46 protein-coding genes (1 of these 46 running past the window's edge) are annotated in these 57,671 nt (G+C 41.8%); 28 read left to right on the top strand and 18 right to left on the bottom strand.

Going from position 1 to position 57,671, the window contains the following annotated elements:
- Together B2727_RS05150 and B2727_RS05145 are read left to right on the top strand one after the other, a co-directional pair.
- On the top strand, positions 1 to 910 hold the 3' portion of the coding sequence (locus tag B2727_RS05150; RefSeq protein WP_241345364.1) for a tandem-95 repeat protein. It extends 37,238 nt beyond the left edge of the window; 910 of the gene's 38,148 nt are visible here — the last part of the coding sequence; its start codon lies beyond the left edge, outside the window; it ends in the stop codon at positions 908 to 910.
- 80 nt (positions 911 to 990) lie between these two features.
- Positions 991 to 2,247, top strand: a complete 1,257-nt coding sequence (locus B2727_RS05145) for a hypothetical protein (RefSeq protein WP_033133532.1) — start codon at positions 991 to 993, stop codon at positions 2,245 to 2,247.
- 40 nt (positions 2,248 to 2,287) lie between these two features.
- Here the strand turns inward: B2727_RS05145 and B2727_RS05140 are convergent, their stop codons facing one another.
- From B2727_RS05140 to B2727_RS05105, 8 genes are all read right to left on the bottom strand, one after another.
- Positions 2,288 to 3,094 carry an efflux RND transporter periplasmic adaptor subunit gene (locus B2727_RS05140; RefSeq protein ID WP_033133533.1) on the bottom strand — a complete coding sequence of 269 codons (807 nt, stop codon included), beginning with the start codon at positions 3,092 to 3,094 and terminating at the stop codon, positions 2,288 to 2,290.
- Positions 3,095 to 5,095: a DEAD/DEAH box helicase gene (locus B2727_RS05135; RefSeq protein ID WP_050511459.1), complete on the bottom strand. Its 2,001-nt coding sequence runs from the start codon at positions 5,093 to 5,095 to the stop codon at positions 3,095 to 3,097.
- Entirely contained in the window at positions 5,088 to 7,256 is a 2,169-nt protein-coding gene (locus B2727_RS05130; protein ID WP_157671719.1) for a site-2 protease family protein, read from the bottom strand. The genes B2727_RS05135 and B2727_RS05130 overlap by 8 nt, the downstream gene beginning before the upstream one ends.
- A 4-nt stretch (positions 7,257 to 7,260) precedes the next feature.
- Entirely contained in the window at positions 7,261 to 8,955 is a 1,695-nt protein-coding gene (locus B2727_RS05125; RefSeq protein ID WP_033133535.1) for an efflux RND transporter periplasmic adaptor subunit, read from the bottom strand.
- 9 nt (positions 8,956 to 8,964) lie between these two features.
- Entirely contained in the window at positions 8,965 to 10,254 is a 1,290-nt protein-coding gene (locus tag B2727_RS05120) for a TolC family protein (RefSeq protein WP_162180583.1), read from the bottom strand.
- Positions 10,255 to 11,126: 872 nt separating this feature from the next.
- Positions 11,127 to 11,456 carry a hypothetical protein gene (locus tag B2727_RS05115; protein WP_033133537.1) on the bottom strand — a complete coding sequence of 110 codons (330 nt, stop codon included), beginning with the start codon at positions 11,454 to 11,456 and terminating at the stop codon, positions 11,127 to 11,129.
- Positions 11,457 to 11,464: 8 nt separating this feature from the next.
- A complete protein-coding gene (locus tag B2727_RS05110) occupies positions 11,465 to 11,878 on the bottom strand; it encodes a hypothetical protein (RefSeq protein ID WP_033133538.1) in 414 nt (137 codons plus the stop codon).
- A gap of 244 nt (positions 11,879 to 12,122) precedes the next feature.
- A complete protein-coding gene (locus tag B2727_RS05105) occupies positions 12,123 to 12,578 on the bottom strand; it encodes a winged helix-turn-helix transcriptional regulator (RefSeq protein WP_033133539.1) in 456 nt (151 codons plus the stop codon).
- Between the two features lie 163 nt (positions 12,579 to 12,741).
- Between B2727_RS05105 and B2727_RS05100 the strand changes: the two genes are divergently transcribed.
- The 4 genes from B2727_RS05100 (at position 12,742) to B2727_RS05085 (ending at position 15,873) form a co-directional block, all read left to right on the top strand.
- Complete coding sequence (locus tag B2727_RS05100) at positions 12,742 to 13,608, top strand: metal-dependent hydrolase (RefSeq protein WP_033133540.1); 867 nt, start codon at positions 12,742 to 12,744, stop codon at positions 13,606 to 13,608.
- A 129-nt stretch (positions 13,609 to 13,737) separates the two neighbouring features.
- Positions 13,738 to 14,418 carry a glutathione S-transferase family protein gene (locus B2727_RS05095; RefSeq protein WP_033133541.1) on the top strand — a complete coding sequence of 227 codons (681 nt, stop codon included), beginning with the start codon at positions 13,738 to 13,740 and terminating at the stop codon, positions 14,416 to 14,418.
- Positions 14,415 to 15,182, top strand: a complete 768-nt coding sequence (locus B2727_RS05090) for an SDR family NAD(P)-dependent oxidoreductase (protein ID WP_033133542.1) — start codon at positions 14,415 to 14,417, stop codon at positions 15,180 to 15,182. The genes B2727_RS05095 and B2727_RS05090 overlap by 4 nt, the downstream gene beginning before the upstream one ends.
- A 1-nt stretch (position 15,183) precedes the next feature.
- On the top strand, positions 15,184 to 15,873 hold the full coding sequence (locus B2727_RS05085; protein WP_033133543.1) for an SDR family NAD(P)-dependent oxidoreductase: 690 nt from the start codon (positions 15,184 to 15,186) through the stop codon (positions 15,871 to 15,873).
- Positions 15,874 to 15,885: 12 nt separating this feature from the next.
- On the opposite strand, the gene B2727_RS05080 is transcribed toward B2727_RS05085, so the two are convergent.
- Complete coding sequence (locus tag B2727_RS05080) at positions 15,886 to 17,391, bottom strand: PLP-dependent aminotransferase family protein (protein ID WP_033133544.1); 1,506 nt, start codon at positions 17,389 to 17,391, stop codon at positions 15,886 to 15,888.
- Between the two features lie 38 nt (positions 17,392 to 17,429).
- On the opposite strand from B2727_RS05080, the gene B2727_RS05075 reads away from it, so the two are divergent.
- Both B2727_RS05075 and B2727_RS05070 read left to right on the top strand, forming a co-directional pair.
- On the top strand, positions 17,430 to 18,209 hold the full coding sequence (locus B2727_RS05075; protein WP_033133545.1) for an aldolase: 780 nt from the start codon (positions 17,430 to 17,432) through the stop codon (positions 18,207 to 18,209).
- Positions 18,210 to 18,214: 5 nt separating this feature from the next.
- Positions 18,215 to 19,096, top strand: coding sequence for a dihydrodipicolinate synthase family protein (locus tag B2727_RS05070; protein WP_033133546.1), 882 nt, complete (start codon positions 18,215 to 18,217; stop codon positions 19,094 to 19,096).
- A gap of 55 nt (positions 19,097 to 19,151) precedes the next feature.
- On the opposite strand, the gene B2727_RS05065 is transcribed toward B2727_RS05070, so the two are convergent.
- Positions 19,152 to 20,201 carry a helix-turn-helix transcriptional regulator gene (locus tag B2727_RS05065; protein ID WP_033133564.1) on the bottom strand — a complete coding sequence of 350 codons (1,050 nt, stop codon included), beginning with the start codon at positions 20,199 to 20,201 and terminating at the stop codon, positions 19,152 to 19,154.
- A gap of 109 nt (positions 20,202 to 20,310) precedes the next feature.
- Here B2727_RS05065 and B2727_RS05060 point away from each other — a divergent pair, with 109 nt between their 5' ends.
- The 4 genes from B2727_RS05060 (at position 20,311) to B2727_RS05045 (ending at position 24,116) form a co-directional block, all read left to right on the top strand.
- Positions 20,311 to 21,114, top strand: coding sequence for an SDR family NAD(P)-dependent oxidoreductase (locus B2727_RS05060; RefSeq protein WP_033133547.1), 804 nt, complete (start codon positions 20,311 to 20,313; stop codon positions 21,112 to 21,114).
- Positions 21,111 to 21,857 carry an acetoacetate decarboxylase family protein gene (locus B2727_RS05055; RefSeq protein ID WP_033133548.1) on the top strand — a complete coding sequence of 249 codons (747 nt, stop codon included), beginning with the start codon at positions 21,111 to 21,113 and terminating at the stop codon, positions 21,855 to 21,857. The genes B2727_RS05060 and B2727_RS05055 overlap by 4 nt, the downstream gene beginning before the upstream one ends.
- A gap of 95 nt (positions 21,858 to 21,952) precedes the next feature.
- Complete coding sequence (locus tag B2727_RS05050) at positions 21,953 to 23,182, top strand: NADH:flavin oxidoreductase/NADH oxidase family protein (RefSeq protein ID WP_033133549.1); 1,230 nt, start codon at positions 21,953 to 21,955, stop codon at positions 23,180 to 23,182.
- A gap of 34 nt (positions 23,183 to 23,216) precedes the next feature.
- On the top strand, positions 23,217 to 24,116 hold the full coding sequence (locus B2727_RS05045) for a metal-dependent hydrolase (protein WP_033133550.1): 900 nt from the start codon (positions 23,217 to 23,219) through the stop codon (positions 24,114 to 24,116).
- On the opposite strand, the gene B2727_RS05040 is transcribed toward B2727_RS05045, so the two are convergent.
- On the bottom strand, positions 24,113 to 24,739 hold the full coding sequence (locus B2727_RS05040) for a TetR/AcrR family transcriptional regulator (protein ID WP_004805327.1): 627 nt from the start codon (positions 24,737 to 24,739) through the stop codon (positions 24,113 to 24,115). The genes B2727_RS05045 and B2727_RS05040 overlap by 4 nt on opposite strands.
- Positions 24,740 to 24,866: 127 nt before the next feature.
- Between B2727_RS05040 and B2727_RS05035 the strand changes: the two genes are divergently transcribed.
- From B2727_RS05035 to B2727_RS05025, 3 genes are read left to right on the top strand one after another with little or no spacing between them, the layout of a single operon-like run.
- Complete coding sequence (locus B2727_RS05035) at positions 24,867 to 25,706, top strand: SDR family oxidoreductase (protein ID WP_033133551.1); 840 nt, start codon at positions 24,867 to 24,869, stop codon at positions 25,704 to 25,706.
- Positions 25,707 to 25,718: 12 nt separating this feature from the next.
- Positions 25,719 to 27,206, top strand: a complete 1,488-nt coding sequence (locus B2727_RS05030) for a flavin-containing monooxygenase (RefSeq protein ID WP_033133552.1) — start codon at positions 25,719 to 25,721, stop codon at positions 27,204 to 27,206.
- Positions 27,207 to 27,242: 36 nt separating this feature from the next.
- Complete coding sequence (locus tag B2727_RS05025) at positions 27,243 to 28,166, top strand: alpha/beta hydrolase (protein ID WP_033133553.1); 924 nt, start codon at positions 27,243 to 27,245, stop codon at positions 28,164 to 28,166.
- Between the two features lie 228 nt (positions 28,167 to 28,394).
- Here the strand turns inward: B2727_RS05025 and adeC are convergent, their stop codons facing one another.
- From adeC to B2727_RS05005, 4 genes are read right to left on the bottom strand one after another with little or no spacing between them, the layout of a single operon-like run.
- A complete protein-coding gene (adeC, locus tag B2727_RS05020; protein WP_096089475.1) occupies positions 28,395 to 29,828 on the bottom strand; it encodes an AdeC/AdeK/OprM family multidrug efflux complex outer membrane factor in 1,434 nt (477 codons plus the stop codon).
- Complete coding sequence (locus B2727_RS05015) at positions 29,825 to 32,908, bottom strand: MexW/MexI family multidrug efflux RND transporter permease subunit (protein WP_033133554.1); 3,084 nt, start codon at positions 32,906 to 32,908, stop codon at positions 29,825 to 29,827. Before B2727_RS05015 ends, adeC begins: the two co-directional genes overlap by 4 nt.
- A gap of 12 nt (positions 32,909 to 32,920) precedes the next feature.
- Positions 32,921 to 34,024: an efflux RND transporter periplasmic adaptor subunit gene (locus B2727_RS05010; protein WP_033133555.1), complete on the bottom strand. Its 1,104-nt coding sequence runs from the start codon at positions 34,022 to 34,024 to the stop codon at positions 32,921 to 32,923.
- A complete protein-coding gene (locus tag B2727_RS05005; protein WP_033133556.1) occupies positions 34,021 to 34,449 on the bottom strand; it encodes a DoxX family protein in 429 nt (142 codons plus the stop codon). Before B2727_RS05005 ends, B2727_RS05010 begins: the two co-directional genes overlap by 4 nt.
- 319 nt (positions 34,450 to 34,768) lie before the next feature.
- Between B2727_RS05005 and soxR the strand changes: the two genes are divergently transcribed.
- From soxR to B2727_RS04945, 12 genes are all read left to right on the top strand, one after another.
- Positions 34,769 to 35,251 (top strand): redox-sensitive transcriptional activator SoxR, encoded by a 483-nt coding sequence (gene soxR, locus B2727_RS05000; RefSeq protein WP_033133557.1) that lies wholly within the window; start codon positions 34,769 to 34,771, stop codon positions 35,249 to 35,251.
- Between the two features lie 280 nt (positions 35,252 to 35,531).
- Positions 35,532 to 37,772 (top strand): TonB-dependent siderophore receptor, encoded by a 2,241-nt coding sequence (locus B2727_RS04995; RefSeq protein ID WP_033133558.1) that lies wholly within the window; start codon positions 35,532 to 35,534, stop codon positions 37,770 to 37,772.
- A gap of 311 nt (positions 37,773 to 38,083) precedes the next feature.
- Complete coding sequence (locus tag B2727_RS04990; protein WP_241345363.1) at positions 38,084 to 41,284, top strand: type VI secretion system Vgr family protein; 3,201 nt, start codon at positions 38,084 to 38,086, stop codon at positions 41,282 to 41,284.
- Positions 41,285 to 41,303: 19 nt separating this feature from the next.
- Positions 41,304 to 46,175 carry an RHS repeat-associated core domain-containing protein gene (locus tag B2727_RS04985; protein WP_033133560.1) on the top strand — a complete coding sequence of 1,624 codons (4,872 nt, stop codon included), beginning with the start codon at positions 41,304 to 41,306 and terminating at the stop codon, positions 46,173 to 46,175.
- Positions 46,175 to 46,777 (top strand): hypothetical protein, encoded by a 603-nt coding sequence (locus tag B2727_RS04980; protein WP_033133561.1) that lies wholly within the window; start codon positions 46,175 to 46,177, stop codon positions 46,775 to 46,777. Before B2727_RS04985 ends, B2727_RS04980 begins: the two co-directional genes overlap by 1 nt.
- Positions 46,778 to 46,858: 81 nt before the next feature.
- Positions 46,859 to 47,122 carry a hypothetical protein gene (locus B2727_RS04975; protein WP_241304162.1) on the top strand — a complete coding sequence of 88 codons (264 nt, stop codon included), beginning with the start codon at positions 46,859 to 46,861 and terminating at the stop codon, positions 47,120 to 47,122.
- Positions 47,123 to 47,316: 194 nt separating this feature from the next.
- On the top strand, positions 47,317 to 47,517 hold the full coding sequence (locus B2727_RS04970; RefSeq protein ID WP_227505304.1) for a hypothetical protein: 201 nt from the start codon (positions 47,317 to 47,319) through the stop codon (positions 47,515 to 47,517).
- Between the two features lie 12 nt (positions 47,518 to 47,529).
- Positions 47,530 to 47,859, top strand: coding sequence for a hypothetical protein (locus B2727_RS04965; protein WP_162180606.1), 330 nt, complete (start codon positions 47,530 to 47,532; stop codon positions 47,857 to 47,859).
- A gap of 95 nt (positions 47,860 to 47,954) precedes the next feature.
- Positions 47,955 to 48,392 (top strand): hypothetical protein, encoded by a 438-nt coding sequence (locus B2727_RS04960; protein ID WP_201772403.1) that lies wholly within the window; start codon positions 47,955 to 47,957, stop codon positions 48,390 to 48,392.
- 10 nt (positions 48,393 to 48,402) lie between these two features.
- Positions 48,403 to 49,071 carry a hypothetical protein gene (locus tag B2727_RS04955; RefSeq protein WP_033134769.1) on the top strand — a complete coding sequence of 223 codons (669 nt, stop codon included), beginning with the start codon at positions 48,403 to 48,405 and terminating at the stop codon, positions 49,069 to 49,071.
- A gap of 49 nt (positions 49,072 to 49,120) precedes the next feature.
- Entirely contained in the window at positions 49,121 to 49,651 is a 531-nt protein-coding gene (locus B2727_RS04950) for a hypothetical protein (protein WP_227505303.1), read from the top strand.
- A gap of 167 nt (positions 49,652 to 49,818) precedes the next feature.
- A complete protein-coding gene (locus B2727_RS04945; RefSeq protein WP_033134768.1) occupies positions 49,819 to 50,094 on the top strand; it encodes a hypothetical protein in 276 nt (91 codons plus the stop codon).
- Positions 50,095 to 50,298: 204 nt separating this feature from the next.
- Here B2727_RS04945 and B2727_RS04940 read toward each other — a convergent pair whose 3' ends face one another.
- The 3 genes from B2727_RS04940 to B2727_RS04930 are packed head-to-tail and all read right to left on the bottom strand — an operon-like array spanning position 50,299 to position 56,190.
- On the bottom strand, positions 50,299 to 51,771 hold the full coding sequence (locus B2727_RS04940; RefSeq protein WP_241345362.1) for an efflux transporter outer membrane subunit: 1,473 nt from the start codon (positions 51,769 to 51,771) through the stop codon (positions 50,299 to 50,301).
- 10 nt (positions 51,772 to 51,781) lie between these two features.
- On the bottom strand, positions 51,782 to 54,961 hold the full coding sequence (gene adeG, locus B2727_RS04935) for a multidrug efflux RND transporter permease subunit AdeG (protein WP_005205233.1): 3,180 nt from the start codon (positions 54,959 to 54,961) through the stop codon (positions 51,782 to 51,784).
- 5 nt (positions 54,962 to 54,966) lie between these two features.
- Positions 54,967 to 56,190, bottom strand: a complete 1,224-nt coding sequence (locus tag B2727_RS04930) for an efflux RND transporter periplasmic adaptor subunit (RefSeq protein WP_033134766.1) — start codon at positions 56,188 to 56,190, stop codon at positions 54,967 to 54,969.
- 196 nt (positions 56,191 to 56,386) lie between these two features.
- Here B2727_RS04930 and B2727_RS04925 point away from each other — a divergent pair, with 196 nt between their 5' ends.
- Positions 56,387 to 57,418: a LysR family transcriptional regulator gene (locus B2727_RS04925; protein ID WP_004654891.1), complete on the top strand. Its 1,032-nt coding sequence runs from the start codon at positions 56,387 to 56,389 to the stop codon at positions 57,416 to 57,418.
- The last annotated feature ends 253 nt before the right edge of the window (positions 57,419 to 57,671 follow it).

The following is a 57,671-nucleotide window of genomic DNA, read 5'->3' as shown; positions in this document are numbered from 1 at the left end:
TGATGGTAAGGATGCACTGTATCAGCAAACTGCGATTGAACGTCAGGTAAATACGGTCAACGGGACGACTTATACCTTAAGCTTTGATATGGCAGGCTTGTTAAGCCAAACTGCAAATATGGGGCGTGTCGGGGTATATGTCGACGGACAACAGATCGCTGTGTTTGACGCAGCGAGTGGACAAACCGCATTGAACTGGCAGGAGTATCAAATTAGCTTTGCGGGTAATGGGTGTGACCGAACTATCCGTTTGCAGCTTGAAGGAAATCTGAGTGGTCGTAGTGCCTTTATCAACGATATTCGTTTAGTTGAAACCTATACTTCAACTGCAAACCAAGTCTATGCTGTTGTCGGCCAGACTACGTATTTACCAATTATTGCGGCACGTAGTAATGATCTCGATGGTTCTGAGCGAATGAAATTAGAACTGACAGGTTTTAGTCAAGGTACGGTCGTGACGGATGGAACAAACTACATCACGATTAACTCAACTCAGCAGTGGATTGATATTAGTACATGGGATTGGACGCAGTTACGCTTTGCAAGTAGCCGTAATCAAGATATGGCGATTCAAGTAAAAGCGACGGCAATCGAGCAGAGCAACCAGCATAGTGCGAGTAGTCTCAAGACGATTGCAGTGAAAATGTTGGATGGACAAGCGTGTATCAACCCTTGGCGATTGGTCAACGGTTTTGTATCGACATGGGTCAACCATATCGCATCGATTCCTTTGACGGTGAAAGCACAGTGGGCTTGTTCAATTCCATTGCTTTCAACTCAGTTAGAGTTGAGCATCTTACCAAAAGACGAAGATGAGGATCTGATTCTACTCCGTCAAGAAGAACAGTCAGATGCATGGTTGAAATCTTTGGAACAAACTGCACAACAGAACTGGAAACAATTGTTTTAATTGAAAAGATTGGCCTCATGCTTTTAAAAGTATGAGGTCTTAATTAAATTAATAAGATTATTTAATTTAAGGACAAAGAAATGTCATTAGGTGCAATTTATTTATGGGAACCTGAGATTTTTACAGCTCAGATTCCTTCGCTGAATGAATCTGAGCGCGTAGCTTATGAGTTATACCAACAGCATCGAGATACGCCTGCAGCGGGTAAAAAGCTGCAAGATTGGGCGGAATATATGGTTCAAAAAGTCACCAATTCTGACTACAGCGAATATTTTTCAAAGGAAGTTCAGCAGTGGTGCATTAATTTACAGCATGGTCTCACCGCTGAGCCATGTGCGATATTAGAATTAGAACATTTTGATATAGTTGCACAGGGCGATGCTTTGTACAGGGTATTTTATGAGGCTGTCCAGAATTCAGGGGTTGGTTTTTATGAACCACGCTTTTCAGTGTGGGGAATCGGTCTTGTACAAGTTCCTGATCATGCAGTCACAGCTGTTTTAACGTCTTTTCTGAAACCTCTGAGTGCTGAGCAGCAGTCTTTTGAGCTAGACAAAATTGAAGCACCTCGCAATATAAAGAAAGCAGAAGAATTGTTTAAGTTATGGTGTTTACATCATCCTATTTTAAAAAATCTGGAGTTACATCGGTTTTATCGAAACTATGATTTTATTGAGCCTCAATGGAATCGCCCTGATGCTGAAAATAATATTAATAGTGGAATGAGACATTTCATATTTATTAGTGATAAAAACAGTATTTTTTATCAACTTAAAGTTATATTGTGGAGTTTAACTCAATCTCCAGACATTGATCTGACTTTGGATATTACAAATCATTTCTTAACAGAGGAAATGAAACATAAATTTGCGAAGAAACTTAAAATTAGAATAGATATCCCGGATATTAGAAATACTATGCAAAGACTATCAGGTGCTGAACAATTTTATGCATTAAATTTTAACTTGAATTCTAGATGGGAAAGCAGTTATGGGCTTAAAATATTTTTTCAGGAGTTTGATCGATTTATAAACTTTTTGCATCAGCATTTCGCAAACGGCAATTTAAGAAGTCTACAAACCTGGGCATATGGAGATGTTATTGATCATATTCTCGTGCAAATGCATTGGTCACAGGAACTCATGATTATTGCACTTGGGTTAGATAAGGATTATCTCGAAAAACGTTATCAATATCATTGTGAAATTCTTCGTAATGAAAAAAAAGACTCTGAGCTTGATTATTTAAACAATAGTTATGCAGAATATAAAGTATTAATGACTCTTGTTGAAGAGGCGGGTACTGCATTACCTCCATATCAGAAAATAGTTGGTTAAAGTTTTTAGAAAAATAATCATTCTTGGGTAAGATGTATTTTTATAAATACATCTTACAACGAATCCCACTCGGGAATTTAACACTGTTACTTTTGATGGTTGCACCCGCACTAAATGTACCAGAGCTTGCATCAATGACCTGATCGACATGGTCAAGCTGAATGATTGCTGCATATTTTTCAAATGGAGCTTCGGGAATCAATTTTAGCTTTTGTCCCTTTCTAACTGTATTAAAATACTTTAATGGAATAATTGCATTAATTTTAAATTGGTCTGTTTGTGCAATTTTTAAAATTGGATTTTTTCCTTCGGTTGGATTTACCAGACTTCCAGCATAAATATATTGTTGTATCACGACGCCGTTAAAAGGACTATAAATGGTTCTGCGATTTAAATCGGCCTGACTTTGTTTGTATTCATATTCAGCCTGTTTAATATTTTCCTGTGCAGTCTGCAATTCTGAACGGGCTTGCTGTAGCTCACTATATGCATCGTCATAGGCTTGTTTTGAGACAAAATTTTCCGCCAGTAGTTGTTTCATACGATTTACTTTGCTTTCGGCATGTTCGATTTTAGAACGTGCCGTATTGGCTGAACCGCGTAATTGCGTTCGAAAATATGCAGTTTGCGTAGCGGATTTTTCTACACTTGATTCGATTTGTGCCAGAACTTGTCCTTTTTTAATTGGCATACCGGATTTAACTGGAATATTTTGCAAAATACCTGTAATCGGGCTGCGAATTTCAACAATTTGTGCAGGCTGTACCATACATGCAAAATTTAATGAATCTGCAAGCACTGAGGTAGAACAGCTGAGAGTGGCGAAGAAAACAAGTGCGTATTTCATTTAATAAATTTTTCCAGCAAAGCCAATTTGAGAGTTTAATTTTTTATCTTGTTTAAACATTGAGATACGATTGCGATAAGCTCGTTTCTGACATTTCTTCTGCATATGTTTGACTGCAAGACTTAAAAAATAGTGTCTAAGTACATAGATAGGGATGAGATTGAGTAGATAGATTAACCCTTGGATATTTTGTTGCATGAGTTGATCTTCACCTGAAACATAGGCAACGCATGAGCCTTGATCTCCCTGACGTCCAGCTCGACCATAGAGTTGACGGTCAATACGAGCGGATTCATGAAATTCAGTTAAAATGACATGTAGACCACCGGCTTGTTTAGTTTCTGGGCGCAGTTTAATATCGGTACCACGCCCAGCCATGTTGGTCGCTACCGTAATTTTTCCGCTGTGACCCGCTTCAGCAATGATGGCGGCTTCCTGTGCATCTTGGCGCGCATTTAATACAATATGCTCAATGTTGAGTTGTGTCAGGGCCTCGGAAATAGCTTCTGAGGCTTCGATACTACGCGTACCCACCAAAACAGAACGATTTGCATCTGCCATTGTTTTTGCATGCTGGGCAATCGCGATATATTTCTGTTGATTATTTTTAAAATAATGATGTTTAAATTGCTTACGCTTAGATGGAATATTCGGCGGGATTTGGCAAACTTTTAAGCGATAAATCATCCAGAGTTCTTTTGAAACTTCTAAACCGGTTCCTGTGAGCCCAGATAACAGTAAATATCGTCTAAAAAAACGCTGAAAGGTCATGCGCGCTAACGTATCTCGACCTTTAGTCAGTTCTACCTTTTCTTTTGCTTCAATCAGTTGGTGTAGACCTTGCTCCCAAGAACGATCAGCCATGATTCGTCCTGTGGATTCGTCTACAATCTGAATTTTATTGTCTTGAATAATGTAATGTTGGTCTTTATGGTAGAGGTGTAATGCCGTCAAAGCTTGTTTAATCAGCAGCATTTTCCAAGCATGGTTATACCATATTGGGCGTACATTCTGAGGAAGTGGAATTTCTTTATTGACAGGGATTTTTTCAATATCAACATGATGCTCAGCTTCGAGTATTGAAAAATCAACGTCTGCAACAAGCTGCTGTGCTTGTTCAATTGCCCAGTGAATTATGGCTGCTTCAATAAGCCCTTCAGCTTCTTGAGAGATAACCATAGGGGTTTGAGCTTCATCAATAAATACGCTATCCGCTTCATCCACGATACAGAAGTGCAGTGCAGAAACAATCATCCCGTCATCAGAAGTTTGTCCCGTTGCCAATGCACGTAAGTTTTCAATTTGGCGTGGTTGAGTACCTTTGCCTGAAATATGGTCTTTTAGATAATCAAAAACAATTTCATTGGCACTCACATAGCAAATTTGCTTGTGATAATTTTCCTTTCTTTCTGGAATTTCCATTTCACCATAAATGGCAGCGCTACTCAGTTGAAAAAACTGAAATAAAGAACGTAATTCCTCTTCGTCACGTTGTGCTAAATATGCATTGGTCGTGAGAACATGAACAAAATTTCCTGTTGCCGCCATAATAGTTGCTGCCATACCAGCAACCAGCGTTTTACCTTCTCCAGTGGGCATTTCAGCAAGGCGGCCCGTTAGTAGAATATAGGCACCCATAAATTGAACAGGATGTGGGTAAATATTGAAGACACGGGAGATGCCTTCTCCTACGCAAGCAAAAATTACAGCGATTGCGGTATCATGTGAGGGCTGTGTTGATAAATCGTGAATGGCTTGTTGAAATTTTTGTATGAGCTGTTCTTGATCAAGCTGTTTTAATGCGTCTCGGAGCGGTGAAATTGCTTGAGCAAACTTTTGAATATGTGTTCTGGAAATTTTTTTTGCGGGAATCCAGCCTAAAAGGTTGGCAAAGAAAATTTCTAATTTATGCAATTCCTGATCTTTTTGTTCTACACGCGCAACGTTAGATAGATGAAAAGGGCGCAAGGATAAGCTCTGAACCACCCGTAAATTAGACATAGAACTGCTCCAAAAATAATTGATGCAATTTTCTGATCCACTGCCATGCCAGTGGCGAATAACCTAAATCATAACGAACGTATGCGACATCACCAAATACGGAAGAGTCCAACGGTTGTGATAATTGAATATCGAGATCGAAATAGTTTTGTAAAGCTGTTGTACCTTCCTGATCATTGGGGTCAACGGTGATGTTTCCTCCCGCCTGACTACCTAATGCTGAAGTGAGAAGTTTCTTTTGTGTTTGTGGTGTACTTCGAATAATTTTGCCTGTATAAACCACATCAAAATGGTTTTTAAATCGGATTTCGATTCCTTTTAACCTTGTTTGAATCAAATCATAATCTTGTTGTAAAACGGCACCACGAACAATCTGAGCGGGTTGATTGATGACGTAACCAATGATATCCCCACGCTTGTAAAATCTTTGATTGAGTTCAATGCTATCTTTAGCAAACCAGTGACCAGCAAGTGGGCTATAGACTTGAAGTTGTTCAAATTTGGTCTGATATTGTTGAAGTTGCTGCACAGCACCTTGTTTTTGATACTCTAATTTACGTTGTTGCGATATATCATCAAGTGAAGCTTGTCTGAGTTTATAATCTAATTCTTCAACCTGTAGTTTTTGTAGTTCATATTTTTCGGTGAGTTCAGCATTAGACAGTTGAAAAAGCATTTGGTTTTGCTGAATTTGATTGTTTTTCAAATTGATTGTTGCAATATGACCTGATTCATTGGCTCGAATGATTGACTCTTCAGGCATCCATACGATGGCCTGCTGAGTACTAAAATAAGGAAAGGGGAGAATAAAAAAAATCACGATAAGCGTGGCAAGAATTCCCCAGAAACGTCGGACTGCCTGATCACGATATTTTGACAATGTCGCTCCTTGATAGATATGTTTAATGCCTTTATAGAGAGGTAAAACAATGGTCATAAATCCAGAAATAAAGGCCAGAATGACACCAAAGAAAAAATATTTCTGAGCCACAAACCAAATTAAGCTCACCATGATGGTGATGCGGTAGATTGGAGAGATAAAACCATAACTAATTAGCCAAAATTTTTCATTTTCAGCAGCATAGGGAGGTTGAGCTGTTTTAGCGCCCAAAAGATAACGGTCAGATAAATAAACCCAATATTTTGTTGCTCGACCTGCTAAATTTGGAATTTCAAGTAAATCAGACAAAATATAGTAACCGTCATAACGCATCAATGGATTACCATTGACCAACACGGTGGAAACAGTTGCGATAAAGATGACGTTATAAGCAAAAGCATGAATGAGTCCAGATTCGGTGGAGACCCATAGGTAAATGGCAATTGCACCCAATAATAATTCTGTCAATATGCCTGCAATAGATACAGCAATCCTTTGCCACTTGGAAATAAAGTGATAGGACGAGGTGGCATCAACATACGGGATGGGAATAAATAGAATGAACATCAAGCCCATTTCTCGAACATTACCATTCCATGCTTTTATGGCTAAGCCATGAGCGAATTCATGAATTAATTTAACAATTGGATAGGTAAACCAAAGAATTAACAGGTTACTTGTAGACAATACCCGATCTGACAAATTATTGGTTAGGCTTTGCCAATGTTCGGCAAGCAATAATAAGGCCGGGCATACGATCATCAACCAAATGAGTAGACCCCAGATGCTAAAAACTGATTGAGCGACTTTTTGTAATTGATTAAAAAACCGATCTGGATAAACCAATGGTATTTTGAGACTCATCGGATTTAAGAACGATTGCTTTAATTTATTGAATTTATGCTTCTTAAACCGTTTAAACATTTCCTCTGCATCAAAAGATACTTCAGTTTGTAGCAGGTCGTTGTTATAGAGCTGAGTCAGAAGCTGGACTAATTCATTTTGGCTAATTGCTCGATATTGTTTATTTAAATGAATATTTTGTTGTTCGATATATTCTGCTGCTTTATCCCAAATTTGTTCTACATTGGATTGGCCGTCTAATAAGGTAATGACATACCATGTTTCAGGGTTAACTCGCACAAACCGCTGCGACATGGGTTCAAACAACAGAAACCACGCACGACCTCTTAGCGTGCGTGGTAGAACCTCAATATTCTGGCGTAATTGGGGTCTAAGATGCCGCACCAGATGCCAATGTTCAGAGAATAAGCTTTGCATCGCTTTACCAGTTCGCCCAGATTTTTAATTTCATCCAGTTGATGAAATCTCGTGACCAGCGAAGCAGTAGGTTGGTTTTACCAACCGTAATTTTTCCAACACCTTGCATACCTGGGGTCAGGGCAGGGGGAGAATCTAACCAAGCAGCCTCAACTTTAAAGCCATTCACATTACTTTGAACAGAAGCGACTGGTGTAATACGGGTAATACGAATAGGGAAAGTTTGATCTGGCAAACCTGTCAGTTTTAAATTTCCCTTTTGATCTTTTTCAATCAAGTGAATGTCTTTATCTGCCACATGTAAGATCACTTTATAGGCATCTTGTGATGCAATCTGGAAGAGTTCCTTACCATCTTCAATAGGGGTTCCAATTTGTTGAATCCAGTCTCCATCAATAACTGTTCCTGTTATTGGGGCGGATACTCGGGTTTGATTGATCTTTCTTTGTAGTGTTTGGATTTTGGTTTCTTGCTGTTTAATTTGATTTGCGGCTAAACCACTATCTGTTAAATTTTGATCTGCCATTGCGATGCGAAATTGATGCTGTGCTTGATCCAATAGGCTTTGTTGTTCAGCCAGTTGAATTTTTAAATCGGTATTATCGAGTTGAATTAAGGCTTGGTCTTTTTGGACTTTATCTCCAGGACGAACAAATACCTTTTCTATAAAACCTTGCGTTGGTGCAGGAATAATCCAGCGAGTTTTACCTTCAACATTTAGGTTGGCAGTGACGAGTTTGTCGACAGGAATTAAGGTGATACAGAGTAAAAATAAGATGATAAGACTGGTGAGAATTTTCCAAGTATAGTGGCCATCTGAACTGTATTTTTTGAATAAATTACGACTAGATTGAAGGCTATGGCCAATTAAACTCTGTTCTGATTGATACCAATGTTGAAGTAGTGGCTGAATTAAATCACTGTTACTTTTTAAATAGATACTTAACTCTGCTTGAGTATTTTGGTGTTCAAACGCGCGGTCATTTGCCACAAGTATTGCTTGGATCTTTCCTTGGTTAAAAATAGGGTAACCAAACCAACTATGCTCATGTAATTCATGTTGTAAAAATAAGGTTTGCAACGCAATTTCATTTAATTTTTGCATATCGGCAGCGCCTTTTTCTGTCCAAGACAGCTCAGACGAGACGATCCATTTGACTTTATGTGGGCCTTCGACCATTAAATAATTTAGTTGAATGTTCGTATGCTGGGGAAACCGATGCCGAATATAACTTGTTGTTTGATTAATCCATTCTTGTGCGGCAACCCTAAATTGGTCTTGATTCACGACGTGAGCAAAAATCTCAAGTAACTGTTCTGCTTGAAAAGCGTGCTGTAGTTTTTGGCTTTGCTGTTCGTAGAATAACCAGCCCATACTGGTACGTATTAGTTCCAGAGTGACTTCATTAATAGGAGGAGCTATTGATAGGCCAATAATAGATGATGTATTGGAATATGTTAATAAATAGCCAATGATGTAAGTCGACTCATTTTTTTGAATAACAACTGGCTGTTCTGCTGTTAATTGAAGTTTGAGTGATGCCCATAACTCCTGTAGCTTCTGATCCTGAAAAGCATGCGTACCTAGATCGATTAAATTTTCAAAGCATATATCTAATACATTGACGTTTAAACGCTTTAAGTTAAGTATCCAAATCTGAATAGAATTAGGTAAGTCATTCATTTTATTATTGAGCATGGTTGTAACTTAATTCTGTAGAGTAAGGGAGGGATGGAAAATTTGATCAAGATCAAAAATTTCTTGTTCTATCAATGTGCCTGTCGTTATTTTTAACTTGAGATAGTTTTGCCATGCTTCATACCATGCAGATACGCGTTCTTGTCTTGCTTCAAAATATTTGGCTTGTGCTTCTAAAACCTCAGCATTAACACGCATGCCAACCTCATATGCCCGTTTGTTGGCTATCCATGCTTTTTGAGATGAAGATTCAGCATCTTGCATGCCTTTGGTTTTTGATATAGCAGCTAGCGAGCTGTAAAAGTTATCCAGCATTTGGGCTTTCTGCTTTTGAGTCGTTAACAATAACTCATTTTTATTTTTTTCTAATGACGCTTTTTGCTCTTTAATTTTGAAGTAGTTTTCGGAATTATACATCGGAATGTTTAATTCAAGACCATATAAATAATCTAAGCCATTCTGTTTATTGGTAAATGCGGAATCTTGAGAGTCAAAATTTCGACTCATTTTCGCGGAAAAATTAAGTACAGGATATTTTTCAGCTTTGGATTGTTTTATTTCATTTTGAGATACTTTTAAGTTTAGCTCAGAGATTCGAATTTGATGATTATTTGTCAGCAAAAATTGGTTATATAAGGATTGATCCCCATAGGATAACGGTGGCAGTGTTTCAACGGGAATCTTATTTTTAGTAAACGCAACGTCATCTGTACCTATAAATTCAGCCAGAATACTTAATTCTTTATAGATCTCGAAATTGGTACTTTGCTCTTGACTTTGTAAGGTTGAAAACTTGGCTTCTGCTTCCTTTAGATCGGTAATGGACACCATACCTTGATTAAAGTTTGCAATTGCCATTTGCTTTTGTTCTAGAACCAAAACTTTTTGTTGCTGTATCAGTTCAAGTTTGGACTTTAGGCTGAGTATTTTAAAATACTGGTCTACAATATTCTGCAATAATTCGTTATAGCTCACTTGGAATTGTTCTAAAGAAATTTCTTCCCCAATTTTGGCTGTTGAAATCGTTTCATCTTGTATTTTATTGTAAACAGGTATTGAAAACTGTATTGCATAATTACGTACACGGTAATCTATTTCACTTTGCCCTGGGCGTTTATTTTGGCCCATTTTTTCTTGAGCACTGAAATTAATCTTAGCCTCTTTACTTGCTCGCGCCTGATTTAATTTTTGCTTGGCTATTTCCTTTTGTGCTTCAGCGAGAGGTAAATGAGGAGAATAGAGTTTTGCTTTCTGGAAGAGTGTAAATAAATTATCTGCACAGGCTTGCTGTGTAAACAAGATTGTTGCCATTGCACAGAGGAGACTTTGTGTAAAAAAATGTCGGTTTTTATTCATGATGTAATGAATTGTATGTTTTTGTAATTTTTGCATAAAAATTAAGAATTGAATAGAGGGCTTTATAAAAGATTTACTGAAGCTATGATCGTAGATAAATTTTATGAGAATTCTTCACCATTAAATTAATTTGATACTTTGATTGTTTATTATTTTTAATAAAATATTTAATTTTTGATTGTTTTAAAGACTAAAGTGTTGTAATTGGAGGGGGATATTAAATTTTTTATTTAGTGGCAAACTCCATATTTTTATTTTATCAATTTGGATTCTATTAGTGGGTGTTTTTCAACATCAAATTTCTGTAAGGGTTTATTCATCTGTATAATCTTTAGATAAGTAAACCAGCATCTAAAACTTATGAGTGCAACTAATTACCTTCCTTTAACAATTTGGTTGAATCTTGGTTAGGTATGGTATTGTGAATTAAGCTAAGGCCTATACTAAAAGTCTTTAACTTTGTGGGTCAAAGAGGGGTAATTTTGAATTCTGATACAAATAAAATCTGATGTTATTGCTATAGTTTAACTAAGGCCATCTCTAGAAAATATCTAAATTTATATACCGGTATACAGACTTAACTAGTAATAGGCTGGGATTTTTATACCTATTGCATAACTTTATATGCCAACTTATAGCGTTATTTTCTGTATATCGCTTCCTGAGTGGATTGCACTCTCTAAAATTTAGATGGTAATACTATTCTGTGAAACAGTATTACCATCTAAAGACAAAAAATCTGGCTTTGTATAGAGCTTAAGTCAGAATTACGGAATTGATGTTATTAAACAATTTTCTTTGTTTACCTATCCAATCTAAGAGTTAATGGTCATACAAATATCATAATGTTTTTTCATAAATTTTTTAATAAGCTCTTTCTTTTCGGCTTTGCTTTTACCCATTTTCTCCTGGTAAGCCATTGTTAACAATGAGTTATAATAGCGGTAATTTTGTGTAGAAAGTCTCCCCATTCCATATACAATGTCTAGATTTTCCCTACTTTCCTTCAATGTTTTACCTGTAGTCCGCCATCCCATAACTTCTCCAGCCACGTTTGCATGTTCTAAACATGCTTGATTAGCTGCCTGAACCGTTGTCACTGTAAAGTAAAACAAGACAGATAATAAAATTTTAATTAAATTCATAGGTTGTTCTATTTTCTAGCCGCTTCGCACATCATTAAGTTCAATTGACCAAATGCTTTGGCACGTTCTTCCTTAATCTTTTCCGTTTCACCTACTGAACTTTCCCAAGCGAACTCCAGCATCTGATTAACATATTCATGTTCAAGTTGGCTTAGTTTACCATTAGCATATCCTTGATCATTAGCCGTTTTATATGCTGCCTTAGAATTCTTGTTATCCTGGCGTAACTGCATTATTGCTTTAGCTAAACTTGCCACTTCATTACAATCTTCTGCAAGTTTATCAGCCCCTTCAATTGGGAATGGCGTTGGGTTTTCTGTTGGCATCTGTACTTCTGCATCAGCCGTAGTTTTTCCTGGTGGAAGTGTTTTGCTACAACCAGCCAAAGCAAGCATTAATCCAATTATTAATAATTTTTTCATGTTTTACCCATTTTCTAATGTTTAAAACCCCATACCTTAGTCGGGATGTTTAAATTTGTCACGAAATTTTAATTAAATAGAAAACATTGTTTTTTATTAAAAATAATATGTTTTTGCATGTAAACTTAACCACTTGATAAAATAAATAGATCGAGAATATTTAAGCTAAGAGTTTTTTTGTAGATGGTTACAACAGGTTCAGTAACGATTTGGGTAAGTGCTGTTCACTTGTCATGCCTTACTCTCATTCCTCATCCGCCACATAAACAGGCGACATCTGCCTGGCATCAAGAGGCTGCTTGCAACAATCACAAGTTAGGCTTGGGCTGGTCACATGCCCACAGCTTTTGTGCAGATAACGCAGCTCAGGAAATTGCTTATTTTCATTCTGCCAAATATTGCCCCATGTACTCATGGTGACAATAATCGGATATAGCGCTAAACCCTTTTCAGTCAGCTTATACTCATAACGCTTCGGTGCTTCGTGATACAGCACTTTCTCAAAAATCTTGTGCTCCACCAAGCGGTTAATACGTTCGGTCAGCAAATGACGGGTGATGCCCAACTGCTTTTGAAAATCATCAAAACGACGGGTTTTCATAAAAGCATTACGAATAATCAGCAGGGTCCAACGGTCGCCAAAAATTGACAAAGTCCGTGCAATTGGACAATTCATTTCACCGAGTTCATGCCATTTCATCGCAATACCATCTATATGTCTTTACAGGAAGCAGGCTGTCATTTTAGGACAACTTGAACGATTAAGATATCCGCTTTATTGACAACTTATCATAGCAGCTATATTTTTCAATTAAGTTCTTTTTTGGAACTTAATATTTTGAGATCTATTCTTGAGGTGAGTTATGTCTGCGTCAGCGTTAAAAGAAAAATCAAAGCAAAAGATACCTGCATCATTTCCAGTCCGCCGTATGGATTATGAATTTCAGGATATGCCTAAATATTGGTGTAATGATGAGCCAACCTTTACTCATTATTTCACGGGACTTTCCACTCTATTTCCTGAAGGAGAGTCTTACTTTGTCCGTTCAGTCAGGGCTTTGCGTGACCAAGTCAAAAGTAACCCACAACTGGATCGTGATATTGGTGCATTCATTGGTCAGGAAGCCATGCATTCCAAAGAACACCATGCCTTTCATGTTAGTGCACAACAATATGGGCTAGATCCTGAATCATTGGAAAAAGCGACAGGCATCATCCTCAAAGCGATTGAACGAACTTTCCCGAAAAAGTGGAATCTCTTGGTGACGGTTGGGCTGGAACATTACACCGCAGTACTGGTGGTGGAGATGATGAAAAACGTCAATGAATTAATGACCGATACTACCATTCGAAATCTCTGGCTGTGGCACAGTGTGGAAGAAACCGAACACAAAGCGGTTGCCTATGATATGTATGAATATCTCTATGGCAAAGGGCTTGATGCCTATATCCCACGGGTTGCGATTTTTAGCCTGAGCTTGGTTCTTATCACAACCTTCTCGAATGTCTACCAAGTGGTATTGATGTCCAGAGATAAGCAATTACTCAATCTAAAATCGTGGGCTAAATTTGCAGGCTTTACTGTGCAGGCCTATCGAAAATTGGTGCCACAATTTTTTTCTTATTATCGTCGTGACTTCCATCCCAACGATACCGATGAGTCTGACATCGTGGCAAAAACCAAAATCAAAATTGGCCTGTCTCCTGAGCAGTCGACTTTCGTGCATTAATAAATTGTAGAGAAAATCATCTACATGAATGCATCGCCAAAGGGACAAATATCTGTAAGATAAGTGCAGTGAGCGCCAAGCTGCTCACTTATCACCGAGATGAATTCAATAAAAAATGGATAGATAACAATGAGTACAGTGGTCTTACATCAATGGGAAATTTCACCGTTCTGCAAAAAAGTCGCACGCATGTTAGCGTTTAAAGGCATTCCATTTGAAACTGTAAATTATAACGGTGTATTGGGGGCCAAAGTCCCAATGTTGAGTAAAGTCGGTAAAGTCCCTGTGCTGGACATTAACGGACAACGCATTCAGGACAGTACCCGCATTGCGCGTTATTTGGATGAAGCTTATCCAGATTTGCCACTTTTATATCCTGTAGATCCACTACAAAAAGCCTATGTCGAATTGTGGGAAGACTGGTCCGATGAGTTGTTATATTTCTATGAAGTGTATTTTCGGGTCAGTGATGCTGATGCCTTGAATCAAGCGGTGGCCATCAGTGCAGAGGGTCGTCCCAAGCATGAGGTTGTACTGATGAAACCTTTGCTCAAGGCTGCTTTGAATATGCAAGTGAAGATGCAAGGTACGGGGCGAATGGCAAAGGCTGATATCGAAGCAGAATTTACACGGCACTTAGAACGCATTGAATTGGTATTAGGTCAAACGGGTTGGCTGGTTGGCGAAGTCAAAACCATTGCCGATATTGCAGTCGGTTCTCAACTGTTAGAAGTGATACGCACCAGTAAAATCTGGGGGCCAAAAATTAACAGCTATCCGCATATTCAGCATTGGATACAACAATTATGAATCAGGTCGATCAAGCTCCAACTCAGCCAACAGGGATTGTCGTCGTGATTGGCGTTGGAGCAGAACAAGGCATTGGTGCAGCGGTGTGTTGCCGTTTTGCCCATGAGCAATTCAAAGTTTATGTGGTGGGGCGAACGCTCAATAAAGTTGAAAAAGTGGCTGCGACAATTAATGGTCAAGGTGGGCAAGCAGTGGCTTATGCACTGGATGCTGAAAATCAGCAACAGGTCCAGACCTTGTTTGAGCATTTAAGCGATCAGCCAGAAGCATTGGCAGCAGTGATCCATAATGTGGGGGGGAATATTCCTTCGATCTTTTTACAGAGCAGTTTAAAGTTTTTTAGCCAAATGTGGCGTTCGACCTTTTTATCTGCGGTATTGGTGGCGCAGCGTAGTTTGCCCATTTTTCAAAAACAACAGCAGGGCAGCTTGATTTTTACTGGTGCCAGTGCCTCATTGCGCGGGAAACCTTTTTTTGCTGCATTTACCATGGGTAAGTCTGCGCTGAGAAGCTATGCCTTAAATTTGGCAGCGCTATATCGTTCTCAAAATATCCATGTGGCGCATGTGGTGGTAGATGGCATGGTCGATGGTGATCGTGTCAATAAAGCCTTATGGGGCTTGGGGCGGCTGGCGCGGTTAACTCGTGGCACAGGTGGTTTAAATATTGAGGCAATTGCCGAAAATTACTGGATGCTCTATCAGCAAAATGCTGACTTATGGACGCATGAATTGGATCTACGTCCTTATCAGGAGAAATTCTAAGATGAGTAAGTTGTTACCACAATGGTTTAAATCCAAACGAAAAACCAAGGGCTGTATTGTGATTGTGGGCAATGATGTCCAGCAACTCAGCCAACTTTTTGCTGAGCAAGTTCAGTGCGATGCTCTGCCTGTTTATCAACTGCAGCATGATGCGATACAAACACAGCCAAAAATTGAAGTTCAAGCGGAGGGGCTGATCGCTGTTCGACTCAATCTACTTGATGCTGCTTCGCTAAAAAGTGTTATGCAGCAGATTCAGAAAGCAGGGCATTTTGTCGATTTATGCATTTTTCAGCCTGACTTTGTGCTACCTGAAAATAGTCATGCATTGTCCGCTGAACAGCTTGAGAACTATTGGCAAAACACAGGTTTAACGGCGGTGAGTATTGCCCAAGCTGTAATTCGGCAGATGCTGCCGAAACAGCAAGGCACCTTGATCTTTTTAGGGACTCAGCAGCCCGTCGAATCGGAGCAGGATTTATTTAGTCAAAGCATGTCTGCCAGTATTCGCGCTTTAGCACAGTCCTTAGCCAGAGAGTTCCACCCCAAGGGCATTCATGTGGTCTATTGTGTGGTGCCACATTTGCAAAATGAAAACAATGAATTAATGCAATCATTGCAACAGACCTGTTGGCATTTGTACCAACAACCTAGGTCGACATGGAGTCAGGAACTGCGCTTAGGATTATAAAATCATGCGCATTCAATCGTCGGGCTGAAATGTGCCATAGAGCAAACGGATGATGTTTGAAATTTCCGTTTCATTAATGGCAGCATAACCAAAGCGGATATGAAAATGCTCATTAGATTGCTGACCTTGCTCCGAAAAATGCGCTTCGGCATCAATATGCAATTGATTCAGTAGCTCGGCATATTCAGCACGATAGGGAAATTTAAATTTGACCCATAAGGCCATACCCCCCAATGGTGAGTTGATTTCGACCTGATCTTTAAATACCGCTTGCAAGCGACCCAGCGCAAAGTCGCGCCGTTGTTGATAAACCTTGCGCATCTTGCGGATATGCCGTTTGATTTCCCCCTGTTGCATCAGTTCCGCCATCGCCAGTTCAGTGATGATATTGCCTTGTTTATCGATCAATAAAATATCCTGATTCATGGCGTGGATGATGTCTCGATTGGCGACCACATAACCAATTCTTAGGCTTGGGGCAAAGACCTTGGACAGTGAACCAATATGAATCACCTTTTCTGCATGCGGTAAGCTGATCAGCGGTGGAATTGGGCGGCTGTCATAATGAAACTCATGGTCATAGTCATCTTCAATAATATAAAAATCAAAAGCCTTCGACAGTTCCAATAGTTTCAGGCGTCGATCCATGGCCATGGTTACGGTGCTGGGATATTGATGATGTGGGGTGGTATAGATTGCAGCCAGAGCATACTTTTCTAATATTTCTTCCAGATGTTCAATATCAAGACCGTGTTGATCTAGTCGAACCCGAACGATGTGATAATGATGCGATAAAAAGGTTTCGACAGCAGGTGGATAAGACCATTGTTCCACCACAATCACTTTGCGTGATGAGCTTTGTTTAGCCAGCACACGAGCCGCTAAAAAAATCCCCATTTGGCTACCACGAACCACACAGATATTGTCAACGCTGGTTTTAATAAAACGTTCCATCGACAGCATTTGCAGCAATGCCTGACGTAATTCAATACTGCCTTGAGGATCGCCATAGCCCATGATCTGAGAACGGGTCACTTGAATCAGGGCATGTCGATAAGCACGGGAAAATAATTCATAAGGGATGAGGCGCGTATCTGGAATGCCATCATTCTTAATTGCTACTAGACTGATTGTATTGGATGAAGGATTAGGTTCTGCTGCTGCATTGATCTTTTTATGTTTTAACTCAGGCAAATTCTCCGCCACAAAAGTGCCTTGGCGTGGCTTAGAGATCAACCAACCTTGTGCCTCTAAATCCTCATAAACCGACTGTACGGTTTTACGATTAATTCTTAATTCATCGGCAAGCGAGCGCGAGCCAGACAGACGTGAACCTGAGCTGAGCCGTCCAGACAGAATCTCTTCAATAATCTGATTGGCCAATTTGAGAAAGATGGTTTTTTCTTCTCGGTCTTCAAGATGAAGACGAATCTTCCATGGCTGCTGCATGCTGATCTGGACCATATAAGTTTTAAAAACTGGATATTTTAACTCATCCACTGACTTCGTATTCTGCATCTGTCCCATCCACAAATCAACCGTAGCGAGGTGGTCTCATGCAAACCGCATTACTCAGCAAACAGCAATTGATGCAAACTGCGCAGCAGAATATGAATTTGATCCAAGAGGTCAATTACACGGATCGACAGAAGCTAGCTTTGACCTGTCGTATTTTATTTGATCATGGTCATGATGCAGGCTTGGCAGGACAAATTACCTGTCGTGCCGAACAAGAAAATAGCTTTATTACGCAACGTTTTGGTTTGGGTTTTGACGAAATTACCGCAGCCAATTTATTGGTCGTGGATCAGGACCTTAAACCTTTAGATCAGCAAGGCATGGCCAATCCAGCCAACCGTTTTCATACCTGGATTTATCAGCAACATCCTGAAGTGAATTGCATTATCCATACTCATCCCACTCATATTGCAGCCTTGTCGATGCTACGTGTGCCACTTGCCATCTCGCAAATGGATACCTGTGCCTTGTATGAGGATTGTTCTTTTGTCGATGAATGGCCGGGAGTACCAGTCGGTAATGAAGAAGGCATTTTTATTTCTGAAGCTTTGGGAAAAAATCGGGCGGTGTTGCTGTCTCATCATGGTCAATTGGTGGCAGGAAAGAGCATTGAAGAAGCCTGTAATTTAGCGCTGTTGATTGAACGTGCCGCACGTTTGCAACTGTTAGCCATGTCTGCAGGACAAATCCAACCGATTCCGCATGAACTGGCAAAAGAAGCGCATGACTGGCTGTCTACCGATAAGCGTAACAAAGTCAATTTTGCCTATTACGCACGTAAGGCGTTGAAAAACCATCAAGATTGTATCGAGGAGTAAATCTCATGAAAATTGAAGGCATTATTGCTTATCCCGTCACGCCATTTAAAGCAGACGGCCAACAGCTTGACCTTGAGGCCTTGAGCATCAGTCTAAATGCATTGCTTGAATCACAATGTGATGCGATTGCACCTTTAGGCAGTGCAGGGGAAAGTGCCTATTTAACTTGGCAAGAATGGCAACAGGTGGCGCAAACCACAATTGAAGTGGTGAATCAGCGTGTTCCGGTGATTGTTGGGATTTCTGAACTGACCACTGCAATGGCGATTCAAAAAGCCAAAAAAGCAGAAGAATTGGGTGCAGATGTGATTATGGTGATTCCTGTCTCTTACTGGAAACTCACCAATCAAGAAATTTATGATTATTATCAGCAGATTGCCGCATCGGTAAAATTGCCGATTATGGTCTATAACAATCCTGCCACCAGCGGGATTGATATGTCACCTGAATTGATCGTGAAAATGTTTAATGAGATCGACAATGTTTGTATGGTCAAAGACAGCACTGGTGATATTCAGCGCATGCATAAGTTTCATGCATTGAGCCGCGGAAAATTGCCTTTTTATAACGGTTCTAATCCATTGGCGCTAGAAGCCTTCTGTGCTGGAGCAGCTGGTTGGTGTACTGTTGCGCCGAATTTGTTGGGTGACCTGCCAAAGCAATTGTATCAAGCGATTCAACAAGGTGATCTGCCAAAAGCGCAGGCGATATTTTATCAGCAATTACCTGTGCTGAGCTTTATTGTCAAAGGTGGCTTACCGAAAACAGTGAAATCAGGGCTTAACTTACTGGGCTTTTCGGTTGGTATGCCAAGATCGCCTTTGCAAGGTGCGACAGGAGCTGAAATTGAGCAGTTAAAAGGCTTGATACAAGCGGCTGTAAAATAAATAAGTTAAGTCAGGTCGACATCGAGCGACCTGACTTAAATATATTCTGAGCAGCTTAAGTTTGAGTTTGACGAAATTGACTGGGTGTAAGCCCACTCCATTTCTTAAAGGCACGGGCAAAGTTGGCAGGTTGTAGATAGCCTAAGTACAGTGCGATATCCTGTACTTCCATGTGTGGATTGAGTAACAGCTGTTTTGCCTCTTGATATCTGACCTCATCTAATAAACCCAGATAGGAATAACCTGCTTCATCTAACTTTCGTCTTAAGGTTCTGCTGGATGTATGCAAGCGCTCAGCAACGCTATCTAAACTCGGGTAGCCTTTTTGTGGCGTGAGCTGCAACTCGGTTTTGACCCTGAGTCCAATATCTTGAATGGTTTCGGAAAAACGGATTTGTTCAGCTTCACATTGGGCTAAAGCCTGCTGGAAAGCCATTGGATCTGCCATTTTGGTGGCATGATTGAGCACTAAGCTTGGATAGCGCACTTGATTTTGCGCCTGATTAAAGTGGATCAGAGGAAGTTGTGCTTGAAATCTGGCGTGATAGGGTGGTTCAGGCCAATCTACCCACAGTTCAACATCGGCAAAACGGTGATCGATTAAGCTTCGGCCTGTTTGGATAATACCAATCATCAAACATTCATAAAAAAAACGTCTTAGGATGTCTGCCTGTTCAGGGTGCTGGCTGACCACAGGATGGGTCTGCTGAATTTCAATAATCGACTGCTGGGCTTGTTCATAACAATCAATACGATAATCTTTGAGCCGCATATTAAAAAACTGACTGGCCAAGGCAATAGCATGTTTGAGCGAGGGGCTACTCATTAGTGCAAAGCCCATGGCACCATGCGCGGTTAAACGAAGTTTGAGTCCATATTCATATCCCAGACCACAGTCTTGCGCTAAGCCTAAACTGACCCATGCCAATTTTGACCATTGGATTGGAGTAATACGGGCATCGACTTGATGCAGAAGTGCTGACGGTATTTTGCTTTGGTATAGAATTTCGGAAGCAGAAAAGCCTTTTTCAACCATGATTTCTAATAATAAATGTGCATATGAAATCGGGATAGTCGCTTTGGACAAGCCATAGGGATCTTTCATTTTTAGTTTTAATTGGCCGAAAATGATTAGCAGTATGGCTGAATTACCGCTCACGCTCAAGTTTTAGCTCTTTGATACTAGGGTTATTCTGTTGATCTGAGTATTGGTAATGAGTTTACCTCTTCCTATTAAAGATTCCCCCGTTGTGATTACTGGCGCATCGTCTGGTATTGGCGAAGAACTCGCAAAACAATTCGCTGCACGTGGCTATTCGCTTGTTCTGGTGGCACGACGAGTTGATAAACTTGAGGCTTTAGCGCTTCATTTAGGTCAAAAATATCAAGTTGACGTGATGTTACGTCCCTGTGATCTCGCGGATCGCGAGGCAAGAACTCAATTCCGTCAAGAACTCGAGCAGCTGGATGTCGCGATTTTATGTAATAACGCAGGCTTTGCCACTTTTGGCCGATTGCAGGACTTAGATGCAGATCGTGAACGTGAACAGACCGAGCTAAATGTAGTGGCTGTACAGGATCTGACATTGGCAGTATTGCCCAATATGATTCAGAAACGACGGGGTGCCATTCTTATTGTTGGATCTACCTCAGGTCATCAACCCACACCAGCCAATGCCACTTATGCGGCAAGCAAAGCCTTTGCTAACTCTTTTGCCGAGTCGCTGTATAGCGAGCTGAGCGGTACTGGGGTGAGCTGCACCTTATTGGCACCTGGTCCCACTATCACCGGTTTTAATGCAGTGGCAGGGATCAGCAAGATTAATGGAATTGGTGGCAGTCTGGTTTGGGTAACTGCAGAACGGGTTGCTAAAGAGGCCATTCAAGGCATGGCTTGCAATCGCCGTATTGTGATTCCCGGCTTAATTGCACAGGCACAGACTCTAGGGGGACGTTATACCCCGCGCATTATTTTATTACCGATATTAAAGCACGTCTTTTCGAGATTAAAAGCATGAGACAGTTGATTCAAGATTTACGCACACCCATAGGTCTCGCCAATTTGGGCAATAAGCTCTATCACAATGCCCAATATTTAACTGCGGTGGTCGAAGTCGATGAGAAGCGAATGGCACGTTGGCTGCCTGCTGGAATGAAGCTGGCGAAACCAGCCAGAGCGGATTTGTTTTGTGCTTATTTCCCTGAAAATGTGTATACCGGCGCTTATCACGAAGCGGGACTATTTGTGCATATTCAGGTCGGCAATAAAACCGGCATCTTTTGCCCGTGGATGATACTGGATGATGATCGCGCCATGATTATTGGGCGTGAGTTGCTCGGTTATCCGAAAAAAATTGGGGAAATCAGTTGGGATAATGATGGTTCACGCATCATCAGCCAAGCATCACGCCGTGGGACGGTGCTGATTGAAATGGAAGCTAAATTGGGTGAAGTACTACAGGATGCACCGCCTATTTTAGGTTTGCCGCATCGTAATATTACAGGTGGTTTGGGGTTAGGTTTACCTCGAGAAGTTCGATTCACCCCGAAAGAGCATGTTGTTGAAGTGCGTCGTGTGGAGATGGAATTATGCTTTAGGGGAACGGTGAATGATCCTTTGCATGAAATGGGCTTAGGCAAAGTGGTGGATGCGCGCTTACATCGGGTGGATTTATCGGGTGGCTTGATTCCACCGATTCAAATTCCTCGATTACGGACTCCGTTGTTTTTATTGCGTCAATTTAATCCACGGGTTTTATAGAGGATAAACCCCAGATTGACTTATAGATTTACTCAGAAAAATGAATAAAACAGATGACATCGATCTATATCGATCAGAGTTTGAGGAACAGCAAAATGACACAATCAAATGTTAGCCATTCACCCTTACAACAACCATTAGCTTTGGCATGTGGCATCACTATTCCAAACCGAATTGCAAAGTCTGCCATGAGTGAACAATTGGCTGATCGACATGGCTCGCCCACCACGGATTTACAGCAACTCTATGCGGCATGGGCCAGAGGCGGTACGGGTTTATTAATCACTGGCAATGTCATGGTTGACCATCGTGCCTTTGTTGAGCCAAGAAATGTGGTGCTGGAAGATGAACAATTCTTACAAGCGCATAAACTTTGGGCCCAAGCGGCACAAGCCAATGGCAGCAAGATTATTATGCAAATTAACCATCCGGGGCGGGTTGCTGTACTGCCGTTACTTAAAAAGCCGATTGCACCTTCAGCAGTAGGCTTAGATTTACCCGCAATGAATCTGATTCGTGTCCCGCGAGCCATGTCTGAAACAGAAATCCTAGAACAAATCCAACGTTTTGCCACCACAGCGGCATTGGCGGTACAGGCTGGCTTTGATGGTGTACAAGTCCATGCGGCACATGGCTATTTGTTATCTCAATTTTTATCGCCTTTGGTCAATACCCGTACCGATCAATGGGGCGGGAATCCAGAAAATCGTCGTCGTATCTTGATTGAAACAGTTCGAGCTGTGCGTCAGGCCATTGGCAAAAATAAAATCCTCAGTGTCAAACTGAATTCTGCCGATTTCCAGAAAGGCGGGCTGAGTCAGGAAGAGTCACGGCACATTGCTTTGGCATTAGAAGAGGAAGGGATAGATTTATTGGAAGTGTCTGGGGGCAATTACGAATCTCCAGCGCAACTGGGCTATGCCCCTGATCGTCAGGTTCAGCGAGATGCTTATTTTCTAGATTATGCCACCGCATTGCGCCAACAAAGTCAATTACCACTGATGTTGACTGGTGGACTACGCGATGTAGACGTAATGAATCGTTTAGTCAGTGATGGCACGGTAGATGTCGTCGGTTTAGCTCGTCCTTTCGCCTTACAGCCAGATCTAGCCAAACAGCTCATGGCAGGAAAATCAGTCACAGCGCCTACAAAAATTCCTGCAGTTGGCTATAAACCTATCGATGCTTATCTGCAATTGGCTTGGCATGCAGCTCAATTCCGTCGTATTAGTAGTGGTCAACAACCGAAGGCGATTAAGAGTCTCGTCCGTACTTTACTGGCATTTGGACCGCGTATGGGCTTTAACATTTTGACGCAGGATTAGTGCTCAAGGTTTTATTGATACAAGGAGTTCTTTTATGCGCGGATTAATCAAACAAACCCATCACATTGTTCCTCGACGTCCCGTATTTGATTTTACAGAAACACCGAGCCATTGGATTTATGATGATCCTTTGGCGTCGCAGATTCTTAATGTCATCAACCCAATTACCCCCGCACCTGAACGCTGGTTCTGTCAGACCTTCAGAGATGCACTGCCACTAATCCAGGATGAACAGTTAAAAGCAGCAGTCATCGCTTTTATTAAACAGGAAGGGGCGCACAGTCATGGACATATCTTGGGCACGCGACATATTGAGGCCTTGGGGATTGATCTGAGTCAATATAGTCAACTGATGAACTGGATATTTCATGACATGCTTGGGCAGAAACCATTCGGTTATGAGCTGCATCACTCAGGCTTGAAACAGACATGGTTACATACCCGCCTTGCTATGGTTGCAGCAGCGGAACACCTTACTGGCGTATTAGGACATTGGGTACTCAATGCACAAGGTTTACAACAAGCACCTGTCGATGAGGAAATGCTACGCCTATTGCAGTGGCATGGTGCCGAAGAAGTAGAACATCGTGAAGTCGCCGATGCCCTGTTTCGGCATTTAAGTAATAACTTACTGTTACGAACAGGTACAGCTGCTATTACCTTTCCTTTATTTATTATATTGGCTTATGTTGCTGTGGAAACCTTGGTTGCAAAAGATCCGCAATTACCGCAGCGTTTTCGCATCAAAGACTATTTACGTGCCGCACGACAGGATCGCGTGCCGCGTGTGGGTGATGTCTTGACTGCTTGCTTACGCTATTTTAATCCCAAACACAGCCCATTACATGAAGGGGCAACAGAGCAGGCCTTGGCCTATTTAAATCAAATGCCAGCATTTAAGCCACATAAATCACAAGCCAAAGTTGAGTTTTAAGCGATGCCCGCCATCATCATTTGAATTGCAGCATCGCTATATTTTTTTAACAGATTGGCATCTTCAGGTGCAGATAAGAACTTAAATGCGCCGGCGATAATCATGCCGACAATGGCATGTCCTGTCATTTCAGTATCTAGATCTGCTTTTAAATAACCGCACTTCACCCCATTTTTTAAATAGTCTGCAGTGAGTAAACCTCCAAGGTGCAGCAGGTTATGCACTTGGGCGGTCATTTCTTTATCAATCGAGGTCGCTTCAAGCAAAATCAAACGTACCGCACGTGGATTGTCCTTGGCAAACTCCTGAAATTTACTGGAAATCCGTTCGCATTGGATACGATAAGCCTCCAGTGTGGATACCGCATCTGGTGCATTTTCATCGGCCAATAAGGCGGTTATTTTGAACATGGTATCGACAATGACTTTATCTAGGATGTCTCTTTTATTCTCAAAATGACGATAGAAAGTGCCGTGACCAATACCGAGTCTTTTGGCAATGTCAGAGATCGCAGTTTGATGATAACCGCGTTCAGAAAATTCCAAAAAAGCAGCTTCAATAATTTCTGCTTGTAATTGAATACGTTGGCGTTCAGCACGCGAGAGAGTTGTTTGATCATTCATGCTAAAAATTTTATCAGAACTTTATCGGAAATACGATAAAACAAAATCAACTAAAATTGACACTTCATTCCGTAAATGACATTATATTCCGAATTGGTGGTTTTTTGACTGGCGAAAGGAACTGGACATGGGAAAAAAATACAATTTTTTAAACAAAGTGGTGCTGATTACCGGTGGTGGACGAGGGATTGGTTTGGCCACCGCCGTTGCCTTTAGGAAACTTGGCGCCAAAGTGGCGATTGGCGATATTGATCTAGAGTTGGCTCAGCAAGCCGCCACTAAAGTGCAAGGCTTTGGCGGCTATTTGGATGTACGTTCACAGAACTCATTTCATGACCTCATTGCGCAGATTGAAAAGCAATTGGGTCCCATCGATATCTTGGTCAACAACGCTGGCATTATGCCAATGGGGGCGATGGTCGAGGAAAGCCAAGCCATTACCGATGCGCAAATTGATATCAATTTACGTGGAGTGATTCATGGTATGAAAGCGGTATTGCCCAAAATGCTGGAGCGACAAACAGGGCATATCGTCAATGTGGCTTCGCTAGCAGGTAAATATCCGATTCCGGGTGCCAGTATTTATTGCGCGACCAAATTTGCTGTGGTGGGTTTAACCGCATCGATGCAACAAGAGCTTAGAGACACGCCGATTGGCTTATCGGCAGTGCTACCGTCCAAAGTCTTGACTGAGTTGTCGTCTGGAACTGGAGACAGTTTGCCGATTCCGACGGTAGAACCCCAAGATGTGGCGAATGCGATTATTCAAGCCATCGCACATAATCTTGCTGAAATTGCGGTGCCGAATTATTTAACCCATACCCCGAAAGCCTATGGATTGGTCCCGCATTGGTTGAATACTGGATTCCGAAAACTGATCGGAGATGATCGTATTTTAAAAGGCTTGGATCAGAATGATCGCAAAGCATATAGCCAACGTTTAAGCCAATTGGCACAGACAAAATAAGGATTAAAACTCATGGCGAAGATCGAAAAATTTCACGTGGTGATTATCGGGGCTGGCTTTGCAGGGATTGGTGCAGCCATTAAGTTACAGCAAGCAGGTTTTACAGATTTTGTGGTCTTGGAAAAAGCCGATGAAATTGGCGGTGTCTGGCGTGCCAACACTTATCCAGGTTGTGCTTGTGATGTGCCGTCGGCGTTATATTCCTATTCATTTGCACCGAATCCACAATGGAGTCGGGTGTTTGCACAGCAACAAGAAATTAAGACCTATATACAACATGTTGCACAGCAATTCGATGTGCAAAAGTATGTACGCTTTGGCTATGAAATGCTGGAAAGTGCTTGGGATGATCAGGCTAAACATTGGGTGGTGAAAACCAATCATGGCCTTATCCATGCCCGTTTTGCGATTATGGCGGGTGGGCCAATGCATCAACCTGTATTGCCTAGGATTAAAGGTTTAGAGACATTTAAAGGGGCTCAGTTCCACTCGGCAGAATGGAATCATGATGTTGACTTAAATGGTAAAAAGGTTGCCGTTGTTGGTGCAGGTGCATCTGCAATTCAATTTGTACCTGAGATTCAAGCCCAAGTGGAGAAACTCACTTTACTGCAGCGTACCCCACAATGGGTATTGCCAAAAATGGATCAAAGCCTACCAAAACTTGCTCAGGCACTGTTTAAAGTACTTCCAGTCACTCAGCGTTTGACCCGTTATGGCGTTTATGGCGTATTTGAATCCTTAAATTCCAGTATGCACCATCCAAAACTGGTCAGCCAGATTGAACGCTTAGCCAAATTGAATATTCGCTTAGGGGTGAAAGATCCTGCGCTACGAGAAAAACTATTGCCTGACTTTACCATCGGTTGCAAACGGGTATTACAGTCCAATCAATGGTATCCAGCATTGGCAAAGTCGAATGTAGAGGTATTGCGTTGTGGGGTGGAAGAAGTGCATGGCAATACTTTGATCGCCAGTGATGGATCGCAACATGAGGTCGATGCGATTATTTTTGGTACAGGCTTTGAAGTCAGTAATCCGCCAATTGCCAAACAGATTCGTAATAAACATGGTAAAAGCATGGACGAAGTATGGCAAGGCAGTGCCCAAGGCTACCTTGGTACGGTGGTCGAAAGCTGCCCAAATGCCTTTGTCATGTTTGGTCCTAATATTGCGGTCAGCTCATCGGCACTCATCATCATTGAAGCACAATTGGCATATATCTTGGATATGCTGAAAAAAGTACAGGCGCAGCAGATTGAAACTGTTGAAATTCGTGCTGAGGTATTGCAGCAATACAATGATGAAATCCAAGCGGCATTAACGAATACGGTGTGGAATACCGGTGGATGCAGCAGCTACTTTATCGATCGGAATGGTCGTAACAGTACTTTATGGCCATGGACCACCTTTGAGATGCGTGCTCGCTTGGCACAATGCGATCTGAATGATTATGTACTTGGTTTTACTGAGTCTAAAATGGATCAAAAAGCCAGTTAAATGATGACTCGGTGATGCCATCAACAGGAGCATATGATGCAGCAAAAGCTGATTGAAACAGGCGTGAAACTGGGCTTGCGGCTGAGTTTTAAGCTGGCCAGTGGTCTGGCTTTACCTTTTCCGATCTTGCGTGGTGCAATGGAGCTTGGATCACGTATTTTTAAACCCAGAGCCGATGTTGCTATACAGCAGATTAAATTAAGAGATGCACGGGATCAACGTATTGTTCCCGTCGAAGTGGCAAGGCCTGCGGGTGAGGTGCAAGGGATATTATTGCATTGTCATGGCGGTGCTTTTTTTGCAGGTTCATCACGAACCCATCGAGCACTTGCTACCGAATTGGCTGCACGGGCCAAGGTCAAAGTATATATGCTGGATTATCGACGTGCGCCTGAACATCCTTATCCTGCGGCATTGGAGGATGTGAGGTCGGTCTATCAACATTTACTGAGTGATGGCTGGACGCCTGAGCAAATTATTTTGGGTGGAGATTCTGGTGGATGTGCTTTGGCCTTAGCATTCGCGGTGGAATTAAGAGAGGCAGGGCAGATTTTACCTGCTGGGATGATCATGATTTCGCCCTATGTGGATATTACTTTGAGTTCAGCTTCGGTATTTAAAAATGCCAAACGAGATCCGATGATTCGTGCTTATGCTTTAAAACGGGGTGGGGATGGATATCGCGGGCAATTACGATCTAATGATCCACGTATTTCACCTATTTTTGCTGATTTAAATGGTCTTCCACCGTTATTGATTCAAGCAGGCAGTGAAGAGATTTTAGTGGATGATGCGATCAATCTGGCTGAGCGTGCCCAACAAGCGGGTGTGCAGGTTCATCTGCATGTCTATGAAAATATGTGGCATAACTTTCAGATGTTTAATCGCTTTGTGCAAAAATCTGAACAGGCCTTAGATGAGATTGGTGATTTTATTCAAGCGACATTGGCAAAGACATAAGCTTCACGTTTTAGACTTTTTAAACGGTTCATTTTAATTTTTTAACATTTATATAAATCGCTGATTGATCTTAAAAATAGACAATGATTCACAAATAAGAAATAAAACATCGGCTTAACTCGATTATAGGCTGCTCTTTTGGTTCCGGTTATTAGCCTAGCTTATCTTTGGTTGGTTGGATGAGGTTTTAAGAACAGCCGTAGCCATTCTTAAAACCCGTTGCGGTGATTATTGTGTTAAGCCTCCACCCAATACTTTATAGAGTTCAATCTGATTGTTGAGCCGTGCCTGTTCCAGCAATAGCAAACTTTGCTCAGCAGCATAATGAGAGCGTTGTGCATCCAAGACACTTAAATAACTATCAATCCCTGCACGAAAGCGGGTATTAGACAGTTTGTAGTTCCGATTGGTCGCATCGACTAGGCGCTGTTGTGCAGTAATCCGTTCATCCATATAGGCACGTGTGGCAAGGCTATCATTGACTTCTTTAAAGGCAGATTGAATGGATTTTTCATAATTCGATAGGGCGATTTGCTGCTCGATTTTTGAAATTTTAAGATTGGCCTGACGGGTACCCCAGTCAAAGATCGGCAGATCCAGACTCGGGCCAATCGACCAGACCGCATGACCAGATTTAAACAGATCACTGAGTTGAGTCGATGCATAACCCGCTGAGCCTGTTAATCGAATGCTGGGAAATAAGGCAGCTTTGGCAACCGCAATATTGGCACCTGCTTCGTGCAATTGATATTCAGCGAGCTTGAGGTCAGGACGATTATTGAGTAAATCACTGCTTAAACCTGTGCTTAAAACTGCGTTGGTACTGATGTTTTTAACGGGTTGTTGTGGCAAGAGATCTACAGGAAGCTGTTGTCCCACCAATAGATTGAGTAAATTCTGCGCCTGCAGCACTTGCGTTTGATAGTTGGCCGCATCATGACGTGCAGTTTCGACTGAGATCTGTGCCTGACGTAAGGGAATTTCACTGTCAGTGCCCGCATCGAAACGTTTTTGATTGAGCTGATAGGCATTCAATTGTGTCGCAAGCGTTTGTTGGGCAAGTTTTAACTGTGCATGGGTAAAGGCATAATCCAACCAAGCTTGGCTGACTTGACTGACCAAACTGATTTGCATGGCATCACGCGCACTTTGGGTCGCCAGATAACGATCCAGTGCCGCATCTTTCAGATTGCGAACCCGTCCCCAAAAATCCAGTTCATAAGCTGTCAAACCAAGGCCAACTTGCAAGCTTGAACGGGGATTGTTTGGATCAAGTGTCGGAGAGACTTGGCGAAGCAGCTCTGCACGGCCAGCAATCATTGGAAACTGATCATTTTTCCTGATCTGATAATATTGCTGTGCACGCTGAATATTCAGGCTTGCACTGCGTAAATCACGATTATGACTGAGGGCTAGTTCAATCACCTGCACTAAACGCGGATCAGCAAGAAACTGCTGATAGCCTTGGGATGCAATGGAGCTGCCTTGAATCGAATGGTCGTAACTGTTCGGAATATCAGCACTGACGTTGGGTGGTTGTGGTTTAAGATTTTGGCAACCACTGAGTGACATGGCCAAAGCTGCCATGATGAGTCCAGTGCTGATCATCTGCTTGTATGAATGATGCTGGGAGCTTTTGGTGAAGACTGGATCGTTATTCATGCTTGAGACTCCATTGCATCAATTTTCTGTAGTTCCTGCACACGAGCCGAACTTTGGTTATGTTGACGTGCCAGCAGACTATAAATGGTGGGCAATACAAACAGGGTGAAGAATGTGCCAATCAACATGCCGCACACAATCACCAATCCAAGACCAAAACGGCTATGTGCGCCAGCACCCGTCGCAAACAGTAGTGGAATAAGACCAAATACCATCGCCGCCGTGGTCATCAGAATCGGGCGTAAGCGAATTTGTGCCGCTTTAAGGATGGCGGCCTGTTTATTCAGTCCTTCATGCAGTTGCAACTCATTGGCAAATTCAACCATGAGGATGCCATGCTTACTAATCAAACCGATTAGGGTCACCAGACCAATTTGGGTATAGATATTGACGGTGGCATAACCGAGTGCCAAAGGAATCAAGGCACCGCAAATCGATAGGGGCACGGTAATTAAGATAATGAACGGGTCGACCAGACTTTCATATTGCGCGGCCAAGACCAGATAAATCACCACCAATGCAGCCAAAAATGCAAACAACAGCGTATTGCCTTCTTGCATATACTGGCGGGCATCAGCTTGCCAGTCATGGCTAAACCCTGTCGGTAACTCAGCCGTGACTTGCTCAAGGAAAGCTAAAGCTTGGCCGAGAGAAACACCGGGCGCAGGAATGGCTTGGAAGGTTGCGGCATTCTGCTGGTCAAACTGTGTCAGTTTATTCGGCTCAACCTGTTCATTTAGATGGACGACGGTAGACAATGGAATCAATGTCCCCTGATCAGTGCGTACAAATTGCTGGGTCAATGCTTGTGGGGTCAGGCGCTGGCTTTTGATACTTTGAGGGATCACATCATAAGCGCGGCCCAGCATACTAAAACGATTGACATAGTTTTCACCCACGAGCGTGGCGAGTGCTTCGCCGATGTCCTGCATCCGAATGCCCAAGCTATTGGCTTTAGCACGATCGACTTCAATTTTCAGCATCGGATTGTTGAAATCCAGATCACTGTCTACCACCACAAACAGACCGCTTTCACGTGCTTTTTGTTTGATATTTTCCATGGTTTGATAAATGGTGGCATAGTCTTGCGCACTACGCAGCACCATCTGTACTGGTAAGCCACCTGTTGAACCGGGCAAAGCTGGATTTTGGAATACAAAAATACTGCTACCTTCTACTGCACCGACCTTGGCTTGTAATTCCTGTTGAAGTTCATCAGCAGAGCGCGTACGTTCAGCCCATGTGGATAGGGTAGTGCCCCCGAAACTGGCTGCTGGGCCATCCGTACCATTAATAATCCATGTGGTGCTGGTTTCAGGTAGGGTCCAGAACACTTTATCTAATTCATAGTTGAAGTGTTCGGCATAGTTTAAATTGGCATGTTGTGGTGCCTTAATCGCGGTCAGCACACTGGCTTGATCTTCCAGTGGGGCCAATTCCTTTTGTGGGAGTTGATAAAGAAAAGGTAGGCTGGCAAAAACAGCAACGGCAAAGACCACAGTGATCCAACGATGCTGCAATGAAAATTGCAGTAAGTGGTGATAGACATGAGTTAAACGTTCAAAGAACCATTCAGCAGCTTTGGCCATTCGGCCTTCGTCCTGCTTGGATTGCAGCAGATAGGAACTCATCACTGGGGAGAGGGTGAGGGCAATAATCCCTGAGACCAAAACTGCGCCTGCCAAGGTCAGTGCAAATTCCTTAAATAATGAACCCGTTAGTCCACCCATCAGGCCAATCGGCGCATAGACCGCAGCAAGGGTAATGGTCATGGCGATTACGGGGCCTGCGACTTCACGTGCACCGACCAGTGCAGCAGCAATAGGTGACAAGCCTTCTTCAATATGGCGGTGTACGTTTTCCACCACTACAATGGCATCATCCACCACCAGTCCAATTGCTAGTACCATCGCCAATAAGGTCAGTAAGTTAATACTAAAGCCAAAAATCAGCATCAAGCCTAAAGCACCCAGCATTGAAAGCGGAATTGTCACCACAGGAATCAAGACACTACGAAGTGAACCTAAGCACAGATAGATCACAACAATCACAATAATTAGGGCTTCGATAAAGGTATGCAGCACTTCATCAATTGAAGCATCAATAAAACGTGCGGTTTCATAGGCTAGATTGGCTTTGACACTGGGGGGTAAGGTTTTCTGTATCTCAGGCAATTTATCCTTGATGCCTTGAACAATCACCAGTGGATTACCTGTTGGAGTGGCCTGTAAACCAATAAAAATTGCGGGTTGCCCGTCCATCGAGGCACTGGTTTCGGTAGATGCTGCCCCAAGTTCAACCGTGGCGACATCCTGCAAACGAATCAGGTTCTGCCCATCATTACGAATCACCAGATTTTTAAAGTCCTGAATACTGGTCAGCTCGGTTGACACATTGACATTGGAAACCACCAACTCACCTTTGATTTGGCCGGGGGCGGCTTGGTAGTTGTTTTGACGAATCGCACTAGCGACATCGGCAGCGGTCACACCACGACTGGCCAAACGGTCTGCATCTAGCCAGATCCGCATGGCAAGGCGTTGGCTACCATAGGTTTGAACTTTTGCCACGCCATCAATGGTGGATAGCATCGGTTCAACCACCCGTGACAGGTAGTCGGTTAGCTCGGGCATAGACAGCTGTTCACTGGAAAAGCCGATATAGGCTACGTCGGTCGATTCGCCTGAGGAGCGTTCAATCACAGGGTCAAATGCCTGTTCAGGCAATTTGTAGCGAACTTGATTGACCTTGGCCATGACTTCGGTCAGGGCTTGAGTGGAGTCTCGGTTGAGTTGCATACGTAAGGTGATGACACTGCGGCCTTGTACTGAGGACGAACTGAGATAATCAATGCCTTCAACCGAAGAGACCGCTTGGGCAATCGGTTGCGTGACAAAACCTTGCATCAGCTCAGCCGATGCACCCGGATATTCAGTGCTGATGCTAATGGTTGAACTTTCTAATAAAGGATACTGGCGAATCGGCAATTTATTCAGTGAGAATAAACCCGCCAATAAAATCAGGGTACTGACCACCAGAGCCAGTACAGGGCGTTTTACAAAAAGATCGGTAAATTTCATCTGAGTGTCTCCCTAAAGCTTGGCTTTGGCTTGGGATGATGAAGTTTGCTCTAGGCTATTCACCGTCGGTTCGATTTGCATACCATCACTAAGTCGGACTTGTCCTGAAACCACCACTTGGTCACCAGCTTTAATACCCGATTGTACTTCGACCCAACCTTGATGACGTTCGCCGAGTTCGACCGCAACCCGTTGTACCGTTTGTTTTTGTGGCCCATGTTTCACCAGAAAAACAGTGTTGCCATAGGCGGTATAAGTAATTGCAGTTTCAGGGATGACCAAACTGGGTAGATTGGCTTCCTGTATTTCTATTTTTGCGTACATGCCTGGTTTTAATTGTTGATGCTGATTATTGAGCAGTGCCTGTCCAGTCATGGTTCTAGATTTACTCACCATTGGATCAATTGCATTTACTACGGCAGTGAAACTTTGTTCGGGAAAGGCATCTATTTTTAATTGAACGGCTTGGCCGGTTTTTAACCGTGCCGCCAGTTGTTCATCCAGTGTGAAATTGGCAAGCAGTTGCTGTGTATCCACTAAATTGGCAATACTGATGCCTGCTTCAAGGTATTGCCCTTGATGAACTTGGCGAATCCCGATCACCCCAGAGAAGGGCGCACGAATGGACTTTTGTTCAATTAGCGCTTGCAATTGCTGGATTTCAGCACGGGTCATATCTCGATCGGCTAGCGCCGTATCTAGTTCCGCACGTGAAATCGCATTGCTATCAATCAGTTGTTTGGTGCGGTGATAGGTCATTTCTGCCTGTTTCAGCTTGGCTTGTAGCCGACCTAAATTGCCTTGCTCGACATTGGTTTTGAGTTGAACCAGTAATTGTCCCTTTTTGACGAATTGTCCTGACTGGAAATAAATCTGTTCAATCACGCCTGTTGTTTCCGCTGAAACTTGAACTTGCCGTACAGCCTCCAACTCACCAATACTGGACAGAATACGCGGTGTGACTTGTTGTTTGACTGTTGTCAGCGCGACTTTTACGGGTGGATAACTGTAGCTGGAAGCATTCTCTGTGGAGCGGGATTTAAAATAAACATAAGTGGCTACAGCAATCACAATTAAAATACTGATAATCAGCAAAATACGCAGTTTGGTTTTCATGCGATCACTCCAACCTCTTGCAGCTGTTGACGAAAATGGCTGGCAATAGCCGTACCGATTAAGCCACCAATCACCGAAATGTGTTCAAGTGCAAAATAAAGCGAGATTTGTGCTTGTCCCCCAGACAGATTCCAAAAGGTGTGTACCAATACAATTGTAATCACTAAAAAAACAGAGAGCAGTGCAGCACCTAGCCAAAGGTAGCGATCAAACAAAATACTGTATGCACCCACAAGTAAAACCAGTGCCGAGGCATAATTAAACAGCCATGCAGGTTCTAAACCTGCAGCTTGCATTTCCTGAAAGCCAGTATTGACATCCAGTACTTTGCTGAGACCTGAGCTAAAAAATAACAGTGCCAGACAACACCGGCTAATGATCCATAACCATTGACTTTCTAAACTTGATTTAATGAAGTACGGCATAGGCGTATTTCCTGAGTAGATTCAGACTGACTGCTGAAAAACATTAAAAATGAATTGCTTAATTGCATTTGATAATGCAGTGCCAAGTAGTCTAAAACCTCAAGTTATATTGAGGTCAATGGGGTGAGCTCGAAAATTAAAGTCTGGAAAAAGGCATTTTTAGCAGGAGTGTCAGCACAATTTGTGTCGATGCTTCTGCATTTTTTATGGAGCTGAGCTTAAGCAAATGGCTTGTTCTGACTCATGATGGGAGGCTTTAAATTGACAAACTACTTTGCCATACACTATAAAACCTAAAGTAATCTTGAGATATTGAATCATGACACTCGAACGAAAAATTGATATCAATCGGATGCTGACGGTTGGGGAAGTCGCCAAACGAAGTGGTGTCGCGGTTTCCACCCTACATTTTTATGAATCCAAAGGACTGATTAAAAGTATTCGAACCAATGGCAATCAACGTCGTTATCCTTTGGCTGTGCTGCGCTATATCGGCATTATTAAAGTCGCGCAAAAAGTTGGCATTTCATTGGAGGAGATTAAAAAAGCATTGAGTGTTTACCCAATAGGTAGCAAGTTAACGGCTGAGCAGTGGGCAGAATTATCGACCTGTTGGCGTAAGGACTTGGATGAGCGAATCCAGAAGCTGACTCGTTTAAGGGATGAAATGGACTGGTGCATTGGCTGCGGATGTTTATCTTTGGAACAATGCCGTTTGCGTAATCCAGAAGATATTCTGGCAGAGCAGGGCTCAGGTCCGCGTATTCTAGAGCGCGAGGATGATTCAATATTAGAGCTTTAATTGATTGAAAAATAATAATTAACCTAGTTTAGATTGGAAAAATATACTTTATATCGACTACAGAAAGTATAAGTAAAAAAATTTTAACTGAGCTCCTGTCCTGAATCGAAGTACATTGGTGCTTCGATGTATTTGATTATCATCTTGATCTCTATGGATGATTCGTTTTCCTTTTTTGGCCCAAAAGATCAAATAAATATTAAGTAATTGTGAATTCTGCATTTATTTTTGTATTGATATTGATAATAATAATGATTCTTATTTATTAATTTGTAGCATTATGAACAATCAGCTTAAACAATCTGCTTTAAATATTGCGATAAAATCGATTCTGATTTTCGGGGCATTTTCACATCACGCTTGGGCGCAAGAACAGGGCGCAAGCGTACTCCCAACCATCAAAGTTGCAGCCGAGGATGAAAAAACAGAAGGTAGCGAAAGCTTTCAAGCGAAATCATCTCGTACATCATCCAAGCTAAAACTTTCCTTAAAAGAAACACCACAATCCGTCAGTGTCATTACGCGGGAACAGATTGAGCAACGGAATCTCAATATTATTGATGATGTGCTTGCGGCCACGCCAGGGGTCACGGTCACTAAAAATGATAGTGAACGCTCAAATTATTCTGCGCGAGGCTATGCGATTAGCAATCGTCAAATTGATGGCATGCCAATTGGCGAGAATAGCCCACGGGTTGATAGTTTTTTCTTTGATCGTATTGAAGTCGTGAAGGGGGCAACAGGTTTAACAGGATCTACGGGAAATCCATCTGCCACCATTAATATGATTCGGAAACGTCCTGCAAAGGAACTGACAGGCTCGGTTGCCACCTCATTTAGTCGCTGGAATACCATTCGCAATGAGGCGGATGTTTCAATCCCTTTGACGGCTGATGGCAGTGTGCGCAGCCGTGTGATGGCCGCACGTCGAGAGGGAGAATCCTATATGGATTATTACTCTCTGGAAACCTTGGCGGCGATGGCGATGGTTGAAGCCGATATCACGGACAAATTAACAGGCAGTATTGGTTTTCAATATCAAGACAACCAACCACGGGGTTCGACGTGGGGAACTGTACCGTACTGGAATCAAGATGGTTCGCTGGCCAATTTACCGCGCAATTTCAGCTTGGCCAATCGCTGGAATACCATTAGCCAAAGTGACAAAACTGTATTTGCTGATTTGACCTATAAATTTGAGAATGACTGGATGATCAAGGCGGCAGCTTCACATTCATTGTCCAAAAGTTTCTGGCTGATGTCTTACGGCGGTTCTGGTTTTCCTAACCAAAATGATGGAACGGGCGTTGGGGTTTGGTCAACAGTATATCCAACATCTGAATCTAAAAAGACCAGCTTAGAGTTGTTCGCCAGTGGGCCGTTTAAATTATTTAATCGTGAGCATGAATTGGTGATTGGTGGAAATGGCTTTGATCGTTCTACAGATAGTCCGGGTGGAGCTATTGACGGTATTGCCAGTAATCAATTGACTTGTACCAAGAAAGTGGACGGGGTAACGCTACCTTCTAATAATATTGGTGATACTTGTGTGATTAATGATTGGCGTACATGGAATGGTAATACAACACCTAAACCAGGCTACACGGTTATTCCTTCGACTAAAGATGCGAAACAACGTAATTATGGTGCATACAGTACCTTAAAGCTAAACCTAACAGATGATCTAAAATTGATTGTCGGGGGACGTTATAGTGATTATTCGGCAACGAATGGTACCAAGAGTGATGTGAAAACCGATGCTTTCACACCTTACTTTGGTACCACTTACGCGATTAACGATATTGTCACTGCTTATGCCAGTTATACCGATATGTTTAATCCAAGCAGCCAGAAAGACCGCAATAACAGTTTCCTAGATCCTGAAACAGGTAAAAGCTATGAGGCGGGTTTAAAAGCCAGTTTATTGGATAACCAACTTTTGGCAACCGCTGCTGCGTTCTGGTCGAAAAAGGAGAATGTTGCAGTTCGTGATGAAGAGGCGATCGCAGCAGGTATTAAAACCGATGATGGCGGTGACCCAATGAAAGCCTCGGGTGAAGGCCTAAAAATTGAAGGCTTTGAGTTAGAAGCCATCGGTCGAATCACACCGACGTGGAATATTACGGCGGGTTATACCTATGTGAACAGTATTAGTTCAGAAACTGTGAAGGCTTCAACCACGCTTCCTCAGAATCAAGTCAAAATCTATACCAATTTCAAACTCCCTGAACAGCTCTGGGACGGCGCCAATAAGTTCAATATTGGCTTTGGTGTGAATTGGCAAAGTGAGGTGGTAAGTAAGTCGAGCAGTGCACCTAAAAACTCAGATAGTTATGTGCGACAAGATGCTTACTTCTTGGCAAGCGCCAATATGGGCTATACCTTCAACGAGTCATTCAGTGCAAACTTACAAGTGAATAACTTATTTGATGAAAAATACTATCAACAGGTCGGTTTCTATAATGGTGTTTATTGGGGCGAACCACGTAATGTAACTTTATCGCTACGTGCCAAATTCTAAACAGCAGAAAATAAACTTTTAATCGTGAATAAAGGCCTAACGATCAGAATAGGCCTTTATTCAAAAGATTTTTTAGATGCCATAGGTGCAAGTTGCAGCAACGTTTATTATAAAAATAGCTAAAGTGAATCAAAGTATTTTAAGTAAAAAACAATCTAACTCAAAAGCATAAATTTAATTACCCTGACTCGATAATATAAAGCGAACAAAAAAGTGACGCAAATTGTCATAAATAGACGGTTCTGTATGGACAGTAAAACGATATTTTGAGTAAAATGCGCTAAATTCAAGCAGATAATCTATAAAAAAAGATGGCGAATAATATCTTTCAAGCTTTAGAAAGCTTGGGCCTGACAGCACAAAAACGTGCGATTCACGCTCAATTTTCAAACACATCTTTAAATAATCAAGTTTTCTTACAGCGTATTGAGGGTCTGCATCAGCTCAATCATGGCCTTGACCTACAATTACTCTGTCTTTCGACCAATGCAGTCATTCCTTTAAAAAGCTTTATTGGCAGTCAGGTTGCCATTGATATTGTGACCGATAAAGCAGAGTTGACGCGTATCTCAGGGATTATTACTCAAGCCGATATCGGCGCCAGTGACGGTTCGCTGACTATTTATCGTTTAGGTGTACAAGACCCCACCGCCTTGTGGAAGCAGCGTCGTAACAGCCGTGTTTTTATGGCGAAATCCGTCGTTGATGTGATTCAGACCATTTTTAAAGAATGGCAGGCTAAAAGTCCATTGTTTGCGGCCAGTTTAAGTCTGGACTTAAGTGGCTTAAGCAAACAATATGACATTCGTCCATTTATTATGCAGGCCAATGAACTTGATTACGACTTTTTGACACGTTTGATGCGAGCAGAGTCGATTAACTGGTTGATTGATGAAGCACAACTGAAAGTATCTAGTTCCAGCGAACAGATTCAGCCGCAGAAACTCAGACTCATTGATGACAATAATCAATATAAAGCCCTAGAGCGCCGTCATATCCGCTTTCATCGCAGTAGTGCAACCGAAACACAGGACAGCATCACCGCATTTGTAGCGCAGCGTACCCTTCAACCGAGTGCAGTGCATGTACAGCGTTGGCAAGCCGATGCCTTGGAGCAAGAAGAAGGCGCAGGCAGTGTTCAGAGTAAACATCAGCATAGCGATCTACATGATAACCAACAGCTTGCGTTAGAACAGGCATGGCATTTTTCCCCTGCTTGGATTCAGGATTTAAAGGGGGAGGATGGCGCCACCAAATCGGGCAATGCTCAAATTGAAAAACTGAATCAGAACTTAAGCCAGTATTATGATTCACAGGCCAAGCAGTTTATTGCGACATCGACTGTTCGCGATACCCCAGTGGGCTATTGGTTTGAACTGAATGAACATCCTGAAATTGATCAGCATGATGGCGCAGACAAAGAGTTTCTGATCAGCTCAAAAACGTTCTATAACCAAAATAACCTACCTAAAGATTTAACGGATCAAGTCGCAGCTTTGCTTCAACAAAGCAATTGGCAAAGCAGTCCTTTTCAGCATGTGGTTTCTGATGAGCGGCAAGCCAATCAACTGACATTGCAACGACGCAATATTGGTCTGGTTCCTGAATATAACCCGCTACAACATCGACCTGCGACACATCCACAACGTGCCAAAGTAGTAGGGCCAAGCGGTGACGAAATTTATGTGGATGAATGGGGGCGGATTAAAGTTCGTTTCCTGTTTACCCGAGCAGATGACCACAGTCATGATAGTGGTGCAGGTGCCAATGACAATGATACTGACTCTGCATGGGTGGATGTATTAACGCCGTGGGCAGGTGAAGACTACGGTGCACGATTCTTGCCGCGGATTGGTGAAATCGTGGTGATTGATTTCTTTGATGGTGATATTGATCGACCTTTTGTGGTTGGGCGGATTCATGAAGCACAGCGTAGTCCGACTAAGTTTGACCATGTGGGCAAGTTGCCTGATACCAAGAAACTGGCAGGGATTAAATCCAAAGAATACCAAGGTGAAGGGTTTAACCAACTACGTTTTGATGACACCACGGGACAAATCAGTGCGCAACTACAAAGTAGTCATGCCGCCACTCAACTGAATCTGGGTAAACTCAGCCATCCAAAAGATAAGGCTGAAAGTGAAGATCGGGGTGAGGGTTTTGAGCTACGGACCGATCAATGGGGTGCAGTGCGTGCAGGCAATGGTTTACTGCTCAGTACTCAAAAGCAGGATCAGGCCCAAGGGGAGCATCTCGATGCAGAACCTGCCAAGCAACAGCTAGAAGGCAACCAGAACAATGCCAAAGCTTTAAGTGAAGTCGCCAAAAATCAGCAAACTGATGAAATTGAATCTTTAGAACAGTTAAAAGAATTTGCAGAACAGATTGAAGCAAAGATTGCCAAATTTAATAAAGCGTTGTTGTTGCTTCATTCGCCAGCAGGTATTGGTCTAAGCAGTAATGAGGATATTCATGTATCTGCAGATGGGCAAATCAATCAGATTGCAGGCGATAGTATTAACTTAAGTACGCAAAAAAATTTGATTGGTCATGCTCAAAATCGAATCAGCCTGTTTGCTGCCCAGAATGGGATTAAGCAGGTGGCTGCCAAAGGCAAGTTTGAGGTTCAGGCACAGTCAGATGGACTGGATTTGCTCGCCAAACAAGGCATCCAGATCATTTCCACTGAAAGTCAGATTCAGATTAGCAGTCCGAAAGAAATTGTAATTACCGCGGGTGGTTCTCAAATCAAGCTGAATGGCTCAGGTATTTTTCCTGTGACGGGTGGCAAGTTTGAGGTGAAGGCGGGGCAGCATTTGTTTATGAGCGGCTCAAGCGTTAGTGCACAGTCTAGTTTGCCACCACCACCAAAGCGCGGACAAGGGGTACTGGAATTGCTGCACGATTACAAACATGGCGAGTTTGTGAAACAGGGTGGCTATCAGGTTATTGATTCACTGGGTCAGCAGTTTTCTGGTCAATTGGATGATAAAGGTTTTGTTCGGGTTTCTGGGCTGGCAACGGGTGCAGCTAAAGTTGTATTTGAAGATGATAAACGTGATCCGTGGGCGGAATCCAGTGACTTTAAACGCCCGCCAATGTGGCCAAATGAAAATGACCCTGATGCGCAAACCTTATTGGGCAAAGCAGAGACAGGTCTTAAAAATGCGGTTAGCAGCGCCAAGAATGCTTTAGGTCAATCCTTTACCAGTCCTTCTTCAGTGTTAAAAACGCTTGAGACTGCAAAGCAGTTGAAGGAGGGTGGAGCAAAGGCTTTATTGCCAATGCTACAGCAGGGGGTTCAGTCGAACCTGACAGAACAAGCAAATAAGCTATTGGCTGATCAGGTCAAGGACAACCCATTGGCACAAAAAGTGATGAAAAATATAGGCAGTCCTTTGGACAGTCTATCCCAGTTCAAAAATCCATTGCGTGCGCAACAAAACCTAATGGCAAGCGATAAAAAAACCAAAGATCCGTTCGATCTAACGCGTTTTGATTTTAAAAATTAAGCTTTGAGAATGATGAAAGATGGCGACACCACCTAAGAAGACCAACAATCAGCAAAATAAACAGAGTGTAAGAACCAATACTGGACAAGTTGCGGTTGTGCCTTTAAACAAAATGTATGCTGCTGATGTCAAAGCAGGTATGAATAAAATCAATTCATGGTTGAAGAAGAACACCAAGGACTATGTCGACTTAAATACCATTAAAAGTGTAGCAGGCTCGCTTCCAGTGATTGGTAATGCGATTGCTTTGGTGGATGCCGTTTACGATGTTATCGATATCAGTAAAAAACCAAACCCGGGTTTTGGGGATTGGCTGAATCTTGGTTTAGATGTGATTGGGATTATTCCTGTACCGCCAACCATGGCAACAATGCGCATGAGCTTGAGACCGACTTTGAATCTGGTTCGTCAAAAAGCAGGTGGGGTCATTTCCGATACCATTTTGGTGATTTTAAGTGATCACTTAAATGAACGTATTGCAGGTGAACTCGATCAGTTTGCGGCAAAAGCTCAACCGCTTGTCAAAGATATGATGCAGCACTGTGGAACAAAAATCACCAGCATCAGTAATGATTTTGCCAACGGCATACAAAAAATATTAAATGGTCACGTCTTTAGTTCAGCAGGTAATGTCAAACAAGCACAGAAACAACTTAATAAAGTCAATCTAGATAATTTACAGCGTAATCCGAAAGCTACTTTTAATAATGCTGTAGATGGTTTGACGAACTTATGGAAAGCGAGCGTTAAGGAAAATATTAACACGGTTGCCAAAGGTGTTTCATCGGTTGTGCCAGCCAGTGCGAAACAGCCGATTCAACTGGTTATTACAGGGATTCGTGGTTTTGGTAAAAAAGCGCCGCAGTTCTTGATGACTTTAGCCGATCCGGGCAAAGCAATGAGTATTGCTTGGTTATTAAATGTCTTATTAAAAGCTGTGCAAAAATTCAAATTAAAGAAAAAAGCCACAGCTAATATTACTCAGAAACAGGTCGCTAAAAAAGAAAAGAGTCGACCGAGTGGGGAACTGGAAAAAACCAATCACCAAGCCAAAGCTAAAAACAATCCAAATGAAGTGTCATGTCCACTGAATTTAGGTGGTGGAAAGACCAAAACAGGTACTAAAAAACATATTACTTATGCATTGGGAACTGAGTTTTTAACTCATCAGGATGCCTATGTGTCTGCGATTGAAAGTTTTATTTTAAATCGAACCTATGCATCGAACTTGTATCAATTAGACCAAGGAGAGTTCGGGGCAAGATGGTTGACCTCTTTTACCACCCGAATTGTGCCGCAAAGTGAATATATTGAAGAAACGGAACAACAGGCCGCATATATCAAACCGTTGGCAGGGCTAGAATATATTGGTCCAGACGCACGCCCAGTCAAATTACCTCAATTAAAAGTGGGCGAAAGCTTTCACAATCAAACAGAAGATTTTTATTATAGTGTGATCTCTGAACATATTCAGATGATTTCTTATCAAAAAGAAGAAAAGCATATTTTTGAAAAGTATCAAGATTATTATCGCTTATCTGCGATTGAATATAAAAATGGGGTGACCTTAGCGGTTCGTTATGACCATCAATCGGGTGATCATTCATTTATTTCGGATGTATTGATTAAAGAGAAGCAAAAATTATTGGCGCATGTCGCTTTCCAAGTCGATGCGCAAGGCCGTATTGACGATGCATGGTTGGTGGGAAATGGGCAATTGCTTCGTCCACTTGCGAGTTATAACTATAACCATAAAGGCGACTTAATCGAGGCCATTACTGAAAATGGCGCAAGCTATCATTATCAATATGAGCATCACTTATTAAGCCGTTATACCGATCTGACTGGTCGTGGTATTAATCTGGAATATGACGGGATTGAACCCACATCGAAGGCCTTTCACGAATGGGCTGATGATGGCAGCTCTGAGAGCAGACTGGCATGGGATGAAAATATCCGTTTAACCTATGTAACGGATGCCTATGGGGCAGAAACTTGGTATTACTATGATATTGATGGCTATACCTATCGCATCATTTATCCTGATGGATTGGAAGAATGGTTCTTCCGTGATGATTTTGCCCGTGTTACCAAGCATGTTGATCGAGACGCCGCGGTAACCATTTATGAATATGATGAAAGTGGCAATATTGTCAGTGTTACCCAACCTGACGGTTCAAATTTATATTATGCCTATGATGACAAGCGTCAATTAACAGGTATGGTCGATGCTGAGCAAGGGCGTTGGTTTAAGGAATATGATGCTCAGGGCAATATCAGCAAGGAAATCGATCCGCTAAAACGTGTAACAGAATATAGTTACAATGCTTTAGGTTTACTCACTTCGATAAAAGATGCCAAAGGGGGTTCCAAGCAGTTAAAGTATGATGATCAGGGTAATCTGATCAGTTATACCGACTGTTCGGGCAAAACCACAACATGGCAGTATGATGAACGTGGGCGAGTAAAATCAGTTGAAAATGCCTTAAAACAAAAGGTTGAATACTTCTATAGTGACCTAACCACAGAACAACGTGAACCGATCATTCAAGGTTTGCCACTGAATGCTTTTGGTCAACTTGAAAAAATCAAACATGCCGATGCCACAGAAGAACAGTTTGTCCATGATGCCGAAGGGCGTTTATTGGCGCATGTCGATGCCAAAGGACAACTCACACAATATCAATATGACGCAGCAGGACTGATTTCATCTCGTACGGATGCCTTGAAGCACACGTTGAAATATCAATGGGACAAGCTGAATCGTCTGAAACGTTTGACCAATGAAAATGGGGCAAGCTATGAATTTTTCTATGATGTTGCCAGTCGCCTGATTAAAGAAATTGATTTTGATGGTAAAGAAACCCTTTACAAATATGATGAAACAGATGGTAATTTATCCAGCAGTATTGAGGTAGCCTCTGCATTTGGGCAGGACTTAAAAGATCGGGCTGCACCGAAAGATCGTATTCAACAATTCTTATTTGACAGCATGGGACGACTGGAACAGCGTCAAGCAGGCTATGGCTATACCGAGCAGGAATTAGAACAAAAACAGGTTGAAGAATTTGCCTATAACAATAATGGCCAATTGATTCAGGCTAAAAATAATGAGAGCAATCTCCAGTGGTATTACGATGTCGTCGGTAATCTGGTGAGAGAGCATCATCAAGATCATCAAACGCATAAAACTGCGGTGTGGAAACACAGTTATGATGAAATTAGTGATCGGATTAAAACCATACGCCCAGATGGACAACAGGTCGATTGGTTAACCTATGGCAGTGGGCATGTTCATGGTTTGGTCCTGAATGGTGAAGATACTGTCAGTTTTGAACGAGACGATTTACATCGTGAAACTGTTCGCCACTATGCCAACGGGATTAGCCAAGAGCAGCATTATGATGAACTGGGGCGTCTGACTCAGCAACGCGTGCTGAATGGGCATGAATTTGCATATACATCGCCGCAGCAGGCAATACAGAACAATGCCATTCAAGAAACTGAACAGTTGATTCAGCGTTTATATCAGTACGATAAAACGGGGCAATTGCTCAGTATTGCAGATACTCGCCGTGGCAATATCCAGTATAAATACGATCCTGTCGGTCGTTTACTGGAAGCCAATAGTAAGCTGGGCAAAGAAACCTTTAGTTTTGACCCTGCAAGTAACATCATTGACCGAAATCATCATCAAGAACCGAGTGTAGCCGCAACAGCAAGTAATGCTTATGGTTATAACCGTTTGGTGAATAATGTTGTTAAAGCATATCTAGATCAGCAATATCAGTACGATGCTTATGGTCAATTGGTGCGTCAAAAGTCATCTAAAGGGGACTTGTACCTTGAGTGGGATGCTTGTGGGCGGTTAATCAAGAGTCGTAATACAGAATACACTGCGGAGTATCGTTATGATGCTTTAGGGCGGCGTATTCAAAAACGTAGTAAACACCATCATACAGGTGAAGAGCAGAATGTGATTTATGGGTGGGATGGCAATACTTTGGCCTTTGAATCCAATGATCAGATCACCAAGCATTATGTGTATGAGAAGGATAGTTTTGTCCCTCTATTGCAAGCAATCTATCGTGAACCGATTGAGCTTGTACAAACACCTGATTGGACAGATCAGCCTTATCATATTGCCAAAGATCCTTTATGGCGTAAGACTGCACCAGCAAAATCTTTAGATGATATTTGTTTCTATCATTGTGATCATTTGGGTACACCTCAGGAGATGAGCGATGCCCAAGGTCAAATGGTCTGGAAAGCTGAATATAAGGCATGGGGTGAGCGTGTATCAACAAAGTCAGCATCTAACTTTTTTGAAAATTCAGAAATCGTCACCAATAATATCCGCTTCCAAGGTCAGTATTTTGATGAAGAAACGGGTTTACATTACAACCGTTATCGATATTATTCGCCTTATGTAGGACGTTTTATCTCTAAAGATCCGATTGGGTTGTTGGGTGGTAACAACGTTTATGCTTACGCGCCAAATCCTGTAAGTTGGATTGATCCTCTGGGGCTAAATAATACTAATCCTATATGTGTTTTTGGTAATAAAAGTGAACCAAAAGGTATAAGGGATAAAGATTTACAACCAGATGAGAATGGTATTTTACCTTCTCAAAAAGATAAAGCTATGCCAGAAGGGAAGTCTGCTACTCGATTACCTGAAAAATCAGGATTATCTGGACATTATCATCAGGTATCTGCAGATACCCCAATGCCTGAAGGTTTAGCCATCAAACATGATGGTAAAGATATAATTCCAGGTAGCAAACGTGGTGAAGGCCACTCAACTATTTATCCAACTAGAGATATGCCTCAATCAGAGTTTAATGAAAAACTTCAGTCAATGCCTTGGAATTATGGAGGAAAAATATAATGATAGTTAATGAGAAGGAAATTCTGCATTTAGTTGATGAAAATATATGTGAATACAGTGAGCTTCAATATGCAATTGTAAATGGTGATGGTAATGTTCTTTCTGAAGGTTATTCTATATTTTCGCATAGAATAGGAAAGTATTATGAAAATTCTAAAATATTAGCTAATAGATTAACTTGTGATAATTATCTTTCTCTTTTAAATGATAAAAGTAAAGACGTAAGGTGTTCTGTTTTGACCCTTATTAGGGATAGTTTTACATTGTATGATTCTAATGTAAGTTTGATGGAGTGTGTTTTAAATATTTCTGTTGATGGTAGTGATGAGGAAAGAGTGATAGTTAATACGATACTAACTAAAGAAGTAGTGAATTTTTATAAAAAAGAAGTTGATCGTATTTTGGTTGGCTTTGTTGAAAACTCTGGAGGTAAATGTTTTTTTGACTACTACACATTTAATTATTTGTATGAATTGTTGGTTAGATTTGAGAGGAAGGATTTAATAGATAAACTGCTCATGATAGGGAAGGATAGTAATATAAGTGATATCAAAGAAGCATACGAAGAAATAATTGAGGATTTAATAACAAAAAATATATGAAAATGATGTTTTTTTAATTTTAAAGATTTTTATTTATGATTTATTTTTTTTGAAATGAATGTTAATAACCTGGAATTGGTCGTGTTTAAAAGCTTTTTAGGTGCTATTGCAAATAATGTAAGAGCAGTAGCATTCGACTTTAATGATGAAACTATATTTATTTATGGGTATTTAAATGTAGAACCCAAAGATGAAGATTATGAAATAATTGATATTGCTGTTACAGAAATAATGGCAGCTTACCCACAGTTTTTAAAACAAAAAATTTATTTAGAAAAGTCAGAAAAGCCAATAGGAAAGTTGCTTTCATATAAAGGTTGGGTTTTTTGTCGATATGAAGAGTAAAACTAGTCTAGTTATGGTTAAGTTTTTTTATGAAGCTGGAACAAATTGAAATAGCAGATATGGATATAAAAAGTATAAAGATTTATGGTGATAAGTTTTATATTTTATTTTCAGCAGTTTATGATATATGTTTAAAATAATATGTAAAAAATGTAGAGTTGGTTTTTTTTAATTGGACTTCATTCAATGTTGAAATGTATGATAGTAGTATTGAAGAATACAAACAACTTGATTTACTTGAAACAAATAAAGGTAAAGATTTATTTACTTTAATTCAGGTTGTAAATATCTCTGATGATAAGGTTGAGTTAGAGGGATTTAATGACGATGGTGTGTGGAATAAGGTTGTCTTTTTCAATACTTATTATAGTTTGAATGTTATTGATATTACTTGATTAGAAGTAAATATGAGTGTATTAAATTTTAAAAATAAAATAGTTTGGCTATTGGAAAATAATGGTGATGATGAGGATATTGATAATGTATTAACTGACTACATTAATGAAGGGGGGACGAGAAATGAAGTTTATAAATCTTTAAATGAAATTTTTTTGATGGAAGAAAGTATGATTCAAAAAAATATAAAATTACAAGATCAATTTGATTATTTGGGTGAGTTACAAACAACAATCACAGGATATTGTTCACCTAATTCTATTGTAAAATTTAAAAATGAACCTACAACTAATATGGATGATTTTTTAAGTTATGTTCGAGGTGAGAAATGGAAGGTTTAAAATGGTACATGAATGATAGATAAAAATATTGAATTGAATATCTATAAAACTGTAGATTTTTTCTGAAATGCATAAATGAAAAAGATAAGAATGGTTTGTTATCTGATTTTGAAGTTACTTTAAAAATGTATCAAGAGTTAGAGGGTGTTCTTAATAATTATTTTGATGGTGATTATAAGCTATCATTGATTCCTTTTGATGAAGTTCATTTACAGGAAGTGGAAAACATGCCTATATTTGAATTGAATGAAATGGACGATGGTGAATATGTTTTAGAGTGTGCAGTGTATAACTATGAGAAAGATACTTCATTGATACTTCAAGGGAATGTTGATTTAACTAATGGTAATGTACATTGCGGATCGCATCCACTATATTCAGCAGCAATTAATCAAAAGCTAACACAGATTGAAAGAGAGTTTGGAGATAAAAAAATAACTGCTTCACAAGCTAGGGATAAAGTTGCGAATTTACAAAAAAGTATGAGACTTGCTTTATCAGTACCAGGGTCTAAACCAATTAGATTAAGTTAGGTTTAATAATATGAATTATTATGTATTAAGTGCTACACAGAGTGACATCTGTCCAATTTCACTTTCTGAAGAAGCTGTTCTATATAATCATAAAGAGCAGATTGATTCTGAATTTGAGTATGGTTCTCTTCCATGGTATAGCTATAAAACTAGCAAAAACTGTGAACTACCAAGACATGGGGTTTTAGTATTAAAAAATAGAAATACTAAAATTTCTTTTAGGAATATTAATGCTGATATTTATGTTGTAGATGGTTTTTTTAAAGAAATTTTGCAAAACTATATTAATGTTGATTTCTTTAAAGTTGAACTGGTTTCCAGTCAGTTGGATAAGGTTGATAATAATGATTATTATTTTTTTAGGTTTAACGAATTTTTAAATTATAGTGATGTTTTTGATTTAAATAAATCTGTGTATAGGTTGGATGGAGATTTTTTGGTTTTGGAAGAACCTCATTTGTTGGAAGAAGTAAGTGTAAATATATTTAAGATAAATAAAATTGACTCAGCACAAGATACTTTTTTTATAAATGAAACTGTTAAAAGTGAAATTGATAGAATTAATTACAAAGGTATAAGAGTTGAAGATGTTACTACTGCAAAGTGGAGAGATTCTGGTGATTTTAGTTTTATGCTCTTAGAGGAAAGTGAGGTAAATGAATTTATATGGCCCATCTGATAGACTAAATTCATAAGCCTGACGCTTTACTGTTACTAAAGATACGTGTGTGGCTAAAGGTAGAACAGCTGCAAATCCTCATTTAGGTGCAGAAGAAGGGCCGCAAAACTTTATCGAAAACTCAGATAAAATGAACTTGGTTTCTACTGGGGCGTTATTTAGTTTGAGAGGTAATAAATTGAATTTAAATGTTTTAATTGACCAAAGGGTTTTAATGGTTGGTAATTTTTTTCTTGATTTTGATGTTGAAAATGACCGAGGAACAATTAGGTCTAATTTAGTAAATAAAGATGATTTAGATAGCCTTATCTATTTGAGTGATAATGTATGTGTGGAAATTCTTAGTGAACAAGGAAGAACTATTTATATTTTATTTAATACGCCTGAGTTCTTTGATGCTAATTTACTTCACTCAAAAATTTTAAAAAGATTTAAGAATAAGTATAAATTTAATGATGAAGATTTTATTGTTATTCATCCTGCGAGAGTTGCTTTGAAGCAAGATAAAACGAAATGGAATAAAGTTGAATTCACTTATGATCCCAAGCAGGGAGATATATCTTTAATACTTGAATATTAAATTTTTATATGTGGGGTAAATTAATTTTGATTTGTATGTTTTTAGTTGTATGGTTTTTAATGGAAGTCGAAAGATAAGCATATAATCTAATGGAATTAATTTTAATGGAGAGTGTGATGGAGTGTTTGAATTTTGATCTTAAATACTTAGGAACGTAAATTAAGAAAATGGAAAATACAGAGATACCAGTTTGTGAATGTTTGGAGAGCATTATTATAAAGGAAATGAAATTAGGAAACCCTATTAGATCTTATAATTCAGATCCTGAATGGCCTGAAAAAGATAGTAAATTTGTTTTTCTAGAAAACAGAATAAATTTAACATATTTAAGAGAATTTCCTGATTGGGTTTTAGTGAGAGTTAATAATGATATGCATTATACTTGGTATAATGAGATTTATTGCAAAGAGCATCATGACTTATTAGTAGCTGGTGATATGTAGTTGTTTGGTTTTTTTAATAACTTATTTAAAGAATTAGGATTTTATGTATTATATGGATTTATAATTTTCATTTTCTAGGTGTATTGAAAAAATTACCCAACACATACATTTATAATTGTTCGAAAAACTGACGATAAAGCATGGGATGGGAGTCAAATTTTACAGAGAAAATCTACATCCTTGTATATTTTCCCAATTTAAGCCTTATTGCCGTACCAACTCCACTTGCCCAGTATGCCAACCACCACCTAAAGCCCGAATAAGATCTACACTAGCAATCATTCGACTGCCATGAAGCTGTGCAGCCAATTGCTCTTGCTGCAAAATGCTCCGATCCGAATCAATCACATCCAGATAACTAATGCTGCCTTCACGATAACGCAAATGTGAAAGCTGATTGGCATGTCGGGATGACGCAAGTGCTTGCCCCTGTGCCTGTATTTGCTGATCCAGAATACGCTGATCAGACAAACCATTTTCAACTTCACGGAACGCATTCAGCACGGTCTGCCGATAATTAGCCACACTCTGCTCATAGCCTGCACGTGCCTGAGCAACGCCTGCCTTACGTTGCCCACCATCAAATAACGGTAAAGACAAAATTGTGCCCGCAACAGGGCCGAGTAAAAAAGTTCGACTCGACCATTTACCCAAATCGCCTAAACTTGCTGATTCATAACCTAGCGCACCAGTGAGATCCAGTTTTGGGAAAAAGGCAGCACGGGCAATACCGATGCGTGCATTATCAGCGGCCATAGCCCGTTCAGCAGCAGCGATATCGGGACGACGTTCAAGCAAGCTCGAAGGCAAACCCGCAGGCAGGCGAATCGCAGTAGCAAACAAGGGTTGAATGGCTAAGCTAAATTCAGCAGGCGCTTTCCCGAGTAATACTGCCAATGCATGTTCGGTATTGGCTCGATTCCGTGTAATGCTGAGTGCAGTGCTTTGGGCGGTCGAGAGTTCAGTTTGCGCACGTGAAACATCCAGATCACTGACGAGGCCATTGCGATAACGTGCTTGAATCAAATTTTGATTCTCAGTCAGTAATTTGATGTTTTGCGCATAGATGGCTTGTTCAGCATCGAATTGGCGAATCAGAAAGTAAGCCTGTGCCACGTCAGCTTGTAAGGCTAGCAGTGCAGAATGATACAACGCTTCCTGTTGCTGCACATCTGCGGTTGCTGCATTGACACTGCTAGCAATCCGTCCAAATAGGTCCAGTTCATAAGAGGCATTGGCTTGTGCCCGCCATAAGGTACGTGCAGATGTGGATGCATCCGAATCAAGTCCTAAAGAAGCGGGTGAGGGCTTTTGACGGGTTGGCCCAAAACCTGCACCAATACTGGGTAAACGTTCAGCTTGTGTAACAGACCTTAAAGCTCTTGAGGCCTGAATATTGGCTGCTGCCGCCTTTAGATTTTGGTTACCAGCAATGGCCTGCTGTTCCAGATCATTCAGTTGCGGATCATTAAAAATACGCCACCATTCACCGCGAGACTGCGCATCGGCAGGTTGCGCAATGGTCCAATTGGGATCGTTCAACTTAGCATCGGCTTCCTTAAATTGCAGTGGAATAACCAGCTTGGCAGGCTGATATTCAGGTGCCAATGAGCAGCCTGCAAGCAGCAGGCTTCCCATCAGTGAGGAGAGTATCCAGTGGGGTTTGAATCCTGTCATGTCCTGCTCCTTAGTGATCGTGTGAACTGTGCAGTGGTGCTTCATGTACCGCTGCTGAATGCAGTTTATGTTTGCTGTTCAGGGTACGAATCAATACATAGAAGGCAGGCGTCAGGAACAAACCAAAGAAGGTTACTCCGATCATACCAAAGAACACCGCAACGCCCATGGCATGGCGCATTTCAGCACCAGCACCTGTAGATGTGACCAGTGGAACCACACCCATAATGAAGGCGATTGAAGTCATCAAGATCGGACGCAAACGTAAACGGCTGGCTTCAACCGCAGCATTGAATGCGGTCGCGCCTTGCATTTCCAGTTCTCGAGCAAATTCGACGATCAAGATGGCATTCTTACAGGCCAGCCCGACCAGTACCATCAAGCCGATTTGGGTAAAGATGTTGTTATCACCGCCTGTGAGCCAAACCCCGGTCAGTGCCGCCAAGATACCCATTGGCACAATCAGAATCACGGCTAATGGCAAGGTCAGGCTTTCATATTGCGCCGCCAAGACCAAGAACACCAACAGCACACTGATCGGGAACACCCACAATCCGGCATTACCTGCCAAGATCTTTTGATAGGTCAGATCGGTCCATTCAAATTTTACCCCACGTGGCAAGGTTTCAGCGGCAATGCGCTCAACCGCAGCTTCGGCTTGGCTGGATGAATAACCCGGTGCAGGACCACCATTAATATCGGCAGCGGTATAGCCGTTATAGCGCACCACCATTTCTGGGCCATAGGTTTGAGTCACATTGACCAGCGAAGACAGCGGCACCATTTGCCCTGCATTGTTACGGGTTTTAAGCTGTAAAATATCTTCAGGATTGGCACGGAACGGCGCATCGGCTTGGGCACGTACCTGATAGACACGACCAAAACGGTTAAAGTCATTCACGTATTGTGAACCGAGATAAATCTGCATGGTATTAAATACATCGGTCACAGCAACGCCTTGTTGTTTGGCTTTGACTCGATCCAGATCAACATTTAGTTGAGGTACATTGATTTGATAACTGGAGAACATTGGCCCCAATTCAGGTGCAGATTGTGCCGCTTTCATAAAGGATTGGGCTGCGTTATTTAACTCGGCATAGCCTAAAGCACCGCGATCTTCGAGCTGGAGTTTAAAGCCACCCATGGTGCCGAGACCCATCACCGGTGGTGGCGGGAATACTGCAATATAAGCATCTTGAATCGCGGCGTATTTCTGATTTAAAGCACCTGCAATGGCATTGGCAGAAAGATCGGCTGCTTTACGTTCAGCGAAAGGTTTTAAGGTGACAAATACAATCCCTGCGCTAGAGCTGTTGGTAAAGCCATTAATCGATAAGCCGGGGAAAGCCACTGCACTTTCTACGCCGGGTTGTTTCAGCGCGGCATCGCTCATTTTACGAATCACGGTTTCGGTTCGATCCAGTGAGGCACCATTCGGTAATTGGGCAAAGCTGATCAGGTATTGCTTATCTTGTGCAGGCACAAAACCACCCGGAACGATATAAGAAATCCCAATGGTCAGACCGAGTAGTACTGCATAGACACCCATCGCTGAGGTTTTATGCGAAATCACCCGACTAACGCCACGACCATATTGATCCGATGCGCGTGAGAATACGCGGTTAAACAGGGCAAAGAAGCGTCCGAAGACACGGTTCATCACGCGGGTCAGGAAGTCAGGTTTGGCATCATGACCTTTGAGTAACATGGCGGCCAAAGCTGGAGACAGGGTGAGTGAGTTGAATGCCGAAATCACGGTGGAGATGGCAATGGTCATGGCAAATTGTTTATAGAATTGGCCTGTTAAGCCGGTCATAAAAGCGAGAGGGACGAACACGGCAACCAGTGTCAATGCAATCGCGATAATCGGTCCACTGACTTCACGCATGGCACGGTAGGTGGCATCTCTTGGACTGAGTCCTGCTTCAATATTCCGCTCGACATTCTCCACCACCACGATGGCATCATCGACCACGATCCCGATGGCGAGCACCATCCCGAACAGGGATAGCGCATTGATGGAATAACCAAAGGCCAGCATTAAGGCGAAGGTACCAATGATTGAAACAGGCACTGCCAGTAGAGGAATAATCGAGGCACGCCATGTTTGTAAGAACAGGATCACCACCACAACCACCAGTGCAATCGCTTCAAGCAAGGTATGAATCACCGCTTTGATACTTGAGCGTACGAATTGGGTTGGGTCGTAAACGATATCGTATTTAATGGATGCTGGAAAATCTTTGGACAGTTCCGCCATGGTGCTACGCACTTGGTCCGAGACCTGTAAGGCATTGGCACCCGGTGCTTGGAAAATTGGAATCGCCACCGCCTGTTTATTGTCCAGTAATGAACGTAAGCCATATTGTGAAGCGGCCAGTTCAACACGGGCCACATCACCCAAGCGCGTTACTGCACCATCTGCTGCTGTTTTTAAAATAATATCGGCAAATTCCTGTTCGGTACTTAAACGGCCTTGTGCATTCACCGAGAGCTGTAAAGGTGAATTGTTTGGCGCTGCACCGATGGTTCCTGCGGCAACTTGAATATTTTGCTCACGGATGGCATTGACGATTTCAGTGGCCGTGAGATTACGTTGAGCCACTTTTTGTGGATCTAACCATACACGCATGGCGTAATCACCCGAACCAAACAGACCAACTTCACCTACACCCTGTAGGCGTGCCAGACGGTCTTTGACATTGAGTACGGCATAGTTACGCAAGTAGGTCATATCATAGCGATTATCCGGTGAGGTCAGATGCACCACCATGGTTAAGGTTGGTGAGCTTTTTAGCGTGGTCACACCGAGACGTTGTACATCTTCTGGCAAACGCGGCAGGGCTTGAGAAACTCGGTTCTGAACCAGTTGCTGGGCTTTATCGGGATCAATTCCGAGCTTGAAATTGACGGTAATGGTCAGGTTGCCATCGCTGTTGGCTTGAGACTGCATATACAGCATGTTCTCTACGCCGTTGATGGATTCTTCCAGTGGAGAAGCAACGGTTTCAGCGATTACTTTAGGGTTAGCACCCGGATATTGGGCACGCACCACGACAGAGGGTGGCACCACTTCTGGATATTCAGAAATGGGCAGTTGGAAAAGGGAGAGTAAGCCCGCCAGTAGAATCAGGACGGACAGCACCCCAGCAAAGATCGGACGATCAATAAAAAATTTAGAAATATTCATGAGGATTAACCTTTTGCCGAAGTTGGGGTTTTATCTGTAGGCTGAGGTTGTTGTGCTGTGTTATCGGTGATGATTTGAGGATTCGGCATAGGAACGAGTTGAGGTTTGACAGGATCACCTGGACGGATACGTTGTAAACCATTCACCACGATGCGGTCACCGACTTGCAGGCCGCTATTGATGATTTGTAGGCCGTCTTGTTGTGCGCCGAGTTTTACTTCACGGTATGCAGTTTGGTTTTTCGCATCGACCACCACGACAAAGCGTTTGTCCTGATCGACACCAATTGCCGTTGGGCTAATCAGAATCGCTGCGCGAGGTTGTCCACCGCCCAGACGAATGCGGGCATACAGTCCAGGGAGCATCACACCTTTGGGATTATCAAAGGTGGCACGAACCCGGATGGTGCCTGAGGTGGTATTTAAATTATTGTCGATCGAGCTGATATAACCTTCACGGCTAAAACCAGATTCATTGGCAAGACCTAAATAGACAGGAACTTGAGCCGAATTGCGTTGATTGCTGATGTATTTTAAATAAGTCTGTTCATCGACATCGAAAGAAGCATATAGACGTGACACCGAAACCAAACTGGTCAGCACCTGTGCGCCATTGCCTGCGGAGACCACGTTACCAACCGTGACTTCTGCACGGGAAATACGCCCACTGACAGGGGCAGTAATACGGGTATATTCCAGATTCAAACGGGCGGTTTCCACTGCGGCTTTAGCGGCTTGCAAGTTGGCATTGGCTGAGCGGGCTTCATTTTCCGCTTGATCGAGTTCTTGATGGGCAATCGCATTACTTTGGATTAAACGCTGGTTGCGGCCTAAGTTAGCTGAAGAGTAAGTCACTTGCGCTTCAGCCGAAGCCAGTTGTGCTTTGGCGCGATTCAGTTCTGCTTCAAAAGGCCGAGGGTCAATGGTAAACAGCAGGTCGCCTTTGTTAACTAAACTGCCATCTTTAAAATGCACGGCAATCAGTTTTCCTGAGACTTGAGGGCGAACATCAACCTGATCAATCGCTTCGAGACGTCCTGAATATTCTTGCCAGTCGGTAATGGTCTGACTGACCACACTGGCGACATCAACGGTTGCAGCAGGTGCTGCACTTGCTGTTGGAGTGGCTTTCGCATCTGCATTTTCTTGGAAGAGAATAAAACTGCCACCCGTTGCAAAAATAGCAAGAATGACGGCAGACAGCGTTAGCTGTTTGCGAGAAAGTGACATGGGATGCTCCTGGTTATTTGAATCCCTGTTTTCAGACTTTTTGTTGTGGTCTGTATGGGAGAAACAGGTTTATGGAATGAAAGGAGCATAAAAGTTTGTCAATTACGAATAAATATACTAAATTTGATAACACTATTCGTATTTTTATAATAATTGTTGTGTGAAACTGGAAAAATACAACAATGGGAGTGGGCCTGTGGATCTATTTCATGCAATGAGAGTCTTTAATAAAGTGGTTGAAACCAACAGCTTTAGTCTGGCTGCAGACAGTCTTGGGCTACCGCGTGCTTCGGTGACCACGACCATTCAGGGTTTAGAAAAACATTTACAGGTTCGTTTACTGAATCGTACCACGCGTAAACTAAGTTTAACGCCCGATGGTGCGGTGTATTATGACCGTAGCTTGAGAATTTTGGCGGATGTTGAAGATATCGAAGCATCTTTCCATGATGAGGAACGAGGGCCACGAGGCCGTTTACGGATTGATGTGCCTGTGTCGATTGGTCGCTTGATTTTAATTCCAAGGTTAAGAGAGTTTCATCATCGTTATCCCGATATTGATTTGGTGATTGGCATGAATGATCGGCCTGTGGACTTGGTGGGCGAGGCGGTGGATTGTGCGATTCGGGTGGGAGAGCTACAAGACTCGAGCTTGATTGCTCGCCGTATTGGGACGTTTCAGTGTGCAACAGCAGCATCCGCATGCTATTTAGAAAAATATGGTGAACCGAAGACACTTGAAGATTTACAAAAAAATCATCAAGCCATTCATTTTTTCTCCAGTCGTACAGGACGTAATTTTGACTGGGATTTTGTGGTTGATGACTTAATCCAAAGTGTCAGTGTTAATGGGCAGGTGTCTGTCAATGATGGTGATGCCTATATCGATTTGGCGCTGCAAGGCTTTGGCCTGATCCAAGGTCCACGCTATATGCTGACCAACCATTTTGAAGCGGGAACTTTAAAGGAAGTGTTACCGCAATGGACGCCTGCACCGATGCCAATTTCGGTGGTGTATTTGCAAAGTCGGCATCTATCCCACAAAGTTAGAGTCTTTGTCGACTGGGTGGCTGAGCTGTTTGCAGGATGTCCATTATTAGGCGGTAGTGCTTTGCCGTTGGATCAGAAATGTGAGTTTGCCTGTGACCAAAAAACCAATCATGAATATACCATTCGGACTTTGGTGGAGCAGCATAATATTGCTGAGGCGCGTGCTTTAAAGACTTAAAGATCAGTGATGCAGTTACGAGCTTAGTCATCACTGAATCTATAAAAATGCGTAAAAAGGAGATCAAAATGCGACGATCTTCTGCATGCGCTTTATCCGAAAAATGATAAAAAATGATCAGAAAAATAAAATATATGGTAAAAAAAATGCTCAACAAAAAGTTGAAATAATATTAAAAATCAAAGGGGAAGTATAAGTGAATAAAGTTTATAGAATTGTCTGGAATGCGACGCATCTTTGCTGGCAAGCCGTG

It is taken from the genome of Acinetobacter sp. UBA991 (assembly GCF_002292065.1).
In the GTDB taxonomy this organism is placed as follows: Bacteria; Pseudomonadota; Gammaproteobacteria; order Pseudomonadales; family Moraxellaceae; genus Acinetobacter; species Acinetobacter higginsii.
The sequence above is the reverse complement of the archived record's forward strand: the minus strand, read 5'-3'. Positions and strand labels throughout refer to the sequence as shown.

Excerpts from the sequence above, each read along its gene's own strand:
- B2727_RS05145 (WP_033133532.1), top strand. The coding sequence starts at position 991 with ATGTCATTAGGTGCAATTTATTTATGGGAACCTGAGATTTTTACAGCT.
- B2727_RS05140 (WP_033133533.1), bottom strand. The coding sequence starts at position 3,094 with ATGAAATACGCACTTGTTTTCTTCGCCACTCTCAGCTGTTCTACCTCA.
- B2727_RS05135 (WP_050511459.1), bottom strand. The coding sequence starts at position 5,095 with ATGTCTAATTTACGGGTGGTTCAGAGCTTATCCTTGCGCCCTTTTCAT.
- B2727_RS05130 (WP_157671719.1), bottom strand. The coding sequence starts at position 7,256 with ATGCAAAGCTTATTCTCTGAACATTGGCATCTGGTGCGGCATCTTAGA.
- B2727_RS05125 (WP_033133535.1), bottom strand. The coding sequence starts at position 8,955 with ATGCTCAATAATAAAATGAATGACTTACCTAATTCTATTCAGATTTGG.
- B2727_RS05115 (WP_033133537.1), bottom strand. The coding sequence starts at position 11,456 with ATGAATTTAATTAAAATTTTATTATCTGTCTTGTTTTACTTTACAGTG.
- B2727_RS05110 (WP_033133538.1), bottom strand. The coding sequence starts at position 11,878 with ATGAAAAAATTATTAATAATTGGATTAATGCTTGCTTTGGCTGGTTGT.
- B2727_RS05105 (WP_033133539.1), bottom strand. The coding sequence starts at position 12,578 with ATGAAATGGCATGAACTCGGTGAAATGAATTGTCCAATTGCACGGACT.
- B2727_RS05100 (WP_033133540.1), top strand. The coding sequence starts at position 12,742 with ATGTCTGCGTCAGCGTTAAAAGAAAAATCAAAGCAAAAGATACCTGCA.
- B2727_RS05095 (WP_033133541.1), top strand. The coding sequence starts at position 13,738 with ATGAGTACAGTGGTCTTACATCAATGGGAAATTTCACCGTTCTGCAAA.
- B2727_RS05090 (WP_033133542.1), top strand. The coding sequence starts at position 14,415 with ATGAATCAGGTCGATCAAGCTCCAACTCAGCCAACAGGGATTGTCGTC.
- B2727_RS05085 (WP_033133543.1), top strand. The coding sequence starts at position 15,184 with ATGAGTAAGTTGTTACCACAATGGTTTAAATCCAAACGAAAAACCAAG.
- B2727_RS05080 (WP_033133544.1), bottom strand. The coding sequence starts at position 17,391 with ATGCAGAATACGAAGTCAGTGGATGAGTTAAAATATCCAGTTTTTAAA.
- B2727_RS05075 (WP_033133545.1), top strand. The coding sequence starts at position 17,430 with ATGCAAACCGCATTACTCAGCAAACAGCAATTGATGCAAACTGCGCAG.
- B2727_RS05070 (WP_033133546.1), top strand. The coding sequence starts at position 18,215 with ATGAAAATTGAAGGCATTATTGCTTATCCCGTCACGCCATTTAAAGCA.
- B2727_RS05065 (WP_033133564.1), bottom strand. The coding sequence starts at position 20,201 with ATGAAAGATCCCTATGGCTTGTCCAAAGCGACTATCCCGATTTCATAT.
- B2727_RS05060 (WP_033133547.1), top strand. The coding sequence starts at position 20,311 with ATGAGTTTACCTCTTCCTATTAAAGATTCCCCCGTTGTGATTACTGGC.
- B2727_RS05055 (WP_033133548.1), top strand. The coding sequence starts at position 21,111 with ATGAGACAGTTGATTCAAGATTTACGCACACCCATAGGTCTCGCCAAT.
- B2727_RS05050 (WP_033133549.1), top strand. The coding sequence starts at position 21,953 with ATGACACAATCAAATGTTAGCCATTCACCCTTACAACAACCATTAGCT.
- B2727_RS05045 (WP_033133550.1), top strand. The coding sequence starts at position 23,217 with ATGCGCGGATTAATCAAACAAACCCATCACATTGTTCCTCGACGTCCC.
- B2727_RS05040 (WP_004805327.1), bottom strand. The coding sequence starts at position 24,739 with ATGAATGATCAAACAACTCTCTCGCGTGCTGAACGCCAACGTATTCAA.
- B2727_RS05035 (WP_033133551.1), top strand. The coding sequence starts at position 24,867 with ATGGGAAAAAAATACAATTTTTTAAACAAAGTGGTGCTGATTACCGGT.
- B2727_RS05030 (WP_033133552.1), top strand. The coding sequence starts at position 25,719 with ATGGCGAAGATCGAAAAATTTCACGTGGTGATTATCGGGGCTGGCTTT.
- B2727_RS05025 (WP_033133553.1), top strand. The coding sequence starts at position 27,243 with ATGCAGCAAAAGCTGATTGAAACAGGCGTGAAACTGGGCTTGCGGCTG.
- adeC (WP_096089475.1), bottom strand. The coding sequence starts at position 29,828 with ATGAATAACGATCCAGTCTTCACCAAAAGCTCCCAGCATCATTCATAC.
- B2727_RS05015 (WP_033133554.1), bottom strand. The coding sequence starts at position 32,908 with ATGAAATTTACCGATCTTTTTGTAAAACGCCCTGTACTGGCTCTGGTG.
- B2727_RS05010 (WP_033133555.1), bottom strand. The coding sequence starts at position 34,024 with ATGAAAACCAAACTGCGTATTTTGCTGATTATCAGTATTTTAATTGTG.
- B2727_RS05005 (WP_033133556.1), bottom strand. The coding sequence starts at position 34,449 with ATGCCGTACTTCATTAAATCAAGTTTAGAAAGTCAATGGTTATGGATC.
- soxR (WP_033133557.1), top strand. The coding sequence starts at position 34,769 with ATGACACTCGAACGAAAAATTGATATCAATCGGATGCTGACGGTTGGG.
- B2727_RS04995 (WP_033133558.1), top strand. The coding sequence starts at position 35,532 with ATGAACAATCAGCTTAAACAATCTGCTTTAAATATTGCGATAAAATCG.
- B2727_RS04990 (WP_241345363.1), top strand. The coding sequence starts at position 38,084 with ATGGCGAATAATATCTTTCAAGCTTTAGAAAGCTTGGGCCTGACAGCA.
- B2727_RS04985 (WP_033133560.1), top strand. The coding sequence starts at position 41,304 with ATGGCGACACCACCTAAGAAGACCAACAATCAGCAAAATAAACAGAGT.
- B2727_RS04980 (WP_033133561.1), top strand. The coding sequence starts at position 46,175 with ATGATAGTTAATGAGAAGGAAATTCTGCATTTAGTTGATGAAAATATA.
- B2727_RS04970 (WP_227505304.1), top strand. The coding sequence starts at position 47,317 with ATGTATGATAGTAGTATTGAAGAATACAAACAACTTGATTTACTTGAA.
- B2727_RS04965 (WP_162180606.1), top strand. The coding sequence starts at position 47,530 with ATGAGTGTATTAAATTTTAAAAATAAAATAGTTTGGCTATTGGAAAAT.
- B2727_RS04955 (WP_033134769.1), top strand. The coding sequence starts at position 48,403 with ATGAATTATTATGTATTAAGTGCTACACAGAGTGACATCTGTCCAATT.
- B2727_RS04945 (WP_033134768.1), top strand. The coding sequence starts at position 49,819 with ATGGAAAATACAGAGATACCAGTTTGTGAATGTTTGGAGAGCATTATT.
- B2727_RS04940 (WP_241345362.1), bottom strand. The coding sequence starts at position 51,771 with ATGACAGGATTCAAACCCCACTGGATACTCTCCTCACTGATGGGAAGC.
- adeG (WP_005205233.1), bottom strand. The coding sequence starts at position 54,961 with ATGAATATTTCTAAATTTTTTATTGATCGTCCGATCTTTGCTGGGGTG.
- B2727_RS04930 (WP_033134766.1), bottom strand. The coding sequence starts at position 56,190 with ATGTCACTTTCTCGCAAACAGCTAACGCTGTCTGCCGTCATTCTTGCT.